The sequence below is a fragment of the Flectobacillus sp. BAB-3569 genome (genome assembly GCF_002270355.1).
Classification (GTDB): domain Bacteria; phylum Bacteroidota; class Bacteroidia; order Cytophagales; family Spirosomataceae; genus Flectobacillus; species Flectobacillus roseus.
Genome location: NZ_NJFZ01000019.1, coordinates 1 through 57,671 on the forward strand (window position 1 = coordinate 1; position 57,671 = coordinate 57,671).

Annotated in this window: 37 protein-coding genes (1 of these 37 running past the window's edge); 32 read left to right on the plus strand and 5 right to left on the minus strand. The window is 38.1% G+C overall.

Translation table 11 applies throughout. The features are described from left to right. Together BWI92_RS17555 and BWI92_RS17560 are read right to left on the minus strand one after the other, a co-directional pair. The coding region (locus BWI92_RS17555) for a transposase (RefSeq protein WP_095164886.1) at positions 1-1,170 on the minus strand (1,170 nt) is incomplete at its 3' end. 52 nt (positions 1,171-1,222) lie between these two features. After that, positions 1,223-1,663 (minus strand): RagB/SusD family nutrient uptake outer membrane protein, encoded by a 441-nt coding sequence (locus BWI92_RS17560; RefSeq protein WP_095164888.1) that lies wholly within the window; start codon positions 1,661-1,663, stop codon positions 1,223-1,225. Positions 1,664-2,148: 485 nt separating this feature from the next. Here BWI92_RS17560 and BWI92_RS17565 point away from each other — a divergent pair, with 485 nt between their 5' ends. The 5 genes from BWI92_RS17565 (at position 2,149) to BWI92_RS17585 (ending at position 7,826) form a co-directional block, all read left to right on the plus strand. Next, entirely contained in the window at positions 2,149-3,123 is a 975-nt protein-coding gene (locus tag BWI92_RS17565; protein ID WP_095165163.1) for a pectinesterase family protein, read from the plus strand. Positions 3,124-3,247: 124 nt separating this feature from the next. Further along, positions 3,248-4,891, plus strand: a complete 1,644-nt coding sequence (locus BWI92_RS17570; RefSeq protein ID WP_095165172.1) for a glycoside hydrolase 43 family protein — start codon at positions 3,248-3,250, stop codon at positions 4,889-4,891. 232 nt (positions 4,892-5,123) lie between these two features. Beyond that, positions 5,124-5,708: a Crp/Fnr family transcriptional regulator gene (locus BWI92_RS17575; protein WP_095164890.1), complete on the plus strand. Its 585-nt coding sequence runs from the start codon at positions 5,124-5,126 to the stop codon at positions 5,706-5,708. 469 nt (positions 5,709-6,177) lie between these two features. Continuing rightward, entirely contained in the window at positions 6,178-7,113 is a 936-nt protein-coding gene (locus tag BWI92_RS17580) for a ring-cleaving dioxygenase (protein ID WP_095164891.1), read from the plus strand. An 80-nt stretch (positions 7,114-7,193) separates the two neighbouring features. Continuing rightward, positions 7,194-7,826: an alpha/beta hydrolase gene (locus BWI92_RS17585; protein ID WP_095164893.1), complete on the plus strand. Its 633-nt coding sequence runs from the start codon at positions 7,194-7,196 to the stop codon at positions 7,824-7,826. An 85-nt stretch (positions 7,827-7,911) separates the two neighbouring features. Here the strand turns inward: BWI92_RS17585 and BWI92_RS17590 are convergent, their stop codons facing one another. Beyond that, positions 7,912-11,289, minus strand: a complete 3,378-nt coding sequence (locus BWI92_RS17590) for a glycosyl hydrolase (protein WP_217903439.1) — start codon at positions 11,287-11,289, stop codon at positions 7,912-7,914. An 81-nt stretch (positions 11,290-11,370) separates the two neighbouring features. After that, positions 11,371-13,782, minus strand: a complete 2,412-nt coding sequence (galB, locus tag BWI92_RS17595; protein ID WP_095164897.1) for a beta-galactosidase GalB — start codon at positions 13,780-13,782, stop codon at positions 11,371-11,373. Between the two features lie 684 nt (positions 13,783-14,466). On the opposite strand from galB, the gene BWI92_RS17600 reads away from it, so the two are divergent. The 14 genes from BWI92_RS17600 (at position 14,467) to BWI92_RS17665 (ending at position 42,713) form a co-directional block, all read left to right on the plus strand. Further along, positions 14,467-16,104: a polysaccharide lyase gene (locus BWI92_RS17600; protein WP_176464470.1), complete on the plus strand. Its 1,638-nt coding sequence runs from the start codon at positions 14,467-14,469 to the stop codon at positions 16,102-16,104. A gap of 299 nt (positions 16,105-16,403) precedes the next feature. Further along, entirely contained in the window at positions 16,404-19,535 is a 3,132-nt protein-coding gene (locus BWI92_RS17605) for a DUF6298 domain-containing protein (RefSeq protein ID WP_095164899.1), read from the plus strand. A gap of 239 nt (positions 19,536-19,774) precedes the next feature. Further along, on the plus strand, positions 19,775-21,160 hold the full coding sequence (locus BWI92_RS17610; protein ID WP_095164902.1) for a glycoside hydrolase family 140 protein: 1,386 nt from the start codon (positions 19,775-19,777) through the stop codon (positions 21,158-21,160). Positions 21,161-21,162: 2 nt separating this feature from the next. After that, the gene (locus tag BWI92_RS17615; RefSeq protein ID WP_095164904.1) at positions 21,163-22,494 is read left to right on the plus strand and encodes a four-carbon acid sugar kinase family protein; all 1,332 of its coding nucleotides are present in this window, start codon (positions 21,163-21,165) and stop codon (positions 22,492-22,494) included. A gap of 16 nt (positions 22,495-22,510) precedes the next feature. Beyond that, a complete protein-coding gene (locus BWI92_RS17620; RefSeq protein WP_095164906.1) occupies positions 22,511-23,935 on the plus strand; it encodes a sialate O-acetylesterase in 1,425 nt (474 codons plus the stop codon). A gap of 91 nt (positions 23,936-24,026) precedes the next feature. Next, positions 24,027-26,801, plus strand: a complete 2,775-nt coding sequence (locus tag BWI92_RS17625; protein WP_095164908.1) for a glycoside hydrolase family 2 TIM barrel-domain containing protein — start codon at positions 24,027-24,029, stop codon at positions 26,799-26,801. Positions 26,802-26,874: 73 nt separating this feature from the next. Beyond that, positions 26,875-28,254, plus strand: a complete 1,380-nt coding sequence (locus BWI92_RS17630; RefSeq protein ID WP_095164910.1) for a CocE/NonD family hydrolase — start codon at positions 26,875-26,877, stop codon at positions 28,252-28,254. A 127-nt stretch (positions 28,255-28,381) separates the two neighbouring features. Next, positions 28,382-29,227, plus strand: coding sequence for a sugar phosphate isomerase/epimerase (locus BWI92_RS17635; RefSeq protein ID WP_095164912.1), 846 nt, complete (start codon positions 28,382-28,384; stop codon positions 29,225-29,227). A gap of 374 nt (positions 29,228-29,601) precedes the next feature. Then, positions 29,602-32,337: a hypothetical protein gene (locus BWI92_RS17640; RefSeq protein WP_095164915.1), complete on the plus strand. Its 2,736-nt coding sequence runs from the start codon at positions 29,602-29,604 to the stop codon at positions 32,335-32,337. An 83-nt stretch (positions 32,338-32,420) separates the two neighbouring features. Then, positions 32,421-33,965, plus strand: coding sequence for an MGH1-like glycoside hydrolase domain-containing protein (locus tag BWI92_RS17645; protein ID WP_141234825.1), 1,545 nt, complete (start codon positions 32,421-32,423; stop codon positions 33,963-33,965). Positions 33,966-34,115: 150 nt separating this feature from the next. Next, positions 34,116-35,696, plus strand: coding sequence for a sodium:solute symporter family transporter (locus tag BWI92_RS17650; RefSeq protein WP_095164919.1), 1,581 nt, complete (start codon positions 34,116-34,118; stop codon positions 35,694-35,696). 230 nt (positions 35,697-35,926) lie between these two features. Next, positions 35,927-38,113: a family 78 glycoside hydrolase catalytic domain gene (locus BWI92_RS17655; RefSeq protein ID WP_095164921.1), complete on the plus strand. Its 2,187-nt coding sequence runs from the start codon at positions 35,927-35,929 to the stop codon at positions 38,111-38,113. Between the two features lie 105 nt (positions 38,114-38,218). Further along, complete coding sequence (locus BWI92_RS17660; protein ID WP_095164923.1) at positions 38,219-40,987, plus strand: family 78 glycoside hydrolase catalytic domain; 2,769 nt, start codon at positions 38,219-38,221, stop codon at positions 40,985-40,987. A gap of 175 nt (positions 40,988-41,162) precedes the next feature. After that, positions 41,163-42,713: a glycoside hydrolase family 28 protein gene (locus tag BWI92_RS17665; RefSeq protein WP_095164925.1), complete on the plus strand. Its 1,551-nt coding sequence runs from the start codon at positions 41,163-41,165 to the stop codon at positions 42,711-42,713. 233 nt (positions 42,714-42,946) lie between these two features. Here BWI92_RS17665 and BWI92_RS17670 read toward each other — a convergent pair whose 3' ends face one another. Beyond that, positions 42,947-43,843: a M48 family metallopeptidase gene (locus tag BWI92_RS17670; protein WP_095164927.1), complete on the minus strand. Its 897-nt coding sequence runs from the start codon at positions 43,841-43,843 to the stop codon at positions 42,947-42,949. A 407-nt stretch (positions 43,844-44,250) separates the two neighbouring features. Between BWI92_RS17670 and BWI92_RS17675 the strand changes: the two genes are divergently transcribed. The 13 genes from BWI92_RS17675 to BWI92_RS17735 form a co-directional block, all read left to right on the plus strand. After that, a complete protein-coding gene (locus BWI92_RS17675; protein ID WP_166550786.1) occupies positions 44,251-44,751 on the plus strand; it encodes an antitoxin Xre/MbcA/ParS toxin-binding domain-containing protein in 501 nt (166 codons plus the stop codon). Further along, on the plus strand, positions 44,751-45,218 hold the full coding sequence (locus BWI92_RS17680) for an RES family NAD+ phosphorylase (RefSeq protein ID WP_095164930.1): 468 nt from the start codon (positions 44,751-44,753) through the stop codon (positions 45,216-45,218). The genes BWI92_RS17675 and BWI92_RS17680 overlap by 1 nt, the downstream gene beginning before the upstream one ends. 497 nt (positions 45,219-45,715) lie before the next feature. Then, a complete protein-coding gene (locus BWI92_RS17685; protein WP_095164932.1) occupies positions 45,716-46,639 on the plus strand; it encodes a PP2C family serine/threonine-protein phosphatase in 924 nt (307 codons plus the stop codon). Positions 46,640-46,669: 30 nt separating this feature from the next. Further along, a complete protein-coding gene (locus BWI92_RS17690; RefSeq protein WP_095164935.1) occupies positions 46,670-48,313 on the plus strand; it encodes a serine/threonine-protein kinase in 1,644 nt (547 codons plus the stop codon). A gap of 26 nt (positions 48,314-48,339) precedes the next feature. Next, entirely contained in the window at positions 48,340-48,468 is a 129-nt protein-coding gene (locus BWI92_RS28890) for a hypothetical protein (protein ID WP_409024755.1), read from the plus strand. A 62-nt stretch (positions 48,469-48,530) separates the two neighbouring features. Then, entirely contained in the window at positions 48,531-50,510 is a 1,980-nt protein-coding gene (locus BWI92_RS17700) for a hypothetical protein (RefSeq protein WP_095164939.1), read from the plus strand. Positions 50,511-50,529: 19 nt separating this feature from the next. Then, positions 50,530-52,632, plus strand: a complete 2,103-nt coding sequence (locus BWI92_RS17705; protein ID WP_095164941.1) for a hypothetical protein — start codon at positions 50,530-50,532, stop codon at positions 52,630-52,632. An 89-nt stretch (positions 52,633-52,721) separates the two neighbouring features. After that, entirely contained in the window at positions 52,722-53,426 is a 705-nt protein-coding gene (locus BWI92_RS17710) for an FHA domain-containing protein (RefSeq protein WP_095164943.1), read from the plus strand. Beyond that, on the plus strand, positions 53,423-55,135 hold the full coding sequence (locus BWI92_RS17715) for a hypothetical protein (RefSeq protein ID WP_095164945.1): 1,713 nt from the start codon (positions 53,423-53,425) through the stop codon (positions 55,133-55,135). Before BWI92_RS17710 ends, BWI92_RS17715 begins: the two co-directional genes overlap by 4 nt. Beyond that, positions 55,132-55,371, plus strand: a complete 240-nt coding sequence (locus BWI92_RS17720) for an Hsp70 family protein (RefSeq protein WP_095164947.1) — start codon at positions 55,132-55,134, stop codon at positions 55,369-55,371. Before BWI92_RS17715 ends, BWI92_RS17720 begins: the two co-directional genes overlap by 4 nt. A 23-nt stretch (positions 55,372-55,394) precedes the next feature. Continuing rightward, the gene (locus tag BWI92_RS17725; protein WP_255406797.1) at positions 55,395-56,642 is read left to right on the plus strand and encodes an Hsp70 family protein; all 1,248 of its coding nucleotides are present in this window, start codon (positions 55,395-55,397) and stop codon (positions 56,640-56,642) included. A gap of 12 nt (positions 56,643-56,654) precedes the next feature. Next, the gene (locus tag BWI92_RS17730) at positions 56,655-57,287 is read left to right on the plus strand and encodes a hypothetical protein (protein WP_095164951.1); all 633 of its coding nucleotides are present in this window, start codon (positions 56,655-56,657) and stop codon (positions 57,285-57,287) included. 9 nt (positions 57,288-57,296) lie between these two features. Then, a protein-coding gene (locus tag BWI92_RS17735; protein ID WP_141234826.1) for a hypothetical protein crosses the window boundary here: on the plus strand, positions 57,297-57,671 show its beginning. Its footprint extends 756 nt past the window's final position; only the first 375 of its 1,131 coding nucleotides appear in the window; its start codon is at positions 57,297-57,299; its stop codon lies off the right edge, out of view.

A 57,671-nucleotide genomic window follows, 5' to 3' on the forward strand; every position in this document is an offset into this window, starting at 1 on the left:
TTGTTCTCTAAGTGGACAATCCTTGCAATCTGATTCACTACTTCGATWAGTACGTTTGGTATAGCCTTTGCTGTCTGTCTTTTCACCTTTGTAGGTTAGTATTGCTTGTTTGCCACCCTCTTGCGTACATTGGTAATAGTTTGCCTCTTTATGGTAGGTAAAGCCTGTTCGTTGAGGTTTGTACTGCCCAAAGTTGGGTATCCATGCGTTGATGCCTTTAGCATCCAAATATGCTAAAGCTTCGCCACTGCTATAACCTCCATCAGCTAATATCTCTCCCAATTCAATATCATGTTCTGATAAATTCCCTTCTGTTAGTTCCAGAATTTGGGCTAAACATTGACTATCTCGTTTGTCTGCAAAATCAGCGCATGCACCAGTGATTACATGATGAGCATCGTCGACTGCTATTTGTCCAAAATAGTTTAACTGACGAGCTTTTCCTGGTTTTACGCTAATGCGTGCATCTGTATCGGTAGGTGAATAATGGGTATGGTTTGACACATATTTGGGACGAATCAAATTCCCATTCTCATCCAACTTCTCACTGTTATTATTAGCAGGCATGTCTTTGTATGCAGTTCGTTTCCAGTTGTGATGACGTTCAACTAGCTTTTTGCGTGTGCTTGTCACCTTAAACTCGCTTTGTTGCTCTAGTTCATCAACAAAAGCGCTGGCATCTTCCAATATCTCTTTTTCAACCAGACTGTCCATACTGGCATTGGCTTTAATAAAAACGCTATCAATCGCCTGACGTTTGCCTCGGACCATGCCTTTGTCGACACACAGCTTCAATACCATTTGAAACAACTCCAAAAATACTCCTTCGCCATACAACTGGCGTGTACGGCTAATAGTACTATGCCAAGGAAGAACTTCGTCCAAATCATATTGGAGAAACAGCCGAATGTCCAAACAATTTGAACAGTATTCCATCAGACGTCTATCGGAAGGAATATTATTCAAATACCCCACTAACAATATCTTGAAAAACACGACAGGGTCAATGGACTCCTGACCTTCAGTTCCATAATAAGGTGCTGTTCGGGCATACAGAAAGTGTAAATCAAGTGCTTTTTCGAGTTTTCGATAGAAGTTATCGGCACTTACCAAGCTATCCAGACTGACTTGGTAATACATTTTTGGCTGGAGATTTTTGCGTCCTTGCATATCTTTAAAATACACATTTTGGGGCAATTTTCCAAGGTAAAATTAAAGGTTCTCAACAAGATGGAAGTCTATGACTATTTCTATATATTTGAGTTGTGCAACAGGCACCTAGGTTTTGTAAAAACTCACTTTTGTTTTGCAGTACATCTATTTCTACACGAGGAATAGGGCGTAAAGTATGGTACGCTTTGATGTTTGGTGAGGCAAAAGGATTATATTTAGTCGCACGTTCAATGAGTTTGCCTGTACGTTTTAAATCAAACCAACGAAGTTGTTCGCCTACAAACTCTCTAGCTCTTTCGTCAAGAATAAAATCTAAAGTCATATCACTTGCTTTGACTTGCATAGCGGATGTTTGTCCAGGAAGTGCCGCTCTTGAGCGAACTACATTGACATAACTGGCATCCTTTGCCAGGTGCATCAAATAGCCTTTCAAAGGCTTTTCTATCTCCTTTGATGACCTTTTGCCAAAGCTGCAAGTATGTGGATTCATCGAGCATGAATATAAAATTAGAATTAGAAAGGTACAATATTAACTTAGATTTATCTTAAAAGTAAGGCAATTTAAAAATATACTTAGAGAAAAACATACATTTTTGATAAAAATTAAACCGATTGCATTTTAAATACACTCGTCTGATCTTTTGGCAACGTTGCCGGTAACGATTGCGTAAAAAAATCAAAAACAATATTTGTGTGCACCGAACTTATGTCTCAATTTCGAACCGTAAACCTATTTATAATTACAAAAAAACTTGTAATTCTTCCATAGCATTTTCTATTTCTCCGAAAAAAATAGAGGTACAAACTAGGTTAATCTGTATTCCTCAAAATTCTACTTAATCAGATGATTATGTGTGGGTTATTTATAGCCTGTTCAAAGAATAAAATATCATTTCTAGCTAGTTGAGATGGAATTATGCATTTAATATTTTCCTAAAAAATGAAAAAAAGTCTCATTTCAATGTTTCTGTTTTTTTGAGTTTATCGGTGGTGATAGCTCAAAAAACAACAACTTATCCGACCAAATTTACGGTTGCTTTAGATGGTTCGGGCGACTTTAAAAGTATCCAAGAGGCAATTATGGCTTTTCGGGACCATTCCCAGCAAAGGGTAATACTATTTATCAAAAATGGTACTTATCACGAAAAGGTAACTATTCCAGCAAATAAGCCCAATTTACATCTTGTAGGCGAAAGTCGTGAGGGCGTAGTGATTACAAACGGAGATTATTCGGGCAAAAACTACCCCAACGGGCAAAAGGATGCTGTGGGCAAAACGCAGTTTAGCACCTATAATTCGTACACGCTTTTGGTGGATGCGCCTGATATTGTACTCGAAAATCTGACCATTGTTAATAGTGCAGGTCGTGTGGGACAAGCAGTGGCTTTGCATGTGGAAGGAGATAGATTTGTTTGTAAAAATTGTACTCTTTTGGGAAATCAAGACACGCTTTATGCTGCCAGAGAAGGTACTCGTCAATTTTATGTCAATTGTCAAATTGAAGGAACTACGGATTATCTGTTTGGTAAAGCGATTGTTGTTTTTCAATCATGTACGCTAAAAAGTCTATCTGATTCTTATATCACCGCGGCAGCAACGCCTGATTATCAGCCTTTTGGCTTTGTCTTTTTTGATTGTAAACTCACTGCTGACTCTACAGCGAAAAAAGTATTTCTGGGTCGTCCGTGGCGTCCAGCTTGTAAAACAGTTTTCATTCGTACCGAAATAGGTAGTCATATTTTGCCTATTGGTTGGAATAATTGGGGTAATCCAGCAAATGAAAAAACAGTACTTTATGCCGAATATCAATCTACAGGCGAAGGCGCAAACCCTAGTAAAAGAGTCGCTTGGAGTCGTCAGTTAAGTAAGAAAGAACTACGAATTTATACATTAGAAAATATTTTTGGTACAAAAGAACCAATCAAAAATTGGTGGAACAGAGAGGAGTGACGAGTTTGGAGTGGTGAATGCGGAGTGTTTAATCGAATATATTCAAAATCGTATGTTGTTAAATAAAGGCAATCACTTATTCATGACACTTAAGACTTTACATTTTTCTCATAATAAGATATTTATGAAATCATTTGGTAAATTTTTAGCCCTTTCTTTAATAGGGTTTTCATTAAGTACACAGGCACAAAATATATCGACAGTATCCAAAGTATGGGTTTCTGACTTGGGAAATGGACAATACAAAAATCCTGTGATTGATGCTGATTATTCTGACCCTGATGCTTGTCGTGTGGGTAGTGATTTCTATATGATTGCTTCCAGTTTCGATGCTGTTCCGGGCTTGCCTATTTTGCATTCAAAGGACTTAGTCAACTGGTCTATCATTGGTCATGCGCTGAAGCGTCAGCCTCCCTTCGAACATTTTTCAAAAACTCAACATGGCAATGGCGTTTGGGCTCCTGCGATTCGATATCATGCTGGTGAATTTTGGATTTATTATCCTGATCCTGATTTTGGGATTTATTTGACCAAAGCTAAAAACCCTACTGGTCCTTGGTCTGAGCCTATTTTGGTAGAAGAAGGCAAAGGTCTTATAGACCCTTGTCCGTTTTGGGATACTGACGGACAGGCATATTTGGTTCATGGTTGGGCAGGTAGTCGTTCAGGAATTAAAAGTGTGCTGACTATCAAGAAAATGAATGCTGAAGGTACTAAAGTTACCGATGAGGGTAAAATAGTATTTGACGGTCATGAAACCGACCCGACAGTGGAAGGCCCCAAGTTTTATAAGCGAAATGGTTACTACTATATTTTTGCTCCTGCTGGTGGAGTTTCTACGGGTTGGCAATTGGTGCTTCGTTCCAAAAATGTATATGGTCCATACGAAAGAAAGGTGGTCATGAATCAAGGGAATAGCCCTGTCAATGGACCACATCAAGGAGCTTGGGTAGACACGCCAACGGGAGAAGATTGGTTTTTGCATTTCCAAGACAAGGACGTATATGGTCGTGTGGTACACCTTCAGCCTATGAAATGGGTAAAAGATTGGCCAGTAATAGGTAATGACCCCGATGGTGATGGTATCGGCGAGCCTGTTATGACGTATCGAAAACCTAATGTGGGCAAAACGTATCCAATCGTCACCCCAGCCGAATCGGATGAATTTGAGGGTAATACACTTGGTTTACAATGGCAATGGCAGGCAAATCCTAAAGGCATTTGGCATAGTTTGACAAACAAAGGAAGTCTACGATTGTACTCGCAGAAAGTCCCTGATAATGCTAAAAATAACTGGGAAGTACCCAATATTTTATTACAAAAATTCCCAACTGAGAAATTTACGGCTACAACTAAACTGGTATTTACTCCCAATCAAAAGCTTGAGAATGAGAAGGTAGGGTTAATTATTTTAGGAAAAAGCTATGCTCATATTGGTCTCAAAAGTAAGGGTAAAGAAGGAGTCTTTTTGATTTATGGCGAATCTCAAAAGGCATCTGAAGGCAAGCCAGAAATTGAAACTGTCGTAGAAACCCCTATTCCAGCTAATACGCCAGTGTATTTGAGAGTTAAGGTTTTGGATAAAGCCCGTTGTCAATTTAGCTACAGTCTTGATGGACAAACTTTTAAAAATATGGGAGAGCCTTTCCAAGCGGTCGTAGGACATTGGATTGGCGCCAAAATTGGTTTGTTTTGTACCAGAACCACCCAAATCAACGACTCAGGATATGCTGATGTAGATTGGTTTAGAATAGAGGCTTTACCTTAATGACTATTCAAACTTTGAAACAAGGCACAAAGGAGCAAAGGCACAAAGTGTAGAAGATTCTATCTCCATAATTTTTCCCTTTGTGCCTATAAAACTTGTGCCTTTGTCCCTCTCTAAAAACTACGCAACGAAGAAAACTTTATACCCCCTTTTTTTATAGCAAAACCTTTTAGGATGTATTTTTGTGCAGTATTTGACTTATCTCTTCAAGCCATATTGATCCAAAACTTTCATGAAAGACATTTTTAAAGAATATTTACAAAAGTATATCTCCATTACTAATGAACAATTTGAGCAACTTTCTTCAGAGTTGACTGTTAAGCATATCAAGAAAAATACCGTTCTTATCGAGCAAGACACTATTGATGACTCTACATTTTTTGTTTGTCATGGCTTGATTCGCGCTTATACTATCGACCATCAAGGAAAGGAACACGCGATATTTTTTGCCCCAGAACATTGGTGGGTCAACGATAAAAATAGCTTTTACTTTTGTGAACCTTCCTTGTTTTATGTAGAAACTTTAGAGGATACAGATTTGGTACAGATTTCTCGTAAATTCTATGATAAAGCTGCCCTTTTGATTCCTGAATTTGCTCCTTGGCAAACTAAAATTTTGCATAACTCTATCAGATTTATGCAAAAACGTATCAATTTGCTATTGGCAGCTCAAGCCGAAACTCGCTATTTGGATTTTATCAAAATGTACCCTAACCTCGTTCATCGTATTCCACAAACAATGATTGCGTCTTATTTAGGCATCACCCCTGAATCTCTTAGTCGAGTTAGAAAAGTATTGGTAACGAAGGGGATTTGAAAATTTGGTGATTTGAAAATTTGAAAATGAGCTTTTACTAGTTCAAGATTTAATCTTGGACTTATTTTTTACACAGTTTATAAACTGAAAAAAAACTAGTCCGAGACAAAGTCTCGAACTAGTAATCTTGGGCTTTTTTATAAAAATAAAATTGGTGTAGGGGCAACCCTTGCGGTTGCCATATTGAGTGGGACAACCGCAAGGGTTGCCCCTACCTAATAGATAAAACTGTTACTAGTTTAAGACAAAGTCTCGAACCAGTAATGTATTTACATTGCCTCTATAACTCAAACATTGAGGGCAACCTATTTTAGGCAAGGACAAAGGACAACTCCAAACTCATCACTTCAAACTCAAAACTCATAAGATTCTCCTCTTCACTCATTACTTATCATACATCAATGCACAGCCCTGAATGAGCTAGTAATTTTGAATCATCAAACAACAATTACTAAACGACTTATTCATTATGGAATCATACATCAAAGGCATGCACCATGTAACAGCTATCGCAGGTGATGCAAAACGCAATCTTCATTTTTATACAGAAGTATTAGGATTACGTCTTATCAAAAAGACTGTCAACTTTGATGACCCTCATACTTACCATTTTTACTTTGCCAATGCCAACGCAGATTTAGGCTCAGTATTAACATTTTTTCCTTGGGGAGATCGTGTAAAAAGAGGTCTTAAAGGAGCAGGTATGGCAACAGAAGTAAGCTATTCTGTACCAAAAGGTAGTTTAGATTTTTGGGTAAAAAGATTGGATGACAACAATGTATTTTACAGTAAACCTTCATTAAAATTTGGCGAAAGATATATTGCTTTCCTTGATCCAGATGGTTTAAAAGTCGAATTGATTGAGACTGATATTCCTCAAGATACTTTGCCAGAAGTGTATGGCGTAAAACCTGAATATGCGCTCAACAGCATTTATGCAGTAACGCTTACGCTCAACAACATAGCACCAACAGCGTCTATATTGACAGATGTTTTTGGGTATGAGTTGGAGAAAAAAGAAGGTAATCGCACTCGCTATACCATGACAAAAGATGGCTTGACGTCTAAAGTTGATTTGGTTGAATTGCCAAACGAATCGAGAGGTATTGTGGCAGGAGGTATCATTCACCATGTTGCTTTTAGAGTAAGTAACGATGGTGATTTAATGAAAATGCGTGAGAAAATCGTAGCCTTGGGCTTGAATATCACTGAGCAAATCGACCGTCAATATTTCCATTCTTTGTATTTCAGAGAACCAGGAGGTGTTTTATTCGAAATTGCAACGGATAACCCAGGTTTTGACATCGACGAAGATGAATCTGAATTAGGACAACATTTGATGTTGCCTTCAAGATACGAAGGACAACGTGAGCGTATCGAAAAAGCTTTGCCAGTATTAGCGTAAGGATTTGGACTATGGGCTTTTGAGTAAAGGGTTTTGCAGAAAAGCCCATAGTTTATTCTAACATTTAAACACGATTTATCATGGACTTTCAACCATTGAAATATATACTTGAGTTGTCAAAAAATCCTAATGCTCCTGTGCTTGTCCTCTTGCACGGAACAGGTGGCGACGAACAAGATTTGATACCTTTGGCAAAAGATATAACCAAAGATTTTCATTTATTAAGTTTAAGAGGAAATGTAAACGAAGGCGGTATGCCACGTTTTTTCAGAAGAGTCAGAATGGGAGTTTTTGATGAAAAAGATTTGGCTTTTCGTACCGATGAAATGAAGGCTTTTATTGAAAAAGTTTTGCAAGAAAATCACTTAGAAAACGCCAAAATTGTCGCTTTAGGCTATTCAAACGGAGCCAATATTGCTGGAGCAACCCTTTTAAAATATCCAGATTTTTTTGATGGAGCGATATTGTTTAGACCTATGTTGCCTTTTCAAGAACCAGTATTAACCGAAAAAGCACAGCAAGTTCCGGTGTTCTTTTCGAATGGCAAACATGACCCAACCGTTCCGCCAAAAGATACTTCAACGTATTTGGAAATCTTAAAAGAACAAGGATTTGAGGTGGAACATCATGCTTTGCCAACTAGCCATAATTTGACTTACAATGATGTGGAATTGGCTAAGGTATGGTTGGAAAGATATTTTCCTATCAACTAAGAACCAAAATTTTAGGCGTTGCATTGCAACGCCTAAATCTAACTATCCCCAAATTAATTAATGAATCTTTGTCTCTTCCAATTTTTTACTTTTCTGATAAAATCTCAACAGGTCCCAAAAGCCCCGCTTTTTCTAAGGGGCGTCCTTCTAATCGAAACGGCGCTGTGGTAAAAGTTACACGCTGATTTTGTGGTAAATGATTATCACCAATCAAACGGTTATGCCACGTATTACTTACCTCAATTTCGACTGTATTTTTCCCCTTCACCAACGCTTTCGATATATCAACTCTAAATGGTGCTGTCCAGGCAACTCCACAATCTTTTCCGTTGAGTCTTACCAACGCAATATTGGCGACCTCACCTAAATCTAACCAAATTGCTGAAGAATTGTTTCCATTCCAGTCAAAGCTTTTGGTATAAGTGGCTGTTCCTGAGTAGTATTTAATCAAAGTATCTGTATCTGCACTCCAATCCGTTAAAAAATTGAATATCTGTGCAGAACTTGGCCCTCCTTTTTCTTTTTCAAAATTCACCTGCCACGAACCCTCAAAACTTTGTATTTTTTGTAAATCCCCAACAGATTTATTACTTGTCAATGCTTTTTTGCTACCGATAATAAAAATTGAACCATTGGGAGGTAGACTAATACTTAAGGAACTTATTCCATTTTGCTTTTTCGCTTCCAAGGTATTCCAAGTATCTGTCACAGGATTATAGCTTTGAAGATATGGCATTTCCATGCGCAAGTGATAGGTTAATGTTCGAGCTGTATTCTGCTGATTGGCAAGGAAATAGATTTCTTTCTGAGCCTCTTTACGGTGCGTCCAAGCAATATCTGTCGCATATTTTCCTGAGGATTCTAACACCTCTACATCTCGCTTGATGCCTAATGCTTGTAAATTTTCAGGAATTATGGGTGAAAAAATAACTTTCCCTTTTCCTACATTTTTTACTTGAAAACCATTAACTCCTTGAAAATCACCACCCCAAATTTGTTCGATTAATGCAGGCAAATTGGGAGCATTACTTTTACTAAAACTAACTTCTGGTCTTTCGCTGATTACTACATTTGCGCCTGCTCGAATGAGTTGAAGTAATTTTTGTAAACTTGTTTCCGAAGTAGCATTAGTATTCGGACTCAATTTTAAAGCTCTTGGCAAAACCAATAAAGCATAGCTATTCCCGTCAGCAAAACTCACTTTTCCATTGATTACTTTGGCACTTTTTAAAGCATCTGGACTAAACGAATCGTAGGCATAACCTCGAAGCGGATTGACCCATTGGTCGGCATCTGCCATGTTGGCTGAGTTACCAACTCCCGCTGGCATCTGACGCATAGGTTGACCTTCGTTTGCTAAACGCTTTTGTTCTTGAGCGACTTTTTCCGAACCGAATAAACCAGTCAACGTACCAACCAATCTATCAGGCAATACCGAGCGTCTTGGTAAATCGTCGCCAGAAAATACGGCTATATCTGCCACAGGCTTGCCTTGTTGTAATAATTCCTGACAACGAGTGGCATAATCTACCCAAGCTTTTGCAGGTTTCCACCATGTTTGATTTCGTTGAAAATACAATCCCACACCGTCTAAAGTCATCCCCGGTTGTTTGTTAATCCAAGGATTATGAGTAAAAACATGATAGACTAACTTGTTGATTCCAAGTGCATAATTTCTATCTTGAAGTGTTTTTAACATGGCAGGATGTTCGTTCCACGCCATGCGGACTGTCGTAAAACCTTCTGCTTGAATGATATTTTTCCCGTAAATATGAGCTGCCGAAATAGCATCCAACATGTCGTTGGGCTTATCGTGGGTGGGGCTATTCAACCAAAATTCGCCCATTGCAATATCCACTAATTTATAGTGAGCCAGACCGTCGCTCATCATGGTCGGCGCAATACTTTCAGCCGTGAAAATCAAGCCTTTTTCGGTAGTGATTTTGCGTAAGGTTCCATAAAATTTTTCCAAAACCAAATCCACAATCGTTTGACGAATGTCAAATAAAACTTGCTCGGATACACGACGACTTTGCACGGGAGTTCCAGTATAAACCAACAAATAAGGCATTAAAGAATAGCCACGACGTTTTGAAAATTCTGGTGCAAAATTCTTTGACCAATTTTGACTACCACATTCCCAACTATCTACGTGGAAATATCGTAAAACTTCCTTGCTCAACACTGGTCCAATTTGCTTTTGAGCTTCTCCAAACCAGTTATCAAACTGAACTTTTACAGCTTCTTCACTAAACTTATCACATTCTAGTCCCTTTCCCGCCCCAGCAGTTGCATTGGTATGTCCCGTAGAAGTATGTCCAATTCTTACAATCGTCCAAAGTCCTTTGGGAGCGTTCCAATTGATAACTCCATTTTTATCGACAAATTTGGTAATATCTACAATTTTGTTACTCGAAATACACAGATTATCAGTTAATTGCTCAGGAGAACTTTGTTTGCTCATTCTCCAAATTTCACCTGTTTTACTTTCATATTGATGAATCTTTGGAGCAGCAAAAAGTTGGAGTTCCAACAGCTTTAATGATGGTTTCCATTTGGCCGCATCCAAATCTTCTGCGCCAGGTTCTGAGCCATTTTTATCATAAACAAAACGAAAATATTTCGCAGTAGTGGTCGGAATAGCATGCGTTACATCCGAGTCCGTATCTTGCCAACCATGACGAGGTGGCTCTAGTTGGGTAACTTTTCTAAAATTGATACCATCATTACTCACCTCAACAACCAAACGATGCGCCTGATACGTATTGCCTCCTGTTCGAATATAGATTGAACGACAAGTAAAAGGCTTGTCAAACGCATATTGAAACCATGCTTTTGTATCAGTTTTAAAACTCTCTTTATTGCCAAACTTGATTAATTGCTGTCCAGAATTACTAGGTAAACTACTTGTAATTGAAGGTTTTATAGACAAAGTAGAAAGCGTATCTTCCGCCAAACGTGGATACGCTAATACGGCAATTTCTTCATAATAGTTTTCCTTAGTAGGAGGTAATGGCAATTTTTGTTGAATCGCTTTTCCACCTAACACATGTACCGAAGCAGATACTACTTTTTGCATAGACTGCTCAGGACGAATCCACGGACCACCTGCCAAAGCGAATCCATCGCTCACGTGCATGCCCATCTGCAAACCTAATCTTTTGGCTTCGGACATCGAAAAACGAACCATTTCCCACCACTCAGGTGTGAGCTGTTGTATCGCAGGTGTATATACAGCTGGATTCGCAGGACCTTTGATGGGCATGAGATAGGCTCCGCCAATACCAACTTCCTTCATCGCTTCGAGGTCGGCGGTTATACCAGCTTTCGAAACGCCACCTTGCATCCAATACCAAAATACCCATGGTTTGGCATTCTGTGAAGGAATAACTTGATAAGAGCTTTGTGCTGTAGTTTTGAAAAAAACAAAACCTAATACTATCAGAATAAGCCTTTTAAACATATATTTTTTGATGATAATCTAAAAGTTAGTGGGCAAAATTGAATTCGTTTTACCCGCTTTAAGCCTAATGTCTAAAGCATTTTATTTGGTAACAATCTCAATTTCAGAAGATTCCAAACCTTCCGCACTTGCCTTAAGTGAAATTTTTCCAGCTTGCTTTGTGGATTGAAGAATAGCTAAACATTTGCCATGATACGCACTACGATAAGGAGCTTTAAATGACTCAAGACTTGCTTGGTAGCCATTGTCTACACCTACCAAATTTCCTTTTCCTTCTACCGAAAATTGTACTAAATAATTGGTATCTGGTACGATATTTCCTTTTTCATCAGTGATTTCCACAGTTACAAAAGATAAATCTAGTCCGTCTGCTGAAATAGCTTTTCGGTCAGCTATTAAGCGAATTTTTTGTGCTTTTCCAGCGGTGAAAACTTCTTTTGACAAAACCTCTTTTCCAGCTTTTCTAGAAATAACTTTCAACGAACCTTCCTCGAATGGCACTTTCCAAGATACATGAAGTTCATCTTTACCTTTTTTGCGGATTCCTTGCGATTTATTGTTTACAAATAACTCAACCTCATCGGCTTGGTTGTAATACGCCCACACCTCTACCGATTGCCCTGCCTTCCAATTCCAATGAGGTAAAAGATGAAGCACAGGCTTTTGTGTCCATTCGCTTTGATACATATAATACACATCCTTCGGAAATCCCGCCAAATCGATAATACCGAAGTATGAACTACGAGCTGGATAGCTGTAAGGATGTGGTTCGCCAAGATAATCAAAGCCTGTCCACACATATAGCCCAGCCACATGTGGCGCATTTTTGACAGCCTTCCAAGATTCTTCGTGTGTGGTGCCCCAATAGGCTGCCACGTTATCGTAGGCAGGTGCTGTCCAGTCGGCATTACCTTCCACTAAGGGGCTTTTACTATCTTTTGGCCAAAGTTGAATACCTGCTTTTGGCATATCGTATTGTCCTCTGGTTTCTAATGCCGATGCCGTTTCGGTAGCGATGATACTGTGGTTCGGAAAGCGTTTCGGAAATTCCGAATAGGCTTCATGTTTATAATTAAAACCAAGAACATCCAAAGCTCCTGATTGGAAAATATGGTTCTTATCTGGTTCATTTTCAGTTAGTGCCGAAGTGATAGGTCTGGTGGTATCAAATTTTTTAACAATTCCTGCTAGTTCTTTGGCGTAGGTTCTGCCAGTGCTATCAAATTGTTCACGAATTTCGTTGCCAATACTCCATACAAAAATCGAAGGGTGATTGCGGTCACGTTTAACCATGGCTTCCAAGTCACGAGCATGCCATTCTTCAAAATATTGTCCGTAGTCTTTTTTAGATTTCTTCTTTTTCCACATATCAAAAGCCTCATCCATGACAATAAAACCCATTTTGTCACATAAATCTAATAGTTCAGGAGCAGGAGGATTATGAGACATACGGATACCATTACAGCCCATAGCTTTTAGAATTTCAAGTTGTCGCTCCATCGCACGCACATTGACCGCCGCACCCAAAGCACCTAAATCATGATGCTGGCAAACGCCCAGTATTTTGGTAGGAACGCCATTTAAGTAAAATCCTGTAGCTGGATCAAACTTAAATGTTCGTATTCCTAAAGGACTAAGCTGGGTGTCAACCACTTGATTTTTTTGAAGAATCTCTGTTTTAACTTGGTATAAATAAGGCTTATCGAGCGTCCAAAGTTGTGGTTGTTGTAAGGTAAGATTTTGGGTAAAATTTTGTAAGGAATCCTTTGACAGAGAAACTCTTTCTTGTTTAGAAAGCAGTATTTTCCCCGAATTGTCTATGATACTCTGACGAATCTCCAATGCTGATTGCTGATTTGTCGAGTTACGGAGCGTCGTTTGTACCTTTATATCTGCAACATTTTCCCTCACATTGGGCGTACTAACAAAAACACCTTGATAATCAATCGCTATTGGCGAGGTAATGACCAATCTTACATTTCTGTAAATACCTGACCCCGAATACCAACGCGTATTAGATTGTTCGCTATTATCCACCTTTACGGCTATGATATTATTTTTAGGCAGTAAAAAAGGAGTTAGTTCGTAACGAAAAGAATTATAGCCAAAGGGTCTTTTTCCTAGAAAATGCCCATTAATCCACACTTGGCTATTTCTGTAAATGCCATCAAATTCTATATAAACTTTTCGGTCTTTGGCAGTTTGTGGAAGATTAAAAGTTTTGCGATACCAACCAATACCCGTCGGTAGTGCTCCCCCTTGGTTGGTAGTCAGATGGTTAGCACCAAACGGACCTTCGATACTCCAATCATGCGGTAGTGAGAGCACTCGCCATGCTTGGTCATTGAAACTAGGACTTTGTGCTTCTTTTATATCGGCATGAACAAATTTCCAATTATCATTAAAGTTAGAGATGGTTCGACCTGTATTTTGGGAAAAACACTGAGCATAGAGGCTAAATACGCAAAAGCAAATGGATATTATTTTATACATGTCAGTCAATTTGCTGAATTAAAATGGGGATTCCTTATAGGATATTACTATCCAATACAAAGGTATTGGCATATATCGCCATTTTTATGTACCATTTTTCCAAACTTTTGTACCATTTTATCTGGGTATATATCTACAAATACCAAGGTTTCGTTTGCTATTTTTAAGATAGGAGCAATTGCATATTTTTATAGGTTTTTATCTTAGGATATAAATTTCACTCTTTACGATAAGTTCCTTATTGTATAGGTCGAACACAAAGAAATCGAACTAAAAGCGTATTACATTGCCGATTTATTCACAGATTTTTCTTAAAATCCATAGAAATATATTTTCATTAGAAATCCTTTAAATGAATCTATGAGGGTCTGTAGGGTAGTAGTCACTGTCAAAATGATACAATAGAAAATTAACTATAGCGTAGGAAGGGTCTAAAATATTGTGTAAACATAGGTTTAAATCAACATAAATATTCTCAAAATAGTACAAAGACAAAATCCTATAATTTATTGAGAAAATTGTATATCATGACCCAAGGGAATCCTTGTAATTTTGACTCATCAAGTAGTGTTTTATTTAGTTGGAGAAGGACTAAAGAAAGACTAGAGGTTTTGAAACGTAATTATTTGTATAGATATAACTGACAAAACCTTTCAACTATAAGCAATAATTAAAAACTGATACATGAAAAAACTGCTGTTAAACGCACTAATTGCGCTAGGTCTTGTGGTATTACAACAAGAAGTATCGAAGGCTCAATACCCATCGATTCCTGACGATATCAAGAAAGAAAGTGATGAGTTGATGAAAGAGACAACACGTTTGTCTGATATTGCTTGGCAAAAAGCATTGCCTATTATTCAGAAAGAAGCTAAAGCAGGAAAACCTTATATTCCTTGGGCAGCTCGTCCAATTGATTTGCCACAAGCTGATATTCCTGCTTTTCCAGGTGCTGAGGGTGGTGGTGCATATTCATTTGGCGGTCGTGGTGGTAAAGTATATGTGGTGACAAGTCTTGAAGATGACGGAGTTGGTTCATTGCGTTGGGCTTGCGAACAAGGTGGTGCCAGAATGGTTGTTTTCAACGTTTCGGGGATCATTCGTTTGAAAAGACCTTTGATTATTCGTGCACCATACATCACAATTGCAGGTCAAACAGCCCCTGGAGATGGCGTTTGTGTAGCAGGTGAGTCGGTTTGGATTAATACCCACGACGTGGTGATTCGTTATATGCGTTTCCGTCGTGGCGAAACCAACGTAGGTCGTCGTGATGACTCTATCGGAGGTAACCCGATTGGTAATATTATGATTGACCACGTATCAGCAAGTTGGGGCTTGGACGAAAATATGTCGATGTACCGTCACATGTACAATGATAGCACAGGTAAAATTGAAGATAAATTGCCTACGGTAAATATCACAATCCAAAACTCGATTTTCTCAGAAGCTTTAGATACTTGGAACCATGCTTTTGGTAGTACGCTTGGTGGCGAAAACTGTACCTTCATGCGTAACCTTTGGGCAGACAATGCAGGACGTAACCCTTCAATTGGTTGGTTTGGTATTTTCAATTTTGTTAACAACGTAGTATTCAACTGGGTACATCGTTCGATTGATGGGGGTGATTATCGTGCTATGTACAATATTATCAACAACTACTTTAAGCCAGGCCCTGAAACTCCTAAAAATACCTCTATCGGACATCGTATCTTAAAACCAGAGTCGGGTAGAAGTAAATTAAAATATCTTACGTTTGGTCGTGCTTACGTAGATGGAAACATCATGGAAGGCAATGAGCGAGTAACCAAAAATAACTGGGATGGCGGGGTACAGGTTGAAGATTTGCCAAATGCAGGTAAATACACCGATTCTATTCGTTGGAATAAACCTTTACCAATGCCAAAATTGACAATTTTGCCAACCAAAACAGCTCATGATTATGTTTTGGCCAATGCAGGTGCGACGCTTCCAAAACGTGACGCTGTAGATGCACGAGTAATCGAGCAGGTAAGAACAGGTAAAATTACCATTACACCAAACGTAAAATTACCAGAAACGCAATTTAAACACCGTCGTTTGCCAATTGATTCTTACAAAAACGGTATCATCACAGACATTAGTCAAGTTGGTGGTTATCCAGAATACAAGGGTACTCCTTACAAAGATTCAGACAATGATGGTATGCCAGACGCTTGGGAAATCAAAAATGGTTTGAATCCTAAAGATGCCAACGACGCCAGCAAAGACCGCAATAAAGACGGTTACACCAATATCGAAGAGTATTTGAACAGTGTTGTGAGCGTGAAAAATGTGAAACCGTAGTTTTTTAATGGTGAGTTGTGAATGATGAATTGTGAATTATTGCAATTCATCATTCATCGGAAATACTTAAATCCTCATTTCACTTTGCAGAAACCACCAAATGACAATGAGTGCTGAACGAAGGATTCCAAACTATTTCAGATTTGGGATTGCGGATTTCGGAAATAAGGTTAAACACCTTTATTTTTTCAGAAATGTAAAAGATCACACTTCCGAAATCCAACATCCGAAATAAACAGTTTTAGAATCCTTCGTACAACCCTAATTCACAATTCAAAATTCTTCATTCACAATTAAATATGATGTCTCGTTTCTCCATAATCCTATCTCTTACCTTAGGTTTGAGTGTTTTTTCAGTATTGGGACAAAAGCCCAAAGTTGTACCGCCCAAACCTCCTGTGTATCTGGATGAGGCAGGAAAATTGGCGTATACCCCTGAAAGCAAAGGAGATAGAATTCCTGATTTTTCTTTTAGTGGCTACAAAGCAAGTGAAGAAACCATTCCATTTATAGCAGGAAAAGTAAAAGTAGAAGCAGCAAATGGCGACGCAACAACTCGTATTCAGGCTGCCATCGACTATGTGGCGGGATTACCAGTTGATACTAAAGGCTTTAGAGGTGCAGTAGTATTAGGAAAAGGAGTTTTCGAAATAAAAGGAAATCTGATTATCAAAGCCTCAGGTATTGTGATTCGTGGTGCTGGTCGTGGACAAACCATTCTAAAAGGAATTGGCATTTCGAGAGAAACCTTGATTAGTATTAAAGGAAAAGATGATAAGAAAATTGAGAGTTCCGAGAAAGTATTGGACGCTTATATCCCTGTTGGACAAGCTTGTTTAAATGTAAATACTCCTGAAAAATATAAAGTTGGTGAGCGAATTTTGATTCAACGTCCTTCGACTAAAGAATGGATTCAAACTTTGAAAACTGACCATTTTGGTGGGGGAGTTACCGCTCTTGGTTGGAAACCCAATCAAAGAGATATTACTTGGGAAAGAACGATTACCCAAATTACATCAAAAGGAATTTGCTTGGATATTCCTCTGACTACTGCGCTTGATTCTACTTACGGAGTGGGAACAGTGGCTAAATTTCAATGGAATGGACGTATCAGTCAAATAGGTGTCGAAAATCTTTCCTTAGAATCGAGTTATGATACCAAAAATCCTAAAGACGAAAACCATCGTTGGATGGCAATTGGATTAGAAAATGTAAGTGATGCATGGGTTCGTCAAGTTGATTTCAAACATTTTGCAGGTTCTGCCGTATATGTACAAGCTTCCGCTCGCTGTGTGACCGTCGAAGATTGTATTTCTACCCAGCCTATTTCTGAAATCGGCGGACAACGACGCTACACATTTTTTACCAATGGTCAACAAACCCTTTTTCAAAGAATTTATGCCGAAGAGGGCTATCATGATTTTGCTGTAGGCTATTGCGCTGCCGGACCAAACGCTTTTGTTCAATGTGAATCCAAACTTCCGTATAGTTTTAGCGGAACAGTAGATTCTTGGGCTTCTGGGGTTTTGTTTGATATTGTGAATGTGGATGGCAATGCACTACGTTTTTCAAATTTGGGTCAAGATGGACAAGGTGCTGGCTGGTCGGCTGCCAATAGTGTTTTTTGGCAATGCGCTGCCTCTCGTGTAGAATGTCAAAAGCCACCAACTGCACAAAACTGGGCGTTTGGAACTTGGGCACAATTCGATGGCGATGGTTATTGGGATATGTCCAACGAGCATATCAAACCAAGAAGTTTGTTTTATGCACAACTACAAAATCGCTTAGGTGGAGAGGTACAAGCAAGAACCTTTTTGATGCCAACCGAAACAGAGGCATCAAGTAGCCCAAAAGTAGAAGTAGCTATGGCATTGACCAAAGCATCCGTTGAACCTGCCAAGACTTTAAAAGAATTTATTGAAAAAGCCTCACAAAGATTGTCTCTCAATACAACAGAAAAACTTCAAAGTATAGAGCAAATCGGCATTCCTAAAATTATTACCCCAAATAAAGCGCCTGATTTGCAAGTGCAAAATGGCTGGTTAGTACGTGGAAAATCTTTACAAACAGGTAAAAGACAGGAAGTTCCATGGTGGTCAGGTGTATCTCGTTCGCACGGCTTAGCAGCGAGCAAGCCACATATTACACGCTTTGTCCCTGGACAAACAGGTAAAGGACTCACAGACGATTTAGTTGAGTTGAGTGATTGGATGCAACAGAATCACGTAAAAGTGATGGATCATAATTACGGACTTTGGTACGAGCGTCGTCGCGACGACCATGAGCGTATTCGTCGTATGGATGGCGAAGTTTGGCCTCCATTTTATGAATTACCATTTGCCAGAAGTGGAAAGGAGACCGCTTGGGATGGTTTGAGCAAATATGATTTAACACAATATAATCAATGGTATTGGAGTCGCTTAAAACAATTTGCAGACTTGGCTGATCAGAAATCTTTGGTGCTTTTTCATCAAAATTATTTTCAACATAATATCATTGAAGCAGGAGCTCACTATGCCGATTTTCCGTGGCGACCAGCTAATAACATCAACCAAACAGGATTCCCTGAACCAGTGCCTTATGCTGGCGATAAGCGCATTTTTATGGCAGAACAGTTTTATGATATTAACCATCCAGCTCGCAGAAAATTGCATCGTGCCTATATCCGTCAATGTCTAGATAATTTTACTGGAAATACAGGAGTCGTACAATTGATTAGTGCAGAATACACAGGTCCACTTCATTTTGTTGAATTTTGGTTGGATGTCATTGATGAATGGCAAAAGGAAAAACACAAAGACGTCTTAGTGGCATTGAGTACAACCAAAGATGTGCAAGATGCGATTTTAGCAGATAAAAAACGGTCAGCAATAGTCGACATTATAGACATTCGTTATTGGCACTATCAATTCAATGGACAAACGTATGAACCCAAAGGTGGACAAAACTTAGCTCCACGCCAACATGCTCGTTTGTTGAATCCGAAACGTTCTTCGGCCGAACAAGTCTATCGTGCTGTGAACGAATACCGCATGAAATATCCTTCAAAGGCAGTGGTTTATAATGGTGATAGTTTTGATGCAAATGGCTGGGCAGTTCTTATGGCAGGAGGCTCTATTCCAAGTTTGAGCTTTGATTTGCCTCAAGAAATTTCCGCTCAACTCATTGGTATGCAACCGATTCAGTGGTCTGGACAAGCCAATACACAATGGGTTTTGGGACAACACGGACAAGGGTATTTAGTGTATAGCGAAAACGCTCAAGAACTATTGGCAGATTTGAGCAAGGAAAAGGGAATCTTTGAAGTTAAATATCTTTCTCCAAAAGATGGTACTCTCCTATCGAATACAGAAACACTCGAAGGGGGCAAAAGCTATTCATTAAAAAATCCAGCTAATAGTGGTATTGTTGTTTGGATAAAAAGAAAATAAGAAATTTTGATAACCTCCCTTAAGTTAGTGGGCAAAATAAAATTTAATTTTTCTGTTTTAGGCACAAGGCAACAGGCATAAGGCACAGAGTGTTAAAATGTTTTTAATAACCACAGCCATGCTTTTTTCCAAAGCCCACCGCCGAAAGCCGATACCTGAAAGCCCAAAGCACATCTTAAATTTTATTTTGCTCATTAACTAATTACCACATAAACCTTCATAAAAACAATCTGACATCCATGGAAAAAGGATTTTTGGCCTTTCTAGTAGGCTTACTTCTAATCACAGGAAATATCACTAAGGCACAAGTTCCTGCTTTAAAAGTTTCTGACAATAAAAGATATATCGCTACCAAAGATGGAAAACCTTTCTTTTGGCTTGGTGATACGGGCTGGTTATTGTTCTCAAAACTTACACGCGAAGAAGTAGAAACCTACTTAGAAGATCGTCGCCAAAAGGGTTTCAATGTGATTCAGGCAATGGGATTACATACGCTCAATGTGGTAAACATATACGGTGATTCGGCATTAGTAGGAGGCAATATTGCAAAACCAAAAGTAACTAAAGGTTCGGATGTAGCCGACAAAGAAGCTTATGACTTTTGGGATCATGTAGATTTTGTCATTCATACCGCTGAGAAAAAGGGCATTTATATTGGCTTTGTGCCTTTGTGGGGAGGCAATGTGAAAGATAAAAAAGTAACTCCTGAGCGAGCAAAGGTTTATGCAACATTTTTAGCCAATCGTTACAAAAATTACTCCAATATCATTTGGTTAAACGGTGGTGATATTCAAGGAAGTACAGGTAAAAATGTATGGGATATTTTCGGAAAAACCATACGTGCAATCGACAAAAATCACTTGATTACCTATCACCCACGTGGGCGTACTTCGTCTTCAGAATGGTTTCATAAAGATACTTGGTTAGATTTTAATATGGTACAATCGGGTCACCGCACGTATGCGCAAGATACGTCTGCCAAAGAAAAATGGCATTATGGTGAGGACAATTGGCGCTATATCCAAGCGGATTATCAACTCAAACCTACTAAACCAGTTATCGACGGAGAGCCTTCTTATGAGGGTATTCCATTCGGTTTGCATGATGTAACCCAACCTCGTTGGACAGACGCTGATGTGCGTCGTTATGGCTATTGGTCAGTTTTTGCAGGGGCATTTGGCTATACTTATGGACAAAATTCGGTCATGCAAATGCACCGTCCCAAATACGATGATACCTCATTTGGTCCGCAAGAATATTGGTATGAAGGAATGGCTAAGCCTGGTTCTTTCCAAATGAAACATTTGAAAACTCTGCTATTATCTAAACCGTTTTTTGAAAGAATACCAGACCAAAGTTTAGTGGCTGATAATGGGCAAAAGTATGAGTATGTTGTAGCTACTCGTGGTAAAAATTATGCGTTTTTGTACACCTACACAGGACGTACTTTCAAGGTAAACATGGGTAAAATTGCAGGAAAAACGGTAAAAGCTCAATGGTTTGACCCACGTACTGGCACATACCAAGCCATCGGTGAAATCGAAAATACTGGTATCCAAACTTTTGATGCGCCTCAAGAACCTAAAAATGGCAATGATTGGGTGTTAGTTTTAGAAAGTAAATAATCATGCAAACACCTCAATTGTCCATCGCTTACTATGGCGACGATTTTACGGGTTCGACCGATGCCTTAGAGTTTTTATCTCGTGCAGGATTGCAGACGATGTTGTTTTTCGAAGTTCCGACAAAAGAAACTTTAGAGCAATTCCCTCATTTACAAGCCATTGGTATAGCAGGAAGAACAAGAGCTTTAGGAAAAGAAGCCATGAAAGAGGAGCTTCAAACGGCCTTTGATGCTTTAGCTAAACTTCAAACGAAGCATGTGCATTACAAGGTTTGTTCTACTTTTGACTCTTCTCCTGAAATTGGAAATATCGGTTTGGTGCTTGAATTGGGCTTGGCGCAATTCAAAAATCAATGGACGCCTATTTTGGTTGCAGCGCCATCTTTGGGTCGATATTCTGTTTTTGGAAATCTCTTTGCTCGTATGGGAATCGGAAGTGATGGACATATCCATCGTCTCGATCGCCATCCTTCCATGAGCAAGCACCCCGTAACACCAGCCGACGAAGCCGATTTACGTTTGCACTTGGGCAGACAAACTTCTGTAGAAATTGGCTTACTCGATATTTTACAGGTTGAAGCAGGTGGTTTAGTAAAAGCACAAGCAGAACAAGTTTCAGCAGGTAAAAAAGCTTTGTTTATCGACGCTATCAATGAAAATCATTTATTAATAATTGGTAAGTTTTTAGAGGAGAAAGCACTGGAACAAAACCAAACCTTATTTTCAATTGGCTCATCAGGTATCGAAATGGCTTTGGGTTCCTATTGGAATCAGCAAGGTGTTTTTTCACCTAAAAATACTTGGCAAGCACTCACAAAAGTCGACACTTTGTTGGTGATTTCAGGAAGTTGCTCGCCTGTAACAAGCGCTCAAATTGATTGGGCAAAGCAACATGATTTTATCGAAATCATCGTTGATGCTCCATTACTTGCACAGGAAGAACTATCTGAAAATATCTTACAATCCTATATTGATCAGGCTATTACTTATATCGAAAACGGAAATTCTGTTATGATTCATACCCAAGGAGGTTTACAGGAAAGTATTCCTTTGTCTTCTGAAAAACTGGGTTCAGCACTGGGATTGATTGCTAAAAAAGTCATCGAATCGACACATCTTCCCCGTTTGTTGATTGCAGGAGGCGATACGTCGAGTTATGCCGCACGTGCACTTGAAATAGAAGCATTAGAAATGATTGCACCAGTGGTAAAAGGGGCGCCACTCTGTCGGGTATATTCTTCCAACGAGGCCATCAATGGCCTAGAAGTTAATGTCAAAGGTGGTCAAGTAGGCGCAGCAAATTATTTTGGATTAGTTAGAGGGGATTTAGCTTAAAACTATTGACGTTTTTATGAAAAAAATCAAATCATATATTCTGTTAGCATTTAGTTTTTGCTCGATTTTTTCGGTAAAAGCACAAATTGTTTTACCTCGAATTTTGGGGCACAATATGGTTTTCCAACAAAAGAAACCTATCCATATTTGGGGAAAAGCCTCTGTTGGAGAGCAAATTAACGTCCAATTTTCAGGACAATCTGCTCAAACGACAACGGATGCTGAGGGAAATTGGCAAGTATGGCTCAAGGCACTACCAGCTACAAGCATTCCACAAGACTTAAGAATAGAAGGAGAGGAAGTTATTACGCTCAAAAATATCTTAATAGGAGAAGTATGGCTATGCTCTGGGCAATCGAACATGGAATATACCATGCGAAAAAACAGTAAAGTCAAACGCCCCAATCTCCCAGATCCCAATCCTGTTGACGAATTAGAAATAGCCAAAAATCCTCTCATCCGTATTTTTTTAGTCAACAGAAAAGAATTAGTAAAACCTGATCCACAACACAAAGGGTGGAGTATTGCACAAGACTCCGCCTTGCGTTCTTTTTCGGCTGTTGCTTACTTTTTTGCTAAAGAAGTTCACCAGCAGACAGGCGTGCCCATCGGTATGATTTCGTCGGCTATCCCAGGCAGCAGAATAGAACCTTGGATTTCGGAAGAAGCTTTTGCTAGTTCTCCCTATTTTAAAGGAAAAAAAGTAGAAGGTGAGCCCGCAAAGTTTTATAATCCTATGATTCGTCCTTTAGAGTCATTTGTCATGAAAGGGTTTTTGTGGTATCAAGGCGAAAGTAATTGTTTCTTGAAAGATTCGGTACAATATACCAACAAAATGGAAACCTTGATTAGGAGTTGGAGAAAAGCTTGGAAAGACGATAAAATGCCATTTTACTATGTACAATTAGTCCCTTATCTCTACTCAAAAAGTACCGGAAAAATCGTCTTGGACAAAGAAACCCTTCCTACTTTTTGGCAAGCTCAAGCTAATGTGGGTCAAAGACTTAAGCAAACTGACTTTATAACTACCACCGATTTGGCAGATACCTTAACCAATATTCATCCTTGGTACAAATGGGAAATCGGGAAACGTTTGGCACTTCTAGCTTTGAAGCATGATTATGGCAAAAAAGATTTAGTTGCCTCTGGACCCATTTTCAAAAAAATGAAAATCAAAAATCATAAAGCCATTTTAAATTTTGAATCTGTAGGCAGTGGTTTGCAAAGCAAGGATGGAAAAGACTTAAGCTATTTTAGTGTAGCAGGGACAGATGGGAAATTTTACGAGGCGAAAGCCTCCATTATAGGAAATCAAGTGGAAGTTTTTTCCGAAAAAGTCCCCGAACCTAAAGCCGTTCGATTTGCATGGCAAGAGGATGCAGAACCTAATTTTTTCAACAAAGAAGGACTTCCTGCACGACCATTTACCAGTGTAAAGTAATAGTAGTGAACAGGGATAAGGCACAGAGGCAATAAAGGTTTGTATTACTCCTTTGATTCTTGGTGCATTTTTCCCCTCATCAAAAACAATCATGACCAAAAGAATTTTACTTTTTCTATTCTTACTGTCGAGTTTTAAGGCATTGTACGCCCAAGAAACCCAAAGAGTTTATCTTTCTGGAAAAGGGAACGATCAAACTGTTTCATGGGATTTTTTCTGTACCGAAGGTCGTAATGCTGGCAAATGGACTAATATTCCTGTGCCATCCAACTGGGAGTTACAGGGTTTTGGAAAATATAATTATGGCTTCGCCAAAGATAGCTCAAGAGGTAAGGAAAAAGGACTTTACAAATACCGTTTCCAAGCACCTAAGTCATGGCAAGACAAAGCATTAAACCTTGTTTTTGAAGGTGTTATGACCGATGCTGAGGTAAAAATCAATGGAAAATCTGCTGGTGAAATTCATCAAGGTGCGTATTATGCTTTCAAATATCCCATTGCTCAATTACTCAACTATGGCGCTGAGAATTTATTGGAAGTAACTGTAAGTAAGCACTCTGCAAATCAGTCGGTTAATGAGGCTGAACGCAAAGGAGATTTCTGGATTTTTGGTGGAATTTTCCGTCCAGTTTATATAGAGGTTTTACCTGTTCAGCATATTACTCGTGTTTCTATTGATGCCAAAGCGAATGGTAATCTAAAGGCAGTGATTCGTACTACTTCCAATAATACAAGCCTTACTTTATCAGCACAGTTACATACCTTAAATGGTCAAAAAGTTGGTACGCCAATTCAAGCAACTCTCAAAGCTGGTCAGTCGGAACTTACCCTTGAAAAGCTTTATCAAAACGTTCAGCTTTGGACTTCTGAAACACCTAATCGCTACAAATTAACCATTAGTTTACTACAAAATGGAAAAGCGGTTCATGTGGTTGAAAAGAAAATCGGTTTCCGTACCGTCGAAGTAAAATTGCGTGATGGCGTATATGTCAATGGTACAAAAGTAAAATTCAAAGGGGTTAATCGTCACTCGTTTTGGCCAACTTCAGGACGTACCACCTCAAAGGCAGTAAGCTTACTCGACGTGCAATTGATGAAAGACATGAACATGAACGCCGTTCGTATGTCGCATTACCCTCCCGATGACCATTTTCTGGATACTTGTGATTCCTTGGGTTTGTTTGTAATGGATGAATTGGCGGGCTGGCATGGCAATTATGATACACCAACAGGCACAAAACGTCTTGAAGAGTTGATGGAACACGATGAAAATCACCCTTCTGTGATTTTTTGGATTAATGGAAATGAAGGTGGTCATAATTACGAATTAGACCCAATTTTTCCTCAAAAAGATTTACAAAAACGTCCTGTGATTCACGCATGGGAAGATTTTGCAGGATTTGACACACAGCATTATCGCGATTATAACTATGGTATTTGCAATTATGACCACGGACATAGCATTGTCATGCCTACCGAATTTTTGCATGGGATGTACGATGGCGGACACGGGGCTGGTCTGGAAGATTACTGGGAGCATATGTGGGCAACACCACTTTGTGCAGGTGGTTTCCTTTGGGATTTTGTTGACCAAGGTATTGTCAGAACTGATAAAAATGGCGTCCTAGATACCGACGGTAATCGTGCGGCAGACGGTATTGTAGGGCCATATCGTGAAAAAGAAGGAAGTTATTTTACCATCAAAGAAGTTTGGAGTCCAATCAAGTTTGAGGCAAAAGAAATTACCTCCGATTTTGATGGAAAATTTACTATCGAAAACCGCTATCATTTTACCAATACCAGTCAATGTCGTTTTACTTGGAAACTCAAATCTCTTGGATTATACCAGTTGCCAGAACTTTCAGGTAAAGTTCTTTCTCCTAACTTAAAACCCTTGGAAAAGGGAACTGTAGCTTGTCAGCAGCTACCTCGCAATTGGCAACAATATGACGTTTTATATGTAAGCGCTTTTGATGCTTATGGTAAAGAAATTTTCACATGGAGTTTTAAAATTACCTTGCCTAAAACAATGGCGCAGGCAATTGTCCAGACTTCGGGAAGTAGCAAGCCTACGCTTCAAGAGCAAGATTCTTTGTTTGTCGTAAAAGCGAATGGTTTGACGATTAGTTTTTCTAAAAAATCAGGTTTGTTAAAATCGGTACAAACAGAAAAAGGTGCTATTCCTTTCAACAATGGGCCAATTGTTCAAGAAGGGAGCACCAATTTTAAAAATATCACTACTCGTTTTGAAGGCGAAAATTTAATCATTGAATCAACTTACGATAAAAAAGAAGCTTTCAACACGCTACAATGGACTATTTATCCATCTGGTTGGGTAAAATTGAAAGTTAAATATTTTCCAGCAGCTTATTTGACAAATTATTTTGGGCTTAATTTTTCTTTTCCAGAATCTGAAATTAAAGGTGTAGAGTATTTAGGAAATGGTCCATACAGAGTATGGAAAAATCGTTTGAAAGGAAATCAATTTGGCATTTGGAAGAAAGATTATAATACTACCGAAACAGGTGAAATTCCTTTTGTCTATCCAGAATTCAAAGGATACCATTCCAATATGTATTGGTGTAAGTTTATTACCAAAGGGCAACCGTTTACCGTAGTCACAGAAACAGAAGATGTTTTTTTTAGACTGTTTAGTCCAGCCTTCAAAACTGATTCATATCAAAACTATGTAATTAATTTTCCAACTGGTGATATTTCCTTTATGCAAGGTATTTCGGCCATTGGTTCTAAAACCAACAGAGCCGACAATACGGGTCCCATGAGTATGAAGCACGTCTTTTACGACTACGAAAAAGAGCCTAAAAGAGCCGTTGAAATAGTTTTGTATTTTGATTTTTTAAAATAGGCGATAGGCATTAGGGGTTAGGCAAAAAGTAAAAACACTTACCCCTTGTGCCTGTTCCCTGACCCCTAAAAACATGAAAAATATTCTCATCACTATCGCTTTACTAACTTCTTGCTTTTTTGCACAAGCACAGACTGCTGATCAGGCGTTTAAAAAACCTTTGAAGGAGGTTATTTCGACGATTGAGTCTCGTTTTAAGGTAAAAATCCGCTATCCTGAAGCCTTGGTAGCTGACAAGCAGGTTACTTATGCCGAATGGCGTTTTAGACCTGATTTGGAAACAACGCTCCATCATATCATGGATTCGCAGGATATTACTTTTACCAAAGAAGGAGAGGGAAAATATAAATTACAAGCTTTTCAATATCACCTCAAAACTCCCGAGGAAGGCAAACAGCAATTAAACTATTTGTCTACGCTTTCACCAGATATTACTTCTTGGGAATTACGTAAAACCAATTTGAAAAACTGCATTTGGCAAGCACTCGAAATAGCAAAAGCGCCAGCCAAACCGCAGTCGCAACCCATCATCACACAAAAACGAATTATGGATGGCTACTCGGTTGAAAATGTAGCTATCGAAACTTTGCCAGGTGTTTATGTAAGTGGGTCTTTATATCGTCCTTTAAAATCGAAAGGTAAAATTCCCGTTATTCTGAATCCAGACGGGCATTTTGGTGATGGTCGTTATCGTGCTGATTGTCAGTATAGATGTGCGGCTTTAGCCAAAATGGGGGCTATGGCTTTTAGTTATGATCTTTTTGCTTGGGGAGAATCAGCATTACAATTCAAATCTGAAGACCACCGTCGTAGCCATGCTCAAACCATCCAGATGCTCAATGGAATGCGTATTTTGGATTGGTTGCTAACCCTCAAAGACGCTGACCCAGCGCGTGTAGGCATTACGGGCGCATCAGGTGGGGGTAGTCAAACGATGTTGTTAACTGCTATCGACGACCGAATCAAAGTAAGTGTTCCCGTAGCCATGATGTCGTCCTATCACAGTGGGGGTTGTCCTTGCGAAAGCGGTATGGGCGTGCACCTTTGTGGAGAAGGAACAAACAACGTAGAAATTGCCTCGATGGCAGCTCCAAGGGCACAAATGATTATTTCGGATGGAAAAGATTGGACACAGTTTGTCCCACAAACCGAATTTCCTTTTGTACAAAGAATCTATGATTTGTATCATGTTGCTAATAAGGTAGAAAATGCCCATTTCTCAAGCGAAGGACATGATTATGGAGCTAACAAACGTAAAGCAATGTATGGCTTTATGGCAAAAGAATTGGGTCTAGATCTTCAAAAAATTCAAGATACAACGGGTAATATCATCGAAACGGGTATAATGATTGAGCCTTTCCCAGCACTATATGTTTTTGGCGAAAAAGGCGAAAAACTCCCCGCCAACGCTTTGAAGGATTTTGAAGTAATTGAGAAGATGTTTACAAAATAGTGGCAGAGGGGCAAAGGCAAAGAGGCACAAAGTGAGCTAATTTTCCTAGTGTTGAAAAATATCAAAATATTTTAGGCAAGGACAAAGGACAATTCACAACTCATCACTCACAATTCACAACTACTTTATGCGTTTTTTATTGATTTTATTAATGCTTGCTAGTCAAGGACTAGCACAAACGGCTCGCTATAAAGTGGGGCTGATTGACCTCATGTTGTTGAAGCGACAAAAGTTAGGAGCCATTACGCTTACGCAACAGATTGGCGCTGACGGACTTGAATTGGATATGGGTGGTTTGGGGAAAAGACCTACTTTTGAAAACCAACTCGCCAACGATTCTATTCGTCAGGTTTTTATGGATAAGGCCAAAGAATTAAAACTTGAAATATGCTCATTAGCCATGACAGGCTATTATGCTCAATCCTTTTGCGGTCGAGAAGAGTACCAACAATCTATTCGAGATTGTATCAAAACCATGAAAGCCATGAGTGTAAAAGTGGCATTTTTGCCTCTTGGCGTGCAATGTGACTTAAAAAAAGATCCATCTATTCGTGATTCGGTGGTTAGCAGATTAAAAATTGCTGGAAAAATGGCAGAAGAAGCAGGCGTAGTAATTGGTATTGAAACGGCCTTGAGTGCCAAAGAAGAAGTGGCCTTACTCAAGGAAATCGGTTCGCCGGCCATTCAGATTTATTTTAACTTTTCAAATCCTTTGAAAGAAGGTCGTGATTTATATAAAGAGTTAAAAATTTTAGGGAAAAACCGTATTTGCATGATTCATGCCACCAATAAGGATGGAGTTTGGCTAGAAAAAGACCCTGAAATAGATATGATTAAGGTCAAAAAGACTTTGGACAAAATGAAATGGTCGGGCTGGCTAATTATCGAACGCTCAAGAGATGCGAGCAAACCCAAAGATGTCAAAGGAAATTATAGCGCTAATACAGCTTATTTGAAAAAGATATTTCAATAGAAGTTTCGAATAGGGTGCTTAAGTCGCACCCTATTCGAAATTAAAGTTTGGGGAAATTACCATTCTGCCAAAAGATGACTTATTTTTAAATATAAAATATTGCGTCTTTACAGCAAATGTATCTATTGAAATAATCACTAAATAAAGGATAGCTCGTATTCTTTTAGCAATTTAGCAAGAACTCCCCCTATGCAAATATCCTATAATTTTCAGAGAAAATGGTAGATAGTCTGACCCTTCTAAGCATATACCTTTGTATGTGTTAAATCTGATTTATTCCGAAAAAAATGCAAGATTTATTGAGCATCACGCCAATATCATATCAAAATACCTTTCGGATTAATCATAAGCTCTCAGATTCAGGACTATAAGTTATGTACAAAATTTCACTGGTATTCTGTTGCCTCTTCCTATATGTATCCAATGTTTTGGCAAGTACTTTCTCTAAGGAAGGCGTGGCCAAAACGATTTATTTGCAAGTTCCTCAGCAAACTAATCCACGTATTGCCTATGGTGTCAACAAACTACAAGCGGTGCTCGAAAGCATTGGCTATAAAGTTTATACCAACTCCAATACTTCCAAACCCCAAATTTGGATTGGTACTCAGCAAGCCCTAAACAATAGCAATACTTTATCCAAAAAGGAAAGTTTTCGTTTATATAAATCTGCTCAAACTCCTTTACAAGTTATCGGTTTCGATGAATCGGGTGTGTTGTATGGTTGTTTGGAATTAGCTGAAAGAATTAAGCAGCAAAAAGCAGTTCCGCAAACCTTGGTGTATCAAGACCAACCCGAAATGGTACTTCGTGGCACTTGTGTAGGTATGCAAAAACCCACACTTTTACCTGACAGAGAAGTATATGAATATCCTTATACAGAAAAAGACTTCCCTTGGTTTTATGATAAAAAACTCTGGATTAGATACTTAGATATGATGGTCGAAAACCGTTATAACTCACTCTATATCTGGAACGGACATCCTTTTGCGTCCTTGGTTCGAGTAAAAGAATATCCTTATGCTGTAGAAGTTGACGATGCCACTTTTAAGAAAAATGAAGAAATGTATCGTTTCTTAACTGAAGAAGCAGACAAGAGAGGGATTTGGGTCATTCAGATGTTTTATAATATCATCGTGTCAAAGCCTTTTGCCGAGCATCACAAAATCAAAACCCAAGACCGTAATCGCCCGATTGTTCCATTGATAGCAGATTATACGCGTAAGTCTATTGCTGCTTTTGTAGAAAAATATCCTAATGTTGGTCTATTAATCACCTTGGGCGAAGCTATGGAAGGAGCAGGACAAGATGATGTTGATTGGTTTACTAAAACCATTATTCCTGGCGTGCAAGATGGACTAAAAGCTTTGGGTAAAACAACCGAACCGCCTATTGTGCTTCGTGCGCATGATACGGATGCGCCAAGGGTCATGAAGGAAGCCTTACCAATGTACAAAAATTTGTACACGATGGCAAAATACAATGGAGAAGCCCTAACTACCTATACACCAAGAGGTTCATGGGCTGAATTGCACCGTAAACTAAGCCAAATTGGTACAGTTCATATCGAAAATGTGCATCTTCTGTCAAATCTCGAACCATTTAGATATAGTTCGCCAGACTTTATCCAGAAGTGTGTGCAAGCCATGCACAACGTTTATGGCGCTAATGGACTGCATTTATACCCTCAAGCCTCTTACTGGGACTGGCCATACACCGCAGACAAAACGTCTGAAAGACTTTTGCAAATCGACCGCGATGCGATGTGGTACAAAACATGGGCAAGATATGCTTGGCGTGCCAATCGTCCTGCGATAGAAGAACAGCAGTTTTGGAAATCCTATCTCGGAAAAGAATATGGTTTAGCTACAAACCAAGCACAAGAAATTTTGGATGCCTACAACGAAACTGGAGAAATTGCACCCAAGCTTTTACGCAGATACGGTATCACCGATGGTAATCGTCAGACGCTAACCTTAGGAATGTTGATGACCCAATTGATTAATCCTTATCGTTATGGCTTATTTACGATGTTATACGAATCAGAAGCACCTGAAGGTGAGATGATTATTGAATATGCAGAGAAAGAATGGAAAGGTCAAAAACACATCGGAGAAACGCCTGTGCAGATAGCCGATGAAGTAGTAGTTCATGGCAGAAAAGCGCAGGAAGCCATTGATAAAATAGCACAAAATGTCACTAAAAATACGGCTGAATTCAAGCGTTTGCAAAATGATGTTCATTGCTACAATGCTATGGCGCAGTTTTTTTCAGAAAAGGTTTATGCCGCGCTAGACTTAGTTCGTTATAAATATTCAAATCAAATTAGTGATTTGGAAAAGGCTTTGCCACATCTAGAACGAAGCGTTGAGCATTATAGCAAACTGGTTGAATTGACAAAAGATACCTATTTGTACGCCAACAGTATGCAAACCAAACAGCGTAAAATTCCTATGCGTGGTGTCGATGCGACTTTCATTCACTGGAAAGAAATGTTACCCGTTTTCCAAAAAGAAGTAACTCGTTTATATACCGTTATCGATTCATTGAAGCAAAGTTCTGGTAAGGGCATCAAAGAAATCCAATATCTCAAACCAGCTCAGGTTCAACTCATAGATAATAGCTTAACAACCTATCCTTTAGCGAGTAACCAAAAAGTTTTTAGTGATACAAGCATTGTGATTCAAGGAATAGCACCAGAGTTAAAAAATCTTTCTGGTATTATCTTATCAAAAAAAGCACAGATTACTAAAGGCACAGAGATTACGTTCAAGACAGACAAACCTGTGAAAGTTTTGGTAGGCTATTTCAATGAAAAGATAGGGATTTATGATGCGAAGAAAAGTGATTTTCTGCCAAAACCTCAACTTGAAATTGATGCCAGCGCCAATAACTTCGGACAAGCTGAAAGTAAGATTACCAATGCAATGTTGCTAGGCGATTGGCCTCCTGTCAATATCCATACCTTCTCTTTCGAGGCGGGAACGCACACACTAAGCCTTGCCAAAGGAGTATGTTTAGTTCTTGGATTCGTAGATGGCTCACAAGAAATCAAAATCTTCGACGCAGGTTTTGCAGGTAATCAAAAAAATATAGACTGGACGGTAGAATAGTGATGAATGATGAGTTGTGAGTGATGAATGATTATTTTATTCATCACTCACAACTCATCATTCACAATTAAGAAATCATGTACATGAAAAAAATATTAAGCCTTTGGGGCTGTATTCTTCTGGGTTATGGGAGTGTGGCTCAGAAGAACGATTTTGTGGGAACCAAAACCTTAGCTTCGGCAGTTGAGCGATACAATGCGCTAGATAAAGAAGAAGCTGTAATTAATTATATCCCCAATGCACAATCTTACGAATGGTTGTCGCAGAATATTCCTTTGTTGGACTGCCCAGATTCATTGCTTCAAGAGATTTACTATTATCGTTGGTGGGCATTGCGAAAGCACCTCAAGCAAACACCCGACGGCTTTATTTTTACCGAGTTTATTACCAAAGTAAATCATGCTGGTAAACACAATGCCATCAGTAGTGCCTTGGGGCATCATATTTACGAAACTCGTTGGCTTCGTAATCAGCAATATACCGACGATTATATTCGCTTTTGGCTGTATGTCGACCCCAAGCATAATGTACAACGTTTCCATGCCTTTAGTAGCTGGATTGATGACGCTGTGTATCAACGTTATTTAGTCAATCTGGATAAATCTTTTTTAGAAAAAAACCTTCAGACGCTTGTTGCTGACTACAAAAAATGGGAGGAAGAACGCCAATTACCCAACGGAATGTTCTATCAATTTGATGTAAAAGATGCGATGGAAGAGTCTATTAGTGGGGGGAGAAAAGATAAAAATATTCGTCCGACCATCAATAGCTATATGTATGCCAATGCAAAATCTTTGGCCAAAATGGCAGAATTATTGGGCGATGCAAACACACAAAAGATTTTTACAGAAAAAGCCAATTTCCTCAGAAAAGCCGTTGAAGATACTTTATGGGACGATAAGGCCTTCTTTTTTAAGGTAAAATTAGAGAAAACAAAATCTTTCTCAGACGCTCGCGAGGCTATTGGTTTTATTCCTTGGTATTTTAATTTACCAGAAGATAAGCCCAATTATGCCAAACAATGGAGCCAGCTTGTCGATACTTTGGGTTTTAAAGCAAAATGGGGTATTACCACAGCTGAGCGTCGCCACCCTTTGTTTCGTACACATGGTTCAGGACATGGATGCGAATGGGACGGACCACTCTGGCCCTATGCTACTACACAGACGTTGAAGGCGCTGTCCAATTTGCTCAATAATTACAAACATAAAGGCAATATGACCCCTCAGATTTTTTATGACGAACTAAAGAAATATGCCTTTTCGCATCAAATGAACGGTAAACTTTATTTAGGTGAATATCAAGATGAGAAAAATGGGGAATGGCTCAAAGGCGACAATCCAAGAAGTAAGTTCTATAACCACTCCGCTTATGCAGATTTGATTATCAGCGATTTAATAGGATTAAAACCTCGTGAAGACCAAGTACTAGAAATCAGTCCTTTGATTTCTGGTAAACAATGGGCTTGGTTTTGTCTAGAAAATATTTCCTATCATGGAAAACTCATCACAATCCTTTGGGACGAAACTGGTAAAAAGTACAACAAAGGCAAAGGACTACAAGTTTTCGCCGATGGCAAAATCATTGGCAAGTCCAAGAAACTCAAAAAAGTAAGATTTAATATCTAGAAGCTGTAGGCTTTAAGCAATAGGCATTAGGCAAAATGTATCCTCGGTCAGTGTTCCTTTCGACACGAATTGAACTTTAAGCCTACGACATAAAGCTTAAAGCCTAAGGCAGAATTAATTTGTTTAATTACAAAACCCTAAACCCTAACTATGCTTTCACCTCTAGCAGAAAAACTCACTTGGCTTGATTATGCCATTGTGGGCATATATCTAATTGTATTGTTGGTTATTGGCTATCGTGCAAGTCGTCAAAAAAATACCGACGAAACGCTTTTTCTAGCCAATAAATCACTGGATTGGTACAGTATCGGTTTTAATATGTGGGGAACAAATGTGGGACCTTCCATGCTTTTGGCATTTGCGAGTATTGGTTATAGCACAGGTATTGTGGCAGTAAACTTTGAGTGGTATGCCTTTGTATTCTTGTTTTTGCTAGCCATTGTTTTTGCCCCAAAATACATTGCCTCGAAAGTATCCACTATGCCAGAGTTTATGGGTAAGCGTTATGGAGATTCTACCCAAAACATCTTAGCATGGTATGCCCTCATCAAAATTTTGATTTCTTGGTTATCGCTCGGTTTGTTTTCTGGAGGTTTTTTGGTTCGACAAATTTTAGGCGTTCCAATGGCTCCTGCGGTGATTGTGTTGGTGCTATTTGCGGGGCTCTTTGCCTATATGGGTGGGCTCAAGGCTATTGCAAAAGTAAATGTTTTCCAAATGATTCTTTTGATTGGAGTTTCTACTACGCTCACGATCTTAGGATTACAGAAAGTTGGAGGTATCTCAAATATGTATCAACAAGTGCCAGCAGATTTCTGGACTTTGATTCATCCTGCCAATGATACCAAATATCCTTGGCCAGCTATTTTGTTGGGTTATCCTGTTTCAGCAATTGCATTTTTCTGTACTGACCAAGCCATGGTACAATCAGTTTTAGGAGCAAGAACCCTCGAACAAGGTCAATTAGGAGTAAACTTCATCGCTTGGTTAAAAATCTTATCTCTACCGTTATTTATCTTGACAGGGGTTATTTGCCATATTCTATTTCCTAACCTAACAGACCCCTCAATGGCATATATGACCATGGTAACCAATTTGTTTCCTGCAGGATTAAATGGTTTAGTCATTGTTGTGTTGATTGCGGTATTGGTCGGAACGATTGGTTCGTCACTCAACTCACTGAGTACTGTTTTTACGATGGATGTTTATGTCAAAAAAATTAATCCAACGGCCAGTAACGAACAAATCATCAAAGTAGGTCGCTTGACGGTACTAGCAGGTTGCGTATTTGCCGTATTGATGGCATTGGCCATTGATTCTATTAAAGGACTCAATTTGTTCGATGTATTTCAGTCGGTTTTGGGCTTTATTGCACCACCACTTTCTGTAGTGTTCTTACTAACCGTTTTCTGGAAAGCCATGACACAAAAAGCCGTAAACGCCATTTTATCTTATGGCTCTGCCTTTAGTCTTGGCGTTGGGGTATTGTATTTATGGGTTTTTACGCCTGACAAATACAGTTTTTGGCCGCATTATCTCTTGTTATCCTTTTTCATTTTTGCCTTTTTGGCATTTGTCGCAGTGATTATTTCTATTACTGACAAAAAACCAGTTATCTATCTTTCTGAAAAAGAAGAATCTAGTCAAGAATTTAAACCAAGCACCAGAGTAATTACCCTTTGGACAGCCTTAGTGGTTGTGATGGTTTCGTTATATCTGTTTTTTAGTTAAAACAATCATTTTAAGTAATCGTGCAGAATAAGATTTAAGTTATGTGTTTAGGCACTAGGCAACAGGCACAAGGCACAGAGTGTTAATATATTTTTTATTACCCACAGTCATGCTTTTTTCCAAAACCCACCGCCGAAAGCTGTTACCTGAAAGCCCCAAGCATAATCTTAAATTTTATTTTGCCTACTAATTTAAAGCGAGCTTTTTCGCCCCCAAACCTCAATTCATACATGAAACGTTTTTTCTACAAAAGCCTTTTGCAGTCCCAACTCATCTTGGGACTTTGGTTGTTTAGTGCAGGAGTCGGTCTTGCACAACAAGCGACTTGGATTTGGTATCCAGGAGATTTTGAAATTTGGTTAGGCAATAAAATGCAAAACCGCCGTACTGAGCGTGGTGTTTTTTTTCCACCTTTCTGGAAATTGGACAGTCATTATAACTTGATTGATTTTCATAAATCATTCACACTCAATGCACCAGAAGAAGTTTCGATTTTTGTAGAAGGACAATATAATGTTAAAATTGATGGAAAAGCCATTATGGGCTATCCTAAAAAAATCACAATGCCCGCAGGGAAACATAAGTTGAGTTTGAAGGTGTTCTGCCAAGACCGTGTTCCTGCTATTTTTATTCAAGGAAAAAATGTGGTTTCTGACAACTCTTGGTTGGTGACTTTTGAGGATAAAGAATGGATTGACGAAACAGGAAAAGCTTCTGACCAATCGGGTACGACATGGCTCAATGCTGGCTCTTGGAATTTTAACACGCCAGCACAAGCGCCTTCCAAATTTAGCTTGGCCACCAAAGCACAAAAACCTGTAAAAGTGGAAACGCTAAAAGAGGGAACGATTATAGATTTTGGCAAGGAAACATTTGGTTTTGTTCAACTCAAAGGATTGAAAGGAATAGGGAAAGTTGAGATTTTTTATGGTGAATCCAAAGAAGAAGCATTGGATACAGAACATTGTGAAACGCTCGACCAACTCACTATCAATCAGGCTATTGCCAAAGATTCGACGATGGAATTGACGAAGGCTTTTCGATATATTTTTATCAAAAAATCGCCAGCCGTATCCTTCAAAGAGGTATCCATGTTGTATGAGTATATGCCTGAGAAAGAGCGCGGTAGCTTTCGCTGTTCAGACGAGCAAATTAATCAGATTTATGACGTAGCCAAATATACGTTTCAGCTCAATACGCGTGAGTTTTTCATAGATGGTATCAAACGTGACCGCTGGATTTGGTCGGGCGATGCCTACCAGAGTTATTTGATGAACTACTATTCATTCTTTGACTCGCCTGCCGTTACTCGGACGCTTTTGGCTTTGCGTGGAAAAGACCCTGTGACTAGCCATATTAACACTATTATGGATTACACATTCTATTGGTTTTTAGGTATTTACGACTACTATCTTTATACAGGAGATAAAACTTTTATCCAACAGTTTTATCCTCGAATGCAAACCTTGATGGAGTATTGTCTAAGTCGTCGTAACAAAGATGGTATGATGGAAGGGCTTTCGGGTGATTGGGTATTTATCGACTGGGCAGAAGGTTTGAGCAAAAAAGGAGCTGTAAGTTTTGAGCAGCTATTACTTACTCGTAGTCTAGAAACCATGACTCTCTGCGCCAATATTGCTGATGATACAAAAGGGGCTACTCGCTACAAACAAATAGGCGAAGAGCTCAAAGCGAAGTTTTTTAACACCTATTGGAATGAAAACAAACACGCTTTTGTGCATAGTCAAGTAGATGGAAAACAGACCGATAACGTAACCCGATATAGCAATATGTTTGCGATTTTCTTCAATTATTTGGATGATGCCAAAAAACAAGGAATCAAAAATCATGTTTTGTTAAATGATAAAATTCAAAAAATCACTACGCCATATATGCGTTTTTACGAATTGGAAGCGTTGTGTGCTTTAGGTGAACAAAAATTCGTTTTAGACGAAATGAAATCCTATTGGGGCGGTATGCTCAAACTTGGAGCGACCTCTTTCTGGGAAGAATATAATCCAGCAAAATCAGGAGCTGAGCATTACGCCATGTATGGTCGTCCGTTCGGAAAAAGTCTTTGTCACGCTTGGGGCGCAAGTCCTATTTATTTATTAGGAAAATACTATTTGGGCGTAAAACCCACAAGTCCTGCGTATGAGCAATACGACATTACGCCTGAGCTTGGTGGCTTAGCTTGGATGGAAGGAAGCGTTCCAACCCCAAAAGGTGATGTCAAATTGTATTGTAGCAAAGAATCTATCAAAATAACTGGTACCAATGATGGCGTTGGAAAACTTAAATTTAAAAGTCAAACTACCCCAACTTGCGCTCAAGGAACAATTCAATCCGTTGGAAATCAATGGTATGAGTTAAGCATTCCCAAAGGACAAATCATCGAAGTGAAGTATCAGCAGTAGAAAAGTGACAAAGGGAACAGGCACAAAGGCACACAGTATTTTCAGATTCAATTTACACTTTGCGCCTTTGTGCCTGTTCCCTCTATAACTTCAGATTCAATTTTTATGAAAAACCCTCCATTAAACTACAAAAACCTAAAATTCTTCTTTTTATGCTTACTTCAAATTTTGTGCTTGAGCTTTCAGAGCAATGCACAAAATTTGTCACTTTATGACTTGCGTTGCGAATATCTCAAAAACCCTATCGGCATTGATATTCGCAAACCACGCTTGAGTTGGAAAATTCAGTCGGGTGGGTATAACGTCAAGCAAACGTCTTATCAAATTCTAGTTGCTGATTCTCCAGAGCTATTACAACCCAACAAAGCCAATATTTGGGATTCTGGCAAAATCTCCTCAGATCAGTCTATCCAAGTTGAGTATGATGGTAAAACGCTGGAAGCCACACAAGTATATTACTGGAAAGTAAAGGTTTGGGATAATCAGGGTCGCTCCTCAGCTTGGAGTGAAGTGGCTACTTGGCAAATGGGACTTTTCACCGCAGGCGATTGGCGAAATGCCCAATGGATTGCCTACGAGCGTTTGGCAGATAGTTTGGTAAATATTTTACCAACCGACGGACAAAAAGATAAGATTCTCAAAAGCAATATCTTACCAATGTTTCGTAAAGATTTTACGGTAAAGAAAAAGGTTAAACGAGCAACCATGTTCATCTCAGGATTAGGACATTTTGAGTTGAGTTTAAATGGTAAAAAAGTAGGTGACAACTTTCTGGATGCAGGATGGACCAAGTACGACAAGCAAGTGCTATATGTAGGATTTGACTTAACAAAATCATTACAAGAAGGAAAAAACACCGTTGGGGTAATGCTTGGAAATGGCTTTTATTATATTCCGCCAGTTAAAGGACGCTATCGCAAACTCAAAGGAATGTTTGGTTTACCTAAAATGATTTGTCGCTTGAAAGTAGAATTTCAGGATGGTTCTGAACAAAATTTGTACACGGATAATTCGTGGAAAACCGCTCCAAGTCCGATCACCTTTTCGAGTATTTACGGAGGCGAAGACTATAATGCCAATCTGGAACAAAAAGGCTGGGATATGCCCAACTTTGATGAGAGTTTATGGCGAAATGCCATTGTGGTAGAAGGTTTGCCAAGGCTAAGTCCGCAATTGACCGAACCAGTCAAAATCATGGAATCTTTTAAGCCCATTCAACAAAAACAAGTTGGCTCAGGCGATTGGGTATTTGATTTAGGGCAAAATGCTTCTGGTATTATCGAACTAAAAGTCAAAGGGAACAAGGGTGATACAGTTTGGGTACGACCTTCGGAATTACTCAATGCCGATGGCACTGTCAACCAAAAAGCTTCAGGGAGTCCCTATATCTTTAGTTATGTGCTCAAAGGCGAAGGCATCGAAACATGGCAACCACGCTTTAGTTATTATGGTTTTCGATATTTGCAAGTAAAAGGTGCAAAGCCAGAACCTAACGCTAAAACACAGATAATCAGCATAAAAGGATTGCATATTCGTAATTCTGCCTCGACTATCGGACAGTTTGCTAGCTCAGATACACTTTTCAACCAAACGCATCAGCTTATTGATTGGGCGATTAAAAGCAATATGACGTCGGTATTTACCGATTGTCCACATCGTGAAAAACTGGGTTGGCTAGAGCAAGTACATTTGATGGGTTCTTCGGTTCGCTATCGCTATGATGTAGCTCCAATGTTCAAAAAGGCGGTTAAAGATATGCAGTTATCGCAACTTTCTAACGGCTTAATTCCTGAGATTGCACCCGAATATGTCAAGTTTGAATGGGGTGGCGATATGTTCCGTGACTCGCCAGAATGGGGCAGTAGCAGCATTATTGTTCCCTACTATATGTACCTCTGGTATGGCGATACCCGTGTGCTGGACGAAGCGTATCCTATGATACAACGCTATTTGAAATACCTCGCCAGCAAAGCTCAAAACCATATTCTTTCACAAGGCTTAGGCGATTGGTATGATTTAGGGCCAAAACCTCCGGGGGTATCCCAACTTACCCCTATGGGTGTAACAGGTACAGCGATTTACTATTACGATTTACAAATTGCTGAAAAAATTGCTAAAATCTTAGGTCATGGCGACGATGCGCAGGAATATGCAGATATGGCCGAAGAAGTCAAAAAAGCCTTTAATCAAACTTTTTACCAATCAGAAACACAGCAATATGCCTCAGGAAGCCAGACGGCAAATGCCATGGCTTTGTTTATGAATTTGGTTGAGCCGGAAAATCGTAAAGCCGTTTTGCAACATTTGATTGATGACATTCAAACACGTAACTATGCCCTGACAGCTGGTGATATTGGCTACCGATATGTTTTGCGAGTATTAGAATCAGAAGGACGCTCCGACATTATTTATGCCATGAATAATCGCTCTGATGTGCCAGGCTATGGCTATCAGCTCAAAAAAGGGGCTACCGCCCTTACAGAATCTTGGCAAGCTGGTGGTAATTCTCATAACCATTTTATGCTTGGGCATTTGATGGAATGGTTGTATAGTGGTTTGGCTGGTATTCGTCAAAGCGAAAGAGATGTTGCTTTTAAGGAAATCATCGTAGCCCCAGAAGTCGTAGGCAACCTCACACAAGCTGAGGGAAGTTATGAATCTCCTCATGGAAAAATAAGTACACTTTGGAAAAAAACCAGCAAACGCTTTACCCTAAACGTAAGCGTTCCTGTCAACACAAATGCTAAAATTTTAGTAGATCAACATTTAGGAAAAACTATTAAACAAAATGGTAAAATCATTCCCGCCGAAAAGCAAGGCAATAAATATTTGATTTCGGTGGGTTCAGGAAATTACCTTTTTGAACTGTATTAATTCTTCTATCCCGTAAAAACGTAAGGCATTGGGGTTTTAGCAAATTTTATATCTACGAATAATAGAAAAGGTTCTATTAACAATATATCTGTAGCTTTTTCAATGGTATCCATCTGATTATGAGTGCAATCTTTTAACAGATATACTATTAACGAATAACTTATTTTTGAAAAACATGAAAAAAAATATCAGTCTTACACTTCTCTTATTGGCGCTAGGTATCAGCGTGCAAGCGCAGGTATATTTGAATGTATTGAAATTTGGCGTCAAAAATGATAGCTCCAAACTCGCAACAGAAGGAATCAAAAAAGCGATTGCCACTGCGGTCAAACAAGGGGGAGGAACCATCTATTTCCCCGCAGGAAAATATAAAACTGGTCCTATCGAACTCAAAAGCAATATTACTATCTTCATCGATGCTGGTGCTGAGTTACATTTTACCGATGATTTTGACGCCTATCTCCCAATGGTTCCTTCTCGCTGGGAAGGCACAGATGTCGTTAATTTTTCGCCCCTCTTCTATGCCTATAAGGCCGAAAATATTGCCATTAAGGGAAGAGGCTTGGTTGACGGGCAAGGCAAAAAATGGTGGGCTTACTCAGAAGTTCATGTCAAAAACATTCCCACTTCTAAATGGCAAGAGGAGTTCAAAAGACTTAACAAAGATGTATTAGCGCCTGACCTTCCAGGCTGGATAGAGAAAGGTTTTTTGCGTCCTCCTTTTATTCAACCCATGTTTTGTAAAAATGTACAAATTGAAGGAATCACGATACGAAATTCCCCTTTCTGGACCGTCAACCCTGAGTTTTGCGACAATGTAACCATTCATGGTGTGACCATCGAAAACCCTCATTCTCCCAATACAGACGGCATCAACCCCGAATCTTGTAGCAATGTGCATATTTCCAATTGCCATATTAGCGTTGGAGATGACTGCATTACCATCAAATCAGGAAAAGACCGTTCGGGACGCAAAAGAAATATCCCTGCTGAAAATTATACCATTACTAACTGCACAATGCTGTCGGGACATGGAGGTGTTGTAATTGGTAGTGAAATGTCGGGTGGTGTGAAAAAAATTGTGATTTCCAACTGCATTTTCGATGGTACAGACAGAGGAATTCGTATCAAAACTGCACGCGGTCGTGGTGGTGTAGTTGAGGATATTCGTGTAGACAATATCGTGATGAAAAACATCAAAGAACAGGCTATTGTACTCGATATGCAATATGCCAAAACGACGGTTGAGCCCATTTCTGAACGCACTCCTATTTTCCGTAATATTCATTTTAGCAATATCACCGCACAAGGAAATCAAGCAGGCTATCTAAATGGACTTGAAGAATTGCCCATAGAAGACATCAGTTTTCAAGACCTCAATTTTGATACTCAATCAGGTTTTGTCATTAAAAACTCCAAAAATATCCAGTTTGACAACGTGCGTGTCAATACCGAAAGAGGGGCTGTCATCAAAGCCGAAAACAGTCAGCTAATCAGCATCAAACAAGTATTGACGAATAAGCCTCATGTGGGAGTTCCCATCTTGGATTTCAGCAACTTACAACAAGTTTCTATCCAAGGAAATATCCCTTTAGTGCCGTACGATATATACTTAAAAGTTTCAGGAGAAAAGTCAGCTAATTATTTGATGGGAGATAACAATTTCAAAAATGTCAAAACCCCTATCCAAACAAGCCCAGAAGTTCCTGCAGGGATTAATCCGTAAATTGTTGCATTGTAGAGACGTAACATGTTACGTCTACAAATGATTGTCAAAATTGAAACCTGATTGATAGACGTAGCGGTGCTACGTCTCTACGATATTTTCTGGTGCTGGATTCACACCCAGTACCTATTTTTTCCAAAGATTCCAATCCCTACCGTAGAGACGTTACATGTAACGTCTCCACATGATTATCTAATTGAAACCTGATTGCTAGACATAGCACTGCTACGTCTCTACGATGCTGGTGCTGGCAGGACTTGAAACTGAATATTAGCCAATCGTTTTTCGATACTAGGGTGCGTCATACTTCCTTCGTCTACAATATGTTCTGTCAGTTCAGAGAGTTTTAGAAGAGCATTTCCCATCGCCTGATTTGAAGTATGCTGTGCTCCATATTGATCAGCCTGATATTCTGCAGAATGACTTATTTTGGAGAATATAATTACATAAAACAAACCTATCAAACATCCGTACCAAAAGATCAGATTACCTTCATTAAATGAAGGATAAAATTGATGCACTAAATCGAAGAAAGGTTGTCTGAAACATCCCAAAAGAATACATTGTAAAACCACGACAAAATAAAACTTTATCAAATCGTAGTGCTTATGATGCCCTACCTCATGATACAAGATTGCCTCTCGTTCTTCTTGTGTTAGCTTTTCCATCAAACCTCGTCCCATCACTATCACTCTATTTTGTGGCAAAAAGCCTGTAGCAAAGGCATTGATAGTATCATTATTGGTGATATATACCGAGACTTTTTTCTGGAGATTCTCAGATAACGTTGCTGAATATTCGGGACTAAATGTTAGCCTACACTTATCGTATTTAAGAACGAATGGATGTACAAGAAAAAAGTATCCATTCATGATAAGTACAGCAATGATGAATAGAGGAGCTTTTGCAATAGTCCAATCTCCCTCAAACCATTCAGATAGTTTTGCTAAATAGGTGAATACAAATAGATAAATTGTTGCAAATAAATAATCTCGAAAAGTAAAAAATAGCAATTTACGAATAATGCTTAATTGCTTCTTGCGCAGAAAAAGATAGGGAAACAGGGTGACAAACAACTGAATGAGAGCCAAACCAAGTGTGAGCTCTAGGGCAGAAAGTAGTGTTTTCATTTGTAATAAGTGTTTAAATAATTTTGTCTGGAAATGTATAAATTATTTCTGAATACCTTTCTATTTAATCTCCAATAAATTTTATTTCTCGCTGGTGCTGGATTCCAATCCCTACCGTAGAGACGTTACATGTAACGTCTACAAATGATTGCCAAGGTCTAAACCTAATTGATAGACGTAGCGGTGCTACGTCTCTACGTAATTTGCTGGTGCTGGATTCCTATCCTTACCGTAGAGACGTTACATGTAACGTCTACAACTGATTGTCAAAATAGAAACCTGATTGCTAGACGTAGCCGTGCTACGTCTCTACGATGGATACACAGATAATTATCTTATTTTTAGGAACAAAGAAACTTTTTACTATAGCATATTTGTTGTACATTAGTAACAAATATGTTATAACTATGGAAAAGTCAAGCATAAAAACAGGACGTTTTGACCCAAAACTCAGCATTAAACGTGCTCGTGAACAGAAAAAAGTCACCCTTGGGTCAACATTGGTAACCCCCACGCATACCTACACATGGAGTTCAAGCATGGAACGCTTAAACATTCTCCGTGAAGGGATTCCTTATGAGTCAATCGAAGTATTGAGTCAGCGCATCAATACCTCTGTCAAAGATATTTTGCAGTTGATTGATATGCCTCAAACTACCTACAATAAGAAAAAACGAGAGCAAGCGCTCCTAACAGGTCGTGATAGCGAAATTGTTTTGTTGTCTATTGAACTGCTCGATTATGGTATTGAGGTATTTAATCAGGAAGAAGACAAGTTTCAGCGTTGGCTTAAGAAAAGTAATATTGCGCTTGGCGGTGTTACCCCCGAAAGTTTACTAGACTCTACCACAGGTATTCAAGAAGTGATGAATTGCCTCAACCGACTTGAATACGGAAATTTAGCTTAATGAAAGTTTATAGAATCGAACGAGAAAAGTATCTGTCCACCACGCTACAGGGGATTGGAGCAGCGCTTAGTAAAGGTTTTCGTTGGAATAGTCAAAATACCTATTTGGTTTATACCGCCGCTACTCGCGCATTGGCAATGCTCGAAGTAGCCGTTCACCTCGATTTGAGTGAGGATTTACCCAATGATCGGTATTATGTAGAAATAGACATTCCCGACGATATAACTATTTTAGAATTAGCCAATGAAGATTTGCCTGAACAATGGGATGCAAAACCTCCATTGTTGGAAACCCAGTACATAGGCGACGATTTTGTTAGAAGCAATAGTGCTGCTGTACTCAAAGTACCAAGTAGCATTGTGCCACCAGAATATAATTACCTTATCAATCCCAATCATCCTGAAGCTGCCAAAATCAAAGTAATTTCAACGCAGAAACTCGCTTTTGATAAACGACTTAGGGGGTAAAGCTAAATATGTTTATTTATAAAAAGGCTAAAGAACTTTTTATAAATAAACATATCTCTATAAAGTTTTATCCTATACCCAATCATACTTACTTCTAAGTGTCACCTATCACTAACGTTTACATAACACTAAGAAATCACCATTCTTGTATTATGAAATGATTCATCAAAAAGATGATAAACTTCCATCTAACTCCCTTGATTACTCCGTTCGAAATGTTCTCTATGCGAAGACTTCTTATTTCATCATTTACCGAAAAATAAAAAAAATCCCCGTACAAAGCCTTCACCCATAAATCAAACAACTGAATATCAATTATTTATATTAAATCAAAAGCGATTACCGAAAAATAAAAAAAAAGGAAGTTAAATATATTTCTGTCTATCGACTAATACATTTATCTCGTCAAAACTATTTGAACGATTGTAGAACCCGTACTCATTTTCAACTAATGTTATATAAAAACAAGAAATGTTTAACAACCCAATACTCACAAAATGATAAAAATATCTCGGGTATATAGTCTCTTGAAGCAAGGAAAAAGAAGCAATTTGGAAGATTATATATATCCCTCTTCGCCCCAATTAGGAAAAATATTCAGCAGAATATATATCGTTTGTGATGGCGTAGGCGGTGAGACTAAAGGAGAAATCGCAAGTAAATTGGTAGCTGAGACATTTGGAGAGATGTTATCCTCAATGAGTAACATTACAAGAGAGGATATTATAAATGTACTTGAAAAAGCAACTTTAAGGATTAAGGAGTATATCGATGTTAATCCCGAGGCTATTAATATGAGTACGACGCTTACGATGGCTGTTATCAACTCCAATGAGATATTACTTGCATGGTGTGGAGATAGTAAAATTATACATTTTAACGCAAAAGAGATAAAATGGAAGAGTTTAGACCATAGTCTCGTACAACATTTAATAAATATAAATGAAATATCAATTGAAGAAGCAAAGAAACATCCTCAACGAAATGTCATAACAAGATGTGTTAATAAAGATACTCAAAAAGAGGATTTAGATTTTCAAGTCATTTCAAAAATTGAAAATGGCGATTATTTGATGTTAGCAACAGATGGTATCTTCGAGTACATGGAGATAAGTAATTTACCACATATTGCTCAAGACAAACAAGTAGATAAAAGTGAACTAATTGATGCATACTGCTCACACGAAACGAGAGATAACTACTCCATGTATCTGCTATCAATTAATAAGCCTAAAAATCCAAAACTTCTCAAGACTTTACTCTTACTAATTTCTATTATGTTGCTAGCAGGGGTACTAAGCTGGCACGTAGATCGTGCTCCTAAAAGGAAGAAGCAACTGCCTACGCTAGGTATTGCGAAGCAAGCCACTGCACAAATACCTATAATCATAGAAAATGACACTAATAAAACCCTAAAATAAATCACTTGGTGCGTATACAACTACAAAAATATGGATTTTAAAAGTAGATATATCTATAATCTAAAAGAAGACTTAATTGGTAAGGGAGGTTTTGCCAGAGTATACAAAGCGCAAGATACACTCCTCGACCGATCTGTAGCCATCAAGGTTTTTAACAAATCAAATAATGGCTACTACACTGTACTTGAGGAGATTAAAAAGGTAATAAAATATGAACATCCTAATCTAATAAGATATTATGATGTAGCATTGTTAGATAATACCAATGCTTTTGGAGAACGTGAAGAACTTCAGATCGGTATTATGGAGTTAGCTAATGCAGGTGATTTAAAGACTTTTGTTCTTGAAAATCCTCAATCGCCTCTAATCCTTGATCTACTCAAACAAGTATTACTAGGTCTAGGGTTTCTTCACAAAAAAGGTATTATTCATCGTGATCTAAAACCTCAAAATATATTATTAGTAAAGGAAGGAGACTGCCTAACTGCTAAGATATCAGACTTTGGAATTAGTCGTAACGTAGAGGCTAATACTAATAGTGCATCATTGACTATTGGAACAATAGAGTACATGGCTCCTGAACAGTTTAACCCTGCACGATATGGGATAAATGGTAAGATATCTACTAATGTGGACATTTGGAGCTTCGGGATAATGTTATATGAATTACTTGTAGCAGAACCGCCTTTCGGTCAAAGGGGTGGTAGTACCACTGCAGAACAAATCATGAACTCTATCCTTACAGCCCAGCTTCCCCCAAAAATTGACTCAATCAAAGAACCATTTAAGAGTATAATAAAAAAATGTTTGATAGCAGATGCAAATCTAAGAATTCGATATGCAGAAGATCTCCTTCCTTTCTTCAATGGCAATAGTTTTAGTGCTTCAAGGTTAGATGAAACCGATACTTTGATGCTGCATAAAGGTAACAATAAAATTGCACCAGTAGTCAATGATGAAACTGAAACACAAATTTTATCACCCCTTATCAATAGCCAAGATACCATTACATTACCAATTTCAATAAAGTCAGATGCAACACAAATCCTTGGAGAAAAAACTTTTCAGACTAATAAGCAACCCAAAAATATTATCAAAGATAAAGTAGCAGGTGCTCATACAAAAGAAAAATTAGCCTCCCAAAGCATTAGTAAAGCATCCCCAAAAAAACCATCAATCTTAAATCTAAGTAAGGTTCAAAAACTAATAGGTGTAATAGTAGGTCTAAGCATCGCAAGTATTCTCTTTTATTATATTTTCCAACCTGAAAATATTCACGAAAAAGCACAGCTATTGGCACATGAAAAACGTTACGATGAGGCTATACTGCTATTAAAGCAACATCAAAACGATAAAGCACAATCCGCTAATAACCGTATTCTTGAACAACTATATCTTGCAAAAGGAGATACAATGAATGCCTTTCTACTCATGCAAAAATCATTTGCCAAAAGTGACTTTCAAAATGCGTATTTGCTAGGTCAATTATACTACTCGGGAAAGTTCACTAAACAGGATTTCAGCATGGCTAAAAAAGTATTTGAGAAAATAGAAAAAGATGATAGAGCACAAACGATGCTAGGGAATCTCTATTTTATGGGTCTTGGAGTTAAAAAAACTATTCCAAAGCCATCCCATATTATCAGAGAGCATCTAAACAAGGTAATTCTGTAGCGATGTACTCTCTAGGGTTAGCTTATATGAATGGCGCTGGGATTAATCAAGATCAACAGAAGGCACTTGATTTGTTTTATAAAGTAATTCAGAAAAACGACAATGCAGACGCTTCAAATGCAGCGAAAGCTGCAATACTTAGTTTAAATAAGTAAGTATTAGTGCTGAATTATCATGATTATTGGCACCAATAGCTCAAACTGCAAATTATCCTACCATGGCAATGACAGAAAATCAGATATTTGAAGAGCTCACTCTCATTCTTAACCAATCAATTAGTGTACGTGATAGGATTAATGCAATTCTCGCACAGCAAAGTCATGTTCTAGAAACTATCACCATGCAAGAAAATAGCCTCAACACTTATTTAATTGAGGCTAAGAGTAGTTCAGACATTGCCCGGCAGTCAGCATTAGATGCTAAAAGTGATGGGCAAATCATAGAACAAATTAAGCAAGAAGCCTCTGCTGACTCACAACAAATTGAACAGTTCAAAAACGATGTTAGAGCAGATGCTTTAGAAGTAGAACAAGCAAAAAATCAAGCAAAAGCTGATGCTCTAGAGGTAGAACAAGTCAAGAATCAAGCGAAAGCTGATGCGCAAGAAGCTGAGCAAGCAAAAAATCAAGCGAAGGCGGATGCGCAAGAAGCCGAACAAGCAAAAAATCAGGTAAAAGCCGATGCGCAAGAAGCTGAACAAGCAAAAAATCAGGCAAAAACCGACGCACAAGAAGCTGAACAAGCGAAAAATCAGATAAAGGCAGATGCTCAGGAAGCTGAACAAGCCAAGAATCAAGCGAAGGCCGATGCACAAGAAGCTGAACAAGCAAAAAGTCAGGCAAAAGCTGATGCGCAAGAAGCTGAACAAGCAAAAAATCAAGCGAAAGCTGATGCGCAAGAAACTGAGCAAGCAAAAAATCAAACAAAAGCTGACGCACAGGAGGCTGAACAAGCAAAAAATCAAGCAAAGGCGGATGCACAAGAAACTGAACAAGTAAAAAATCAAGCAAAGGCGGATGCGCAAGAAACTGAACAAGCGAAAAATGATGCAAAAAGTGACGCGCAAGAAACTGAACAAATAAAAAATCAAGCAAAATCGGATGCGCAGGAGATAGACTCAATTAAAGAACAAGCAAAGGCGGATGCTCAGGAAGCTGAACAAGCGAAAAATGATGCCAAAAGTGACGCGCAGGAAGCAGAGCAAGCAAAAAACCAAGCAAAGGCTGATGCTCAGGAAGCTGAACAAGCAAAAAACCAGGCAAAAAATGATGCCCAGGAAGCAGAGCAGGCAAAAAATGATGCGAAAAATGACGCGCAAGAAGCTGAACAGGCAAAGAATGATGCGAAAAATGATGCGCAAGAAGCCGAACAGGCAAAAAATGATGCGAAAAATGATGCTATAGAAGCTGAGCAAGCAAAAAATCAAGCTAAAGCTGATGAGCAAGAGACAGAACAAGCCAAGAATGAGGCAAAGGCTGATGCGCAAGAAGTTGAACAGGCAAAAAATGAAGCACGTGCCGATGCACAAGAGGCTGAAAATTTAAAGAATGAAGCAAAAAATGATGCAAATGCAATTGAACAACTAAAACTTGAAACTAAAGCTGATGCACAAGAAGCTGAACAGGCAAAAAATGACGCTAAGTCAGATGCAACAGAAATAGAACAAATAAAAAGTGACGTTAAGGCAGATGCACAGGAGACAGAACAAGCAAAAAATGATGCTAAAGCCGATGCTCAAGAGGCAGAACAAGCAAAAAATCAAGCTAAAGAGGATGCAAATTTAACAGATAGTGCTCGCCAAGCTGCTGAAGATGATGCAAAATCAGCAGAAAAGGCTCGTCAAGATGCTCAAACAGATGCTACTTCCACTGAAAATGCAAAAAAACAAGCTGAAGCTGATGCCACAGAAACTGAAAATATGAAAGTACAATCACAACAAGATGCAGCGGAAGCTGAAACAGCTAAAGAGCAAGCAAGATCGTATGCTCAGCAGGCGCTAAGCTATTCCGAAGCTACCTTGATGCACAAAAACTCAGCAACAAGTTTATTAGCTACCATTGAGGCAGATGGAAACTTAGTAAAAAACCATCTTAATACCATAGACAGTCTTGAGGATGCGGTTAGAAGGATGTCTCTCATGGCAGCACAGTATCGCGATAGCGCCCATCATTGTGCAAATATGGCATGTCATTATTAACCGTCATTTCTCCAAAAGAATGGATATAGCAAGCTTACTAACAAAAGCACAAGAAACATATCAACAGTTAGTGGATATTGAGGATTTCTTGTCAAAGCAAAAGTCTGATTTCAAGCCGAAAGACATGAACCTACTGTTAGGGCAACTTAAGCAGTATAGTATTGTCGCTAAAGATTTTGCTCAAAATACAGAAATGTTAAAGCAGGAGTCGTTGGCAGATGCACAACAAATTGAAATTGCTAAGCAAATATGTACTGCAGCTAGACAAGAAACTGAATCTGCCAAAAGTCAAGCAATGGCAGATGTAATAGAGACGGAGGAATTAAAAAATCTCGCAAAGTCTAATGGAGTCGATATTGATGCTCAGAAAAATAATACTTTGAGTGATGCTACAGAAGCTGAAATACTAAAAACAACCTCAATTGCCTACGTTCAAGAATCCGAACAAGCTAAAAATCTGGCGGTTGAAAGTGCTCATGAAACAGAATTTTCCAAGAATTCTACTTTGTCTGACGTACAAGAATCTGAGCAATTGAAGAACGTAATATCTGCTCATGTCCAAGAAGTTGAACAAATCAAAACTCAAATATTAAGCGAAGTACAAGAGGTTGAACAAATCAAAAATATTACAAAAAACGAAGCTACAGAATCTGAAAATGCGAAAAATGACGCCAATGCGAGTAAAATAGAAAGTGAAGAATTTAAAAACCTAGCACTTTCAACAACTCAAGAAACTGAGCTCCTAATAAATGCAGCAAAATCAGATACGCAAGAAATTGAAATATTGAAAAACTCTGCAAAATCAGATCAACAGGAAAGTGAAAAAGCAAAAAATGATACCAGAAATGAGGCGCAGGAAACAGAACAAATTAAGAATACTTCAAAATCTGATGCAAATGCTGTACAACAAGCAAAAACTATAGCTAAAGAAAGTGCTCAAGAAGTCGATTTAGTAAAGAATCAAGCAAAATCTCATGCTCAAGAAACTGAGCAAGCGAAAAATGAGGCAATCAGTGACGCGAATGAATGTGAACAAAATAAGATAGTTGCCAAAAATAAGGCTACCGAATCTGAACAAGCTAAAAATGAGGCTAAAAGCAACATGTTAGCAGCAGAACAAGCTAAAAATGAAGCTCATGGAAATGCTTCTCAAACTGAACAGGCAAAAAACGAAGCAAAAAACGAAGCAAAAGAAGCTGATTTAGCAAAAACCAATGCAAAAGAACGTGCACAGGAAGCTGAACAACTCAAATCATTAGCTAAAAGTCATGCTAATGAGAGCAACTCGGCCAAGAATCAAGCTAAAGATGATGCCAAAGAAACAGAACTTATCAAAAATAATGCTAAAGCACATTTTGCTGAAATAAAACAAGTTAAAGGTGAGGTATTCAGTGATGTTACACAAATAGAACAAGAAAAAAATATTGTAAAATCACTAGCTCAAGAAATAGATACAATCAAGTCGGAAGCATTAAGTGATAGTAAAGAAACAGAACAACTGAAAAATCAAGCAAAATCATTGGCATCTGAAACAGAACAGCTGAAAAATGATGCTAATGCAGACAAGCAAGATGTTGAAACGAACAAAACAATAACTCTGGCACTTGCAAAAGAAATAGAAAATATAAAACAAGAGACCCTAAACGATGCTCAAGAAACCAATCAGATAAGAAGCGCCGCCCAAACTTTTGCTTCAATGGCAGAACAATCAAAGTTCTCAGCAGCGAATGATAGCACACAAGCTTCCAAAGCTAAAGAAAGTGCTGAATCTGATGCAAGCGAGACTGAAAGTTTTAAGAATAAAGCTCAAACTGCAGCAAAGGAAACAGAGCTCTCTAAAAGAAATACTCAACTAGACGCCCAAGAAACAGATGGGTTTGCAAATGATGCATCAAGTCAAATGTTAAATGCAGAACATCTTAAAAATGAAATAGAACAGCTTCAAAAGCACTCATCAGAGCTAGATGCTCGAGCATATCAGCATGTACAACAAGCAACCTCAATACAAATGAGTGCTCAAATTCAACTAGACGATTCTGAAAACTCAATGCACATTGCCCAAGAAGAAGCTCAGCGTGCTCGCGAGTGTAGAATCAGAAGAGCTTCCCTATGGAATTTTTAACCATGAATATTAAAATCAAGACTATTTCTAAACTCGCTCATCGGAACCTAGAAAATTTATTCTTATGTATAACTAAACACTAAAATAGGATGACTCGAAGTGAAATTATTGACTTCTTAAGCCTAGCTCAAGACATAACCAATGAAGAGCTATTGAAGGCTATTCAAGAAAAGGAAGGGTATTTTAAAAGCCTTATCAACAATGCTCCAACTAACCTATTGAAGAAAGTTTATGAAAGAAATATTGAGAAACTTAGCGAATGTAGGGATTTTCTGAAAAATACTTCTTCAAATAATAGTATAAATAATTTAAAGCCAGATATCAGTATAAAAAATGATATTCCTAAAAGCTATTTAGACTCTACAACAGCTCCCACATTTAATCGTGACCCAGCATGGCTTATTAGGCATACTGAAAATAGTGCTACGATATCTTTTATCCTAAAAGAAGGCATCAACACCATAGGTAGGCTAACCAAAGACTCCAACCTTAATATAGCTATAGAGGATGACATGTTTGTTAGTAGAAAACACGCTATTATCGAAATAAAAGAGAGTGACTATATTTTATACGATGTTGGCGACTCTGGACTTCCTGCCTCAAAAAATGGGGTTTTTGTGAACGGTTCAGATAAGAAACTGATGGGAAAATACTCCTTGAGAGAAGGGGATACTATTCAATTTGGAAAGACAAAATTTGTCTTCAAAATCAATACTCATCGCAACCTTGAAGAGGTAGTCAATGAAGTTAGTAATACAAATTACATGCGAACTGTAGTAATCAACATATTATGACACATAATTTAGATCCCATTTTTGAGAAAATAAATTCTATCCAAAAAGATATTGGATACACAAATCAATATGGCTTTTTTGAGCTTATCAAAAAAGATTCCGAAAGTATTGAAAAACAACAAACTCTCCCGATTGACCTAATAGCATCGGAGAACGATGATAAATTACAAAACTACTTGATTAATCAATTAGAAAATCATGGAATAGAGGTAACTCTTAAGAAAATCGATCCAAAACCAATTGCTTATCCTTCACTTATTGCGAACATCCTTATGATTTTTTTTGAGGATTCTTCTGCAGAAGCAATTATGGATATACTGGCGTCTCAACGCAATCATTACAAAAAAGTATATCTCGTCAACAACGTCAACTCACAGATTCTTATTGATCAAATTCTTGATTTCTGTAAAATAAATCTAATCACCAGCCAATCCATATCTTTTCAGTCTGAAGATGATATTGATATTTTCATCAAAACAATTGATAAACATAAGCTACTATTACTTTCTAAACTGAGTACTCTCAAGCCCGTTGTAGAATATATTAACCAAATTGTTAAAACTGAGAATAGAATTTTACATAGTCAAAAAAGCTTACTAATTCAGGATACGATGTATCTGAAAAAAGCAGATTCAAATAGTTTTTCAGAAATCAATAATACAGTTAGATATTCTATTCTCAAAAACCTCCAAGAAGTAGAGAAAGGTGTAAAAATTAAATATGAAGAGTTTAGTAAACCTAATTATGGCTATTTCAGCGAGCGAATAGCTCATTTCATTAACCTATTAAAATACAATGATTTAAATCAAATCGATGTTGCAGACAAATACGAAAAAATTGAGCTTGGACTAAATGATAATATCACACAAGAGTTTTTCAAATTTAATGAAACAGAGTTATTGAAAGAATTTCGAAAAGATTCAGCGCTATTAAAGACAATTACACAGTCCACATTTGATGAACTAAACCAACTCTTAAGTCGATTTAAACTCCCTAAAATGACCATAGAGAAATTTGTACTCCCTGACCTTAATCCAACTTTAATGGTACAAGGCAATAACTATATGCAAAAAAACTTTAGAGGGGAGATTACTAAAGAAGGTCGAAATGAATACCTAATCGCTTTGAGAGACTACACTGGTATCATTATGGTAATTGTTGGTCTATTAATGCCTCTCAACCTACTCATTCAAGGTGTTGACTTTTTTTCAGATGGCGAACAAGTGCCCAAAACCCTAGCTGAGGTTAACAACGTGTATGAATATCTGGCTTTTTTCGCTAAAAAAACTAAACTAGCCATTCTATTAATTACCTCAATACTATCGGGTATTCTGATCTGGTATGGTGTGATTGACCTTAAAGTGAGGATTCCTCGTAAGCGTAAAGAGGAACGAGAACGAGAAACTCAAAAGGCAAAAGACCACCTTCAATCAGAAGCAAAAAGAATCTACAACGATAGCTATAAAGATTGGGTAAATAACCTTTCAAACTACATTAGAGAACTTACTCAGAATATCACATTTGAGGTAGATACTATCTTAAAAAACGCTACTAAGAAAGCCCAAGATGTGAGCAACAACAAAAAACAACAATTATCTAATAGTCAGTCTATTATAGACAATAAATTAAGAAACTTACAACTTGCTGAGAAAACTTGTGAAAGTCTACAAAAAAGTATTTCAGAACAAAAAGACAGAATTATAATATGAATTTAGGAATAGATTTAGGATCAAGTAATACTTTGGTTGCCACTCTTACAAAAGATAGAACACCAATAATCATACCTGATAACCTCGATAAAAATGCGGAAACCACGCCAAGCGCCATTATTATAGATAACAACAAGGTTATAGTGGGGAGTTTAGCAAAAATATTTATCAGGCATATCCAGATAAAAACCTTTATACCTTTTTCAAAAGACATTTTGGATCTTATATTCCATTAGGACTTACGCAACAACAGCTTCCTATTTTTAGTGAAACATTAGCCTCAATCATGCTTAAAAAGGTGGTATATGATGCGAAACTCTTCATTAATGAGGACATTAACAAGATTGTTGTAACAGTACCTTCGCATTACAATGACCTACAACGTAGATCTGTTATAGAAGCAGCCAGACTTGCGAATGTTCAACTCACTTCCTTATTAGATGAACCTATTGCCGCCGCTTTGTATTATATCGGCGAAAATAACGCTTTAAACCAAGAGCTAATCCTGATTTACGATTTAGGGGGCGGGACTTTCGATTTATCAGTCCTTACTAAAAATGGAGAACAAATTCACGTAGTAGCAAAAGGAGGAATCAATAATATTGGAGGAGAAGAATTTGATCAAATCATCATCAACAAGATAAAGCAAGTCTATTACAGAACCTTTGGTATTACTATCAAAGACTCTATTTATAACAATAATCTTCTCAAAATATTAGCCGAAGAATGTAAAATAACCATCAATCAGACCAATCAAGGATTAGAAAAATGGTTCTACTTTGACAATCGATTCTTTAGAGTATATTTCGACATAAAAGAATATAATACATTTGCCCTAGAAATCATTAGAAAAACGGAGGAATGTGTAAAAGATACACTGAAAAAATTGGGACTAAGTCTCCCAGACATCAATCAAATTATTCTGATTGGTGGCGCTAGCAATAGTAAACTTCTCTATGAATATTGGCAAAAACAGATAAATACCGCATTCCAAAAAATTATCTATCACCAACCGCTTACTAGTGTATCCAAAGGAGCTGCAATTTACGCAAATAGTTTCTCTAACGATCAGGAAGCATCTAAATCAAATCTTGATCTCAAAAATGTAAGTTCTTACAACATTGCCATCAAAACAAAAGAGTCTAGAGAACCTGAATTAATCATTCATAAAAATACACCATTGCCAGTATCAGGTAAAAAAATCTATGCTTTGGATACAAGAGCTAGAAGAACCGAACTTGAGCTATGCCAATACCTTGACTCTAAAGAATTTACTCAGCCTTTAGGCATAATTTCAATAGAAAACTCTTCCATAAGTAGAGAATCTAGTATTGAATTAGTCATTGAGAATAAAGTTGATGGAACTGTAGGAATAAAAATCTTTAACCCCCATTCAGGAGCACCACTAAAGTTTGATTTCATTAATAATGATTCAGAGGCAAAATATGACTTCGTTCAGCAAAAATCACTTATTGACTCACTATTTATCAATAACCTTGTTGACTAAAATTTAAAAATAATGGTAAAATCTTTACTTATTCTCCAAGTTATCTGGCTAATGTACTTTCCCTCATTAGGTCAGTCGCTACCTACTATAGAAAGTAACAGTAAAGTGACAAAAACTAAGACTGAAAAAAAGGCAAAGCCCTTAAAAGATCTAACACCTCCCAAAATTCACTCAATTGGGAAGCAGATAGATGGGTATTATGAGTATTATACCTTAGATGAAGGACACCTTTATTCGGGTCTCTTGAAAAATGGTAAACCAAACGGATACGCGTTTATCTATTCGAAACTAGATACCTCTATAATCTTCGAGGGGCAAATAAATGATCAGGATGATATTTCTCGAAAAATAGAAGAAAATACAAAAGGGTATGAATATTACTTGGAAAAGGGTGAATCCGCCTTGAAGCAAGACCATAAACCTGTAGCGATAAATTCATTTAAAAAAGTTAAAACATTACTAGGAAACAAGGTATCTCAAAATACAAAGTGTAAAGAAATCATCACATCAGCCATTTCAAATGGAGATAAGTTTGCAGGAGTAGACGAATATAAAACTGCCCTTAGCTGGTATTTAATAGCACAATCCCTAGATAATAGTAAGGCACTTCAAAATAAAATAAATCAATGTAAATCAAAGCTTTGATTGTTCATAATGGCATTTCAGCCACTAATAATTGAAAATATTGGTATGAAAAATAAAAAAACTCTTTCACTCTTTCTATTCATTATACTACTAACTACTAAGGTAAAAATGGTAGTTGCACAAGATTATATTTATACAAAAGATAATGAAGTCTATAGTGTCAAAATCACTCATTTCAACCCTACAAATATTGAGTATATTCTTGATAATTCAACATCAAAAACGACCAGAGCTCTTAGTGAAATAGCTTTAGTCATCAATGATAGAGGATATATTATTTTACCCGAGGAATTAGAGTCTGAAAATCGAGAAATATTTATTAATGAATATCAGAACATAAAAAGAATTAGTGAGAAATACGATATAATCCTTTACAAACAACCT

What these genes read in the sequence shown, in the direction of transcription:
- BWI92_RS17560 (WP_095164888.1), bottom strand. Translation starts at nt 1,663, where the DNA reads ATGAATCCACATACTTGCAGCTTTGGCAAAAGGTCATCAAAGGAGATA.
- BWI92_RS17570 (WP_095165172.1), top strand. Translation starts at nt 3,248, where the DNA reads ATGAAATCATTTGGTAAATTTTTAGCCCTTTCTTTAATAGGGTTTTCA.
- BWI92_RS17575 (WP_095164890.1), top strand. Translation starts at nt 5,124, where the DNA reads ATGAAAGACATTTTTAAAGAATATTTACAAAAGTATATCTCCATTACT.
- BWI92_RS17580 (WP_095164891.1), top strand. Translation starts at nt 6,178, where the DNA reads ATGGAATCATACATCAAAGGCATGCACCATGTAACAGCTATCGCAGGT.
- BWI92_RS17585 (WP_095164893.1), top strand. Translation starts at nt 7,194, where the DNA reads ATGGACTTTCAACCATTGAAATATATACTTGAGTTGTCAAAAAATCCT.
- BWI92_RS17590 (WP_217903439.1), bottom strand. Translation starts at nt 11,289, where the DNA reads ATGTTTAAAAGGCTTATTCTGATAGTATTAGGTTTTGTTTTTTTCAAA.
- galB (WP_095164897.1), bottom strand. Translation starts at nt 13,782, where the DNA reads ATGTATAAAATAATATCCATTTGCTTTTGCGTATTTAGCCTCTATGCT.
- BWI92_RS17600 (WP_176464470.1), top strand. Translation starts at nt 14,467, where the DNA reads ATGAAAAAACTGCTGTTAAACGCACTAATTGCGCTAGGTCTTGTGGTA.
- BWI92_RS17605 (WP_095164899.1), top strand. Translation starts at nt 16,404, where the DNA reads ATGATGTCTCGTTTCTCCATAATCCTATCTCTTACCTTAGGTTTGAGT.
- BWI92_RS17610 (WP_095164902.1), top strand. Translation starts at nt 19,775, where the DNA reads ATGGAAAAAGGATTTTTGGCCTTTCTAGTAGGCTTACTTCTAATCACA.
- BWI92_RS17615 (WP_095164904.1), top strand. Translation starts at nt 21,163, where the DNA reads ATGCAAACACCTCAATTGTCCATCGCTTACTATGGCGACGATTTTACG.
- BWI92_RS17620 (WP_095164906.1), top strand. Translation starts at nt 22,511, where the DNA reads ATGAAAAAAATCAAATCATATATTCTGTTAGCATTTAGTTTTTGCTCG.
- BWI92_RS17625 (WP_095164908.1), top strand. Translation starts at nt 24,027, where the DNA reads ATGACCAAAAGAATTTTACTTTTTCTATTCTTACTGTCGAGTTTTAAG.
- BWI92_RS17630 (WP_095164910.1), top strand. Translation starts at nt 26,875, where the DNA reads ATGAAAAATATTCTCATCACTATCGCTTTACTAACTTCTTGCTTTTTT.
- BWI92_RS17635 (WP_095164912.1), top strand. Translation starts at nt 28,382, where the DNA reads ATGCGTTTTTTATTGATTTTATTAATGCTTGCTAGTCAAGGACTAGCA.
- BWI92_RS17640 (WP_095164915.1), top strand. Translation starts at nt 29,602, where the DNA reads ATGTACAAAATTTCACTGGTATTCTGTTGCCTCTTCCTATATGTATCC.
- BWI92_RS17645 (WP_141234825.1), top strand. Translation starts at nt 32,421, where the DNA reads ATGAAAAAAATATTAAGCCTTTGGGGCTGTATTCTTCTGGGTTATGGG.
- BWI92_RS17650 (WP_095164919.1), top strand. Translation starts at nt 34,116, where the DNA reads ATGCTTTCACCTCTAGCAGAAAAACTCACTTGGCTTGATTATGCCATT.
- BWI92_RS17655 (WP_095164921.1), top strand. Translation starts at nt 35,927, where the DNA reads ATGAAACGTTTTTTCTACAAAAGCCTTTTGCAGTCCCAACTCATCTTG.
- BWI92_RS17660 (WP_095164923.1), top strand. Translation starts at nt 38,219, where the DNA reads ATGAAAAACCCTCCATTAAACTACAAAAACCTAAAATTCTTCTTTTTA.
- BWI92_RS17665 (WP_095164925.1), top strand. Translation starts at nt 41,163, where the DNA reads ATGAAAAAAAATATCAGTCTTACACTTCTCTTATTGGCGCTAGGTATC.
- BWI92_RS17670 (WP_095164927.1), bottom strand. Translation starts at nt 43,843, where the DNA reads ATGAAAACACTACTTTCTGCCCTAGAGCTCACACTTGGTTTGGCTCTC.
- BWI92_RS17675 (WP_166550786.1), top strand. Translation starts at nt 44,251, where the DNA reads ATGGAAAAGTCAAGCATAAAAACAGGACGTTTTGACCCAAAACTCAGC.
- BWI92_RS17680 (WP_095164930.1), top strand. Translation starts at nt 44,751, where the DNA reads ATGAAAGTTTATAGAATCGAACGAGAAAAGTATCTGTCCACCACGCTA.
- BWI92_RS17685 (WP_095164932.1), top strand. Translation starts at nt 45,716, where the DNA reads ATGATAAAAATATCTCGGGTATATAGTCTCTTGAAGCAAGGAAAAAGA.
- BWI92_RS17690 (WP_095164935.1), top strand. Translation starts at nt 46,670, where the DNA reads ATGGATTTTAAAAGTAGATATATCTATAATCTAAAAGAAGACTTAATT.
- BWI92_RS28890 (WP_409024755.1), top strand. Translation starts at nt 48,340, where the DNA reads ATGAATGGCGCTGGGATTAATCAAGATCAACAGAAGGCACTTGATTTG.
- BWI92_RS17700 (WP_095164939.1), top strand. Translation starts at nt 48,531, where the DNA reads ATGGCAATGACAGAAAATCAGATATTTGAAGAGCTCACTCTCATTCTT.
- BWI92_RS17705 (WP_095164941.1), top strand. Translation starts at nt 50,530, where the DNA reads ATGGATATAGCAAGCTTACTAACAAAAGCACAAGAAACATATCAACAG.
- BWI92_RS17710 (WP_095164943.1), top strand. Translation starts at nt 52,722, where the DNA reads ATGACTCGAAGTGAAATTATTGACTTCTTAAGCCTAGCTCAAGACATA.
- BWI92_RS17715 (WP_095164945.1), top strand. Translation starts at nt 53,423, where the DNA reads ATGACACATAATTTAGATCCCATTTTTGAGAAAATAAATTCTATCCAA.
- BWI92_RS17720 (WP_095164947.1), top strand. Translation starts at nt 55,132, where the DNA reads ATGAATTTAGGAATAGATTTAGGATCAAGTAATACTTTGGTTGCCACT.
- BWI92_RS17730 (WP_095164951.1), top strand. Translation starts at nt 56,655, where the DNA reads ATGGTAAAATCTTTACTTATTCTCCAAGTTATCTGGCTAATGTACTTT.